The sequence below is a fragment of the Sphingorhabdus sp. EL138 genome (assembly GCF_945862485.1).
Lineage (GTDB): Bacteria > Pseudomonadota > Alphaproteobacteria > Sphingomonadales > Sphingomonadaceae > Sphingorhabdus_B.
In genome coordinates, this window is the sequence record NZ_CAMAYF010000005.1 from 55,449 (window position 1) to 111,196 (window position 55,748).

61 protein-coding genes, 1 tRNA gene and 1 pseudogene (2 of these 63 cut by a window edge) are annotated in these 55,748 nt (G+C 56.5%); 33 read left to right on the forward strand and 30 right to left on the reverse strand.

What is annotated here, in order from left to right; genetic code table 11:
• From yidC to Q0O33_RS03690, 5 genes are all read right to left on the reverse strand, one after another.
• A protein-coding gene (gene yidC / locus Q0O33_RS03670) for a membrane protein insertase YidC (protein ID WP_295496205.1) crosses the window boundary here: on the reverse strand, positions 1-663 show its start. The gene continues 1,107 nt to the left of window position 1, outside the view; the window shows 663 of its 1,770 coding nt (coding positions 1-663); the start codon lies at positions 661-663; its stop codon lies off the left edge, out of view.
• A 34-nt stretch (positions 664-697) separates the two neighbouring features.
• Positions 698-910, reverse strand: a complete 213-nt coding sequence (gene yidD / locus Q0O33_RS03675) for a membrane protein insertion efficiency factor YidD (protein ID WP_125230636.1) — start codon at positions 908-910, stop codon at positions 698-700.
• Positions 911-959: 49 nt separating this feature from the next.
• The gene (gene rnpA, locus Q0O33_RS03680) at positions 960-1,295 is read right to left on the reverse strand and encodes a ribonuclease P protein component (protein ID WP_295496207.1); all 336 of its coding nucleotides are present in this window, start codon (positions 1,293-1,295) and stop codon (positions 960-962) included.
• 23 nt (positions 1,296-1,318) lie between these two features.
• On the reverse strand, positions 1,319-1,453 hold the full coding sequence (gene rpmH / locus Q0O33_RS03685) for a 50S ribosomal protein L34 (RefSeq protein ID WP_125230634.1): 135 nt from the start codon (positions 1,451-1,453) through the stop codon (positions 1,319-1,321).
• 115 nt (positions 1,454-1,568) lie between these two features.
• On the reverse strand, positions 1,569-1,910 hold the full coding sequence (locus Q0O33_RS03690; protein WP_295496210.1) for a hypothetical protein: 342 nt from the start codon (positions 1,908-1,910) through the stop codon (positions 1,569-1,571).
• 167 nt (positions 1,911-2,077) lie between these two features.
• On the opposite strand from Q0O33_RS03690, the gene Q0O33_RS03695 reads away from it, so the two are divergent.
• Entirely contained in the window at positions 2,078-2,476 is a 399-nt protein-coding gene (locus Q0O33_RS03695; RefSeq protein ID WP_295496213.1) for a thioesterase family protein, read from the forward strand.
• A 21-nt stretch (positions 2,477-2,497) separates the two neighbouring features.
• Here the strand turns inward: Q0O33_RS03695 and Q0O33_RS03700 are convergent, their stop codons facing one another.
• From Q0O33_RS03700 to Q0O33_RS03725, 6 genes are all read right to left on the reverse strand, one after another.
• Positions 2,498-3,268, reverse strand: a complete 771-nt coding sequence (locus Q0O33_RS03700) for a phosphoadenylyl-sulfate reductase (protein ID WP_295496216.1) — start codon at positions 3,266-3,268, stop codon at positions 2,498-2,500.
• Positions 3,261-3,683, reverse strand: coding sequence for a DUF934 domain-containing protein (locus Q0O33_RS03705; protein WP_295496219.1), 423 nt, complete (start codon positions 3,681-3,683; stop codon positions 3,261-3,263). Before Q0O33_RS03705 ends, Q0O33_RS03700 begins: the two co-directional genes overlap by 8 nt.
• Complete coding sequence (locus tag Q0O33_RS03710; RefSeq protein WP_295496222.1) at positions 3,676-5,304, reverse strand: nitrite/sulfite reductase; 1,629 nt, start codon at positions 5,302-5,304, stop codon at positions 3,676-3,678. Before Q0O33_RS03710 ends, Q0O33_RS03705 begins: the two co-directional genes overlap by 8 nt.
• A gap of 1 nt (position 5,305) precedes the next feature.
• A complete protein-coding gene (locus Q0O33_RS03715) occupies positions 5,306-5,602 on the reverse strand; it encodes a DUF2849 domain-containing protein (protein ID WP_295496226.1) in 297 nt (98 codons plus the stop codon).
• Complete coding sequence (gene cobA / locus Q0O33_RS03720) at positions 5,599-6,366, reverse strand: uroporphyrinogen-III C-methyltransferase (protein WP_295496229.1); 768 nt, start codon at positions 6,364-6,366, stop codon at positions 5,599-5,601. The genes Q0O33_RS03715 and cobA overlap by 4 nt, the downstream gene beginning before the upstream one ends.
• 87 nt (positions 6,367-6,453) lie before the next feature.
• Positions 6,454-7,845: a protein adenylyltransferase SelO family protein gene (locus Q0O33_RS03725; protein WP_295496232.1), complete on the reverse strand. Its 1,392-nt coding sequence runs from the start codon at positions 7,843-7,845 to the stop codon at positions 6,454-6,456.
• Positions 7,846-8,147: 302 nt separating this feature from the next.
• Here Q0O33_RS03725 and Q0O33_RS03730 point away from each other — a divergent pair, with 302 nt between their 5' ends.
• Both Q0O33_RS03730 and Q0O33_RS03735 read left to right on the forward strand, forming a co-directional pair.
• Positions 8,148-9,296, forward strand: coding sequence for a glycosyltransferase (locus Q0O33_RS03730; RefSeq protein ID WP_295496234.1), 1,149 nt, complete (start codon positions 8,148-8,150; stop codon positions 9,294-9,296).
• Between the two features lie 74 nt (positions 9,297-9,370).
• Positions 9,371-10,774, forward strand: a complete 1,404-nt coding sequence (locus tag Q0O33_RS03735) for a nitronate monooxygenase (RefSeq protein ID WP_295496237.1) — start codon at positions 9,371-9,373, stop codon at positions 10,772-10,774.
• 78 nt (positions 10,775-10,852) lie between these two features.
• Here Q0O33_RS03735 and Q0O33_RS03740 read toward each other — a convergent pair whose 3' ends face one another.
• Entirely contained in the window at positions 10,853-12,163 is a 1,311-nt protein-coding gene (locus Q0O33_RS03740; RefSeq protein ID WP_295496240.1) for an ammonium transporter, read from the reverse strand.
• Positions 12,164-12,265: 102 nt separating this feature from the next.
• Entirely contained in the window at positions 12,266-13,264 is a 999-nt protein-coding gene (locus Q0O33_RS03745; protein ID WP_295496244.1) for a D-glycerate dehydrogenase, read from the reverse strand.
• Between the two features lie 95 nt (positions 13,265-13,359).
• On the opposite strand from Q0O33_RS03745, the gene Q0O33_RS03750 reads away from it, so the two are divergent.
• Entirely contained in the window at positions 13,360-13,845 is a 486-nt protein-coding gene (locus tag Q0O33_RS03750) for an SH3 domain-containing protein (RefSeq protein WP_295496247.1), read from the forward strand.
• A 24-nt stretch (positions 13,846-13,869) separates the two neighbouring features.
• On the opposite strand, the gene Q0O33_RS03755 is transcribed toward Q0O33_RS03750, so the two are convergent.
• The 5 genes from Q0O33_RS03755 to Q0O33_RS03775 form a co-directional block, all read right to left on the reverse strand.
• A complete protein-coding gene (locus Q0O33_RS03755; protein ID WP_295496250.1) occupies positions 13,870-14,130 on the reverse strand; it encodes an ATP synthase F1 subunit epsilon in 261 nt (86 codons plus the stop codon).
• Positions 14,131-14,136: 6 nt separating this feature from the next.
• Positions 14,137-15,705 carry a F0F1 ATP synthase subunit beta gene (atpD, locus tag Q0O33_RS03760; RefSeq protein ID WP_295496253.1) on the reverse strand — a complete coding sequence of 523 codons (1,569 nt, stop codon included), beginning with the start codon at positions 15,703-15,705 and terminating at the stop codon, positions 14,137-14,139.
• A 27-nt stretch (positions 15,706-15,732) separates the two neighbouring features.
• Complete coding sequence (locus tag Q0O33_RS03765; RefSeq protein WP_295496255.1) at positions 15,733-16,614, reverse strand: F0F1 ATP synthase subunit gamma; 882 nt, start codon at positions 16,612-16,614, stop codon at positions 15,733-15,735.
• Between the two features lie 84 nt (positions 16,615-16,698).
• Positions 16,699-18,228, reverse strand: a complete 1,530-nt coding sequence (gene atpA / locus Q0O33_RS03770) for a F0F1 ATP synthase subunit alpha (protein ID WP_295496258.1) — start codon at positions 18,226-18,228, stop codon at positions 16,699-16,701.
• Positions 18,229-18,236: 8 nt separating this feature from the next.
• The gene (locus Q0O33_RS03775; RefSeq protein ID WP_295496260.1) at positions 18,237-18,803 is read right to left on the reverse strand and encodes a F0F1 ATP synthase subunit delta; all 567 of its coding nucleotides are present in this window, start codon (positions 18,801-18,803) and stop codon (positions 18,237-18,239) included.
• Positions 18,804-19,062: 259 nt separating this feature from the next.
• Here Q0O33_RS03775 and Q0O33_RS03780 point away from each other — a divergent pair, with 259 nt between their 5' ends.
• Complete coding sequence (locus Q0O33_RS03780; protein ID WP_295496263.1) at positions 19,063-19,740, forward strand: dienelactone hydrolase family protein; 678 nt, start codon at positions 19,063-19,065, stop codon at positions 19,738-19,740.
• An 8-nt stretch (positions 19,741-19,748) separates the two neighbouring features.
• Positions 19,749-20,288: pseudogene (locus Q0O33_RS03785) on the forward strand (methylated-DNA--[protein]-cysteine S-methyltransferase); the annotation flags it as partial.
• A gap of 15 nt (positions 20,289-20,303) precedes the next feature.
• Here the strand turns inward: Q0O33_RS03785 and truA are convergent.
• Together truA and fmt are read right to left on the reverse strand one after the other, a co-directional pair.
• Positions 20,304-21,044 carry a tRNA pseudouridine(38-40) synthase TruA gene (truA, locus tag Q0O33_RS03790; protein ID WP_295496266.1) on the reverse strand — a complete coding sequence of 247 codons (741 nt, stop codon included), beginning with the start codon at positions 21,042-21,044 and terminating at the stop codon, positions 20,304-20,306.
• Positions 21,041-21,946, reverse strand: coding sequence for a methionyl-tRNA formyltransferase (gene fmt, locus Q0O33_RS03795; protein ID WP_295496269.1), 906 nt, complete (start codon positions 21,944-21,946; stop codon positions 21,041-21,043). Before fmt ends, truA begins: the two co-directional genes overlap by 4 nt.
• A gap of 42 nt (positions 21,947-21,988) precedes the next feature.
• On the opposite strand from fmt, the gene recR reads away from it, so the two are divergent.
• A complete protein-coding gene (recR, locus tag Q0O33_RS03800) occupies positions 21,989-22,585 on the forward strand; it encodes a recombination mediator RecR (RefSeq protein ID WP_295496271.1) in 597 nt (198 codons plus the stop codon).
• A 31-nt stretch (positions 22,586-22,616) separates the two neighbouring features.
• Positions 22,617-23,174, forward strand: a complete 558-nt coding sequence (def, locus tag Q0O33_RS03805; protein WP_295496409.1) for a peptide deformylase — start codon at positions 22,617-22,619, stop codon at positions 23,172-23,174.
• A 37-nt stretch (positions 23,175-23,211) separates the two neighbouring features.
• Here the strand turns inward: def and Q0O33_RS03810 are convergent, their stop codons facing one another.
• Complete coding sequence (locus Q0O33_RS03810; RefSeq protein WP_295496274.1) at positions 23,212-24,372, reverse strand: penicillin-binding protein activator; 1,161 nt, start codon at positions 24,370-24,372, stop codon at positions 23,212-23,214.
• 33 nt (positions 24,373-24,405) lie between these two features.
• On the opposite strand from Q0O33_RS03810, the gene rsmI reads away from it, so the two are divergent.
• Genes rsmI through Q0O33_RS03830 form a run of 4 tightly spaced genes read left to right on the forward strand, consistent with a single transcriptional unit; the run spans position 24,406 to position 27,201 of the window.
• Positions 24,406-25,236, forward strand: a complete 831-nt coding sequence (gene rsmI, locus Q0O33_RS03815) for a 16S rRNA (cytidine(1402)-2'-O)-methyltransferase (protein WP_295496276.1) — start codon at positions 24,406-24,408, stop codon at positions 25,234-25,236.
• Complete coding sequence (locus Q0O33_RS03820) at positions 25,233-25,583, forward strand: YraN family protein (RefSeq protein ID WP_295496279.1); 351 nt, start codon at positions 25,233-25,235, stop codon at positions 25,581-25,583. The genes rsmI and Q0O33_RS03820 overlap by 4 nt, the downstream gene beginning before the upstream one ends.
• An 11-nt stretch (positions 25,584-25,594) precedes the next feature.
• Positions 25,595-26,557 carry a glutathione synthase gene (gene gshB / locus Q0O33_RS03825; RefSeq protein ID WP_295496281.1) on the forward strand — a complete coding sequence of 321 codons (963 nt, stop codon included), beginning with the start codon at positions 25,595-25,597 and terminating at the stop codon, positions 26,555-26,557.
• Positions 26,557-27,201, forward strand: a complete 645-nt coding sequence (locus tag Q0O33_RS03830; RefSeq protein ID WP_295496284.1) for a DedA family protein — start codon at positions 26,557-26,559, stop codon at positions 27,199-27,201. Before gshB ends, Q0O33_RS03830 begins: the two co-directional genes overlap by 1 nt.
• Here the strand turns inward: Q0O33_RS03830 and Q0O33_RS03835 are convergent.
• From Q0O33_RS03835 to rph, 4 genes are read right to left on the reverse strand one after another with little or no spacing between them, the layout of a single operon-like run.
• Complete coding sequence (locus tag Q0O33_RS03835; protein WP_295496287.1) at positions 27,158-28,045, reverse strand: tyrosine recombinase XerC; 888 nt, start codon at positions 28,043-28,045, stop codon at positions 27,158-27,160. The genes Q0O33_RS03830 and Q0O33_RS03835 overlap by 44 nt on opposite strands.
• Before the next feature lie 13 nt (positions 28,046-28,058).
• Positions 28,059-29,222: a radical SAM family heme chaperone HemW gene (hemW, locus tag Q0O33_RS03840; RefSeq protein WP_295496291.1), complete on the reverse strand. Its 1,164-nt coding sequence runs from the start codon at positions 29,220-29,222 to the stop codon at positions 28,059-28,061.
• 37 nt (positions 29,223-29,259) lie between these two features.
• Positions 29,260-29,889, reverse strand: a complete 630-nt coding sequence (gene rdgB / locus Q0O33_RS03845; protein ID WP_295496294.1) for an RdgB/HAM1 family non-canonical purine NTP pyrophosphatase — start codon at positions 29,887-29,889, stop codon at positions 29,260-29,262.
• A 58-nt stretch (positions 29,890-29,947) separates the two neighbouring features.
• Complete coding sequence (gene rph, locus Q0O33_RS03850) at positions 29,948-30,661, reverse strand: ribonuclease PH (RefSeq protein WP_295496297.1); 714 nt, start codon at positions 30,659-30,661, stop codon at positions 29,948-29,950.
• Between the two features lie 82 nt (positions 30,662-30,743).
• Here rph and hrcA point away from each other — a divergent pair, with 82 nt between their 5' ends.
• From hrcA to Q0O33_RS03865, 3 genes are all read left to right on the forward strand, one after another.
• Positions 30,744-31,790: a heat-inducible transcriptional repressor HrcA gene (hrcA, locus tag Q0O33_RS03855; RefSeq protein ID WP_295496412.1), complete on the forward strand. Its 1,047-nt coding sequence runs from the start codon at positions 30,744-30,746 to the stop codon at positions 31,788-31,790.
• Between the two features lie 101 nt (positions 31,791-31,891).
• On the forward strand, positions 31,892-32,467 hold the full coding sequence (gene grpE / locus Q0O33_RS03860; protein ID WP_295496300.1) for a nucleotide exchange factor GrpE: 576 nt from the start codon (positions 31,892-31,894) through the stop codon (positions 32,465-32,467).
• Positions 32,468-32,536: 69 nt separating this feature from the next.
• Entirely contained in the window at positions 32,537-33,934 is a 1,398-nt protein-coding gene (locus Q0O33_RS03865) for an MATE family efflux transporter (RefSeq protein WP_295496303.1), read from the forward strand.
• 97 nt (positions 33,935-34,031) lie between these two features.
• Here the strand turns inward: Q0O33_RS03865 and Q0O33_RS03870 are convergent, their stop codons facing one another.
• On the reverse strand, positions 34,032-34,505 hold the full coding sequence (locus Q0O33_RS03870; protein ID WP_295496305.1) for a copper chaperone PCu(A)C: 474 nt from the start codon (positions 34,503-34,505) through the stop codon (positions 34,032-34,034).
• A 225-nt stretch (positions 34,506-34,730) separates the two neighbouring features.
• On the opposite strand from Q0O33_RS03870, the gene dnaK reads away from it, so the two are divergent.
• Positions 34,731-36,638 carry a molecular chaperone DnaK gene (dnaK, locus tag Q0O33_RS03875; RefSeq protein WP_295496307.1) on the forward strand — a complete coding sequence of 636 codons (1,908 nt, stop codon included), beginning with the start codon at positions 34,731-34,733 and terminating at the stop codon, positions 36,636-36,638.
• 69 nt (positions 36,639-36,707) lie between these two features.
• Positions 36,708-37,835 (forward strand): molecular chaperone DnaJ, encoded by a 1,128-nt coding sequence (dnaJ, locus tag Q0O33_RS03880; protein WP_295496309.1) that lies wholly within the window; start codon positions 36,708-36,710, stop codon positions 37,833-37,835.
• A 30-nt stretch (positions 37,836-37,865) separates the two neighbouring features.
• Here dnaJ and Q0O33_RS03885 read toward each other — a convergent pair whose 3' ends face one another.
• Entirely contained in the window at positions 37,866-40,202 is a 2,337-nt protein-coding gene (locus tag Q0O33_RS03885) for a patatin-like protein (RefSeq protein ID WP_295496415.1), read from the reverse strand.
• Positions 40,203-40,295: 93 nt separating this feature from the next.
• Between Q0O33_RS03885 and radA the strand changes: the two genes are divergently transcribed.
• Genes radA through Q0O33_RS03915 form a run of 6 tightly spaced genes read left to right on the forward strand, consistent with a single transcriptional unit; the run spans position 40,296 to position 44,438 of the window.
• Complete coding sequence (gene radA, locus Q0O33_RS03890; protein WP_295496311.1) at positions 40,296-41,660, forward strand: DNA repair protein RadA; 1,365 nt, start codon at positions 40,296-40,298, stop codon at positions 41,658-41,660.
• A 36-nt stretch (positions 41,661-41,696) separates the two neighbouring features.
• Positions 41,697-42,221: a CvpA family protein gene (locus tag Q0O33_RS03895; protein ID WP_295496314.1), complete on the forward strand. Its 525-nt coding sequence runs from the start codon at positions 41,697-41,699 to the stop codon at positions 42,219-42,221.
• Entirely contained in the window at positions 42,221-42,652 is a 432-nt protein-coding gene (locus Q0O33_RS03900; protein WP_295496317.1) for an iron-sulfur cluster assembly scaffold protein, read from the forward strand. Before Q0O33_RS03895 ends, Q0O33_RS03900 begins: the two co-directional genes overlap by 1 nt.
• Entirely contained in the window at positions 42,649-43,929 is a 1,281-nt protein-coding gene (locus Q0O33_RS03905; protein ID WP_295496320.1) for a monovalent cation:proton antiporter-2 (CPA2) family protein, read from the forward strand. Before Q0O33_RS03900 ends, Q0O33_RS03905 begins: the two co-directional genes overlap by 4 nt.
• 3 nt (positions 43,930-43,932) lie before the next feature.
• A complete protein-coding gene (locus tag Q0O33_RS03910; protein ID WP_295496322.1) occupies positions 43,933-44,109 on the forward strand; it encodes a hypothetical protein in 177 nt (58 codons plus the stop codon).
• Positions 44,043-44,438 carry a hypothetical protein gene (locus Q0O33_RS03915; RefSeq protein WP_366048212.1) on the forward strand — a complete coding sequence of 132 codons (396 nt, stop codon included), beginning with the start codon at positions 44,043-44,045 and terminating at the stop codon, positions 44,436-44,438. The genes Q0O33_RS03910 and Q0O33_RS03915 overlap by 67 nt, the downstream gene beginning before the upstream one ends.
• 157 nt (positions 44,439-44,595) lie before the next feature.
• Here Q0O33_RS03915 and aroB read toward each other — a convergent pair whose 3' ends face one another.
• Both aroB and Q0O33_RS03925 read right to left on the reverse strand, forming a co-directional pair.
• On the reverse strand, positions 44,596-45,696 hold the full coding sequence (gene aroB, locus Q0O33_RS03920) for a 3-dehydroquinate synthase (RefSeq protein ID WP_295496327.1): 1,101 nt from the start codon (positions 45,694-45,696) through the stop codon (positions 44,596-44,598).
• Positions 45,693-46,217: a shikimate kinase gene (locus Q0O33_RS03925; RefSeq protein ID WP_295496418.1), complete on the reverse strand. Its 525-nt coding sequence runs from the start codon at positions 46,215-46,217 to the stop codon at positions 45,693-45,695. The genes aroB and Q0O33_RS03925 overlap by 4 nt, the downstream gene beginning before the upstream one ends.
• Positions 46,218-46,508: 291 nt before the next feature.
• Here Q0O33_RS03925 and Q0O33_RS03930 point away from each other — a divergent pair, with 291 nt between their 5' ends.
• The 5 genes from Q0O33_RS03930 (at position 46,509) to Q0O33_RS03950 (ending at position 52,282) form a co-directional block, all read left to right on the forward strand.
• A complete protein-coding gene (locus Q0O33_RS03930; RefSeq protein WP_295496330.1) occupies positions 46,509-48,290 on the forward strand; it encodes a hypothetical protein in 1,782 nt (593 codons plus the stop codon).
• Positions 48,291-48,320: 30 nt separating this feature from the next.
• Complete coding sequence (locus Q0O33_RS03935) at positions 48,321-49,226, forward strand: tyrosine recombinase (protein WP_295496333.1); 906 nt, start codon at positions 48,321-48,323, stop codon at positions 49,224-49,226.
• A gap of 17 nt (positions 49,227-49,243) precedes the next feature.
• Positions 49,244-50,188, forward strand: coding sequence for an acetyl-CoA carboxylase carboxyltransferase subunit alpha (locus tag Q0O33_RS03940; RefSeq protein WP_295496335.1), 945 nt, complete (start codon positions 49,244-49,246; stop codon positions 50,186-50,188).
• 96 nt (positions 50,189-50,284) lie between these two features.
• A complete protein-coding gene (locus Q0O33_RS03945; RefSeq protein WP_295496338.1) occupies positions 50,285-51,784 on the forward strand; it encodes a M48 family metalloprotease in 1,500 nt (499 codons plus the stop codon).
• Between the two features lie 90 nt (positions 51,785-51,874).
• Positions 51,875-52,282: a (deoxy)nucleoside triphosphate pyrophosphohydrolase gene (locus tag Q0O33_RS03950; protein WP_295496340.1), complete on the forward strand. Its 408-nt coding sequence runs from the start codon at positions 51,875-51,877 to the stop codon at positions 52,280-52,282.
• On the opposite strand, the gene Q0O33_RS03955 is transcribed toward Q0O33_RS03950, so the two are convergent.
• On the reverse strand, positions 52,279-53,139 hold the full coding sequence (locus tag Q0O33_RS03955) for a methyltransferase domain-containing protein (protein ID WP_295496342.1): 861 nt from the start codon (positions 53,137-53,139) through the stop codon (positions 52,279-52,281). The two genes, Q0O33_RS03950 and Q0O33_RS03955, sit on opposite strands and share 4 nt — an antisense overlap.
• A gap of 43 nt (positions 53,140-53,182) precedes the next feature.
• Here Q0O33_RS03955 and Q0O33_RS03960 point away from each other — a divergent pair, with 43 nt between their 5' ends.
• The 5 genes from Q0O33_RS03960 to Q0O33_RS03980 form a co-directional block, all read left to right on the forward strand.
• The gene (locus Q0O33_RS03960; RefSeq protein WP_295496345.1) at positions 53,183-53,950 is read left to right on the forward strand and encodes a ComF family protein; all 768 of its coding nucleotides are present in this window, start codon (positions 53,183-53,185) and stop codon (positions 53,948-53,950) included.
• Positions 53,951-53,981: 31 nt separating this feature from the next.
• Positions 53,982-54,254: a glutaredoxin 3 gene (grxC, locus tag Q0O33_RS03965; RefSeq protein WP_295496348.1), complete on the forward strand. Its 273-nt coding sequence runs from the start codon at positions 53,982-53,984 to the stop codon at positions 54,252-54,254.
• Positions 54,251-54,739, forward strand: a complete 489-nt coding sequence (locus Q0O33_RS03970) for a DUF1178 family protein (protein WP_295496351.1) — start codon at positions 54,251-54,253, stop codon at positions 54,737-54,739. Before grxC ends, Q0O33_RS03970 begins: the two co-directional genes overlap by 4 nt.
• A 35-nt stretch (positions 54,740-54,774) precedes the next feature.
• Positions 54,775-54,851: transfer RNA gene (locus Q0O33_RS03975), tRNA-Arg, on the forward strand.
• Positions 54,852-55,377: 526 nt separating this feature from the next.
• On the forward strand, positions 55,378-55,748 hold the 5' end (the start) of the coding sequence (locus Q0O33_RS03980) for a dicarboxylate/amino acid:cation symporter (RefSeq protein ID WP_295496354.1). The gene runs 1,015 nt beyond the window's last position; 371 of the gene's 1,386 nt are visible here — the first part of the coding sequence; it begins with the start codon at positions 55,378-55,380; its stop codon lies beyond the right edge, outside the window.

Here is a 55,748-nt window from a genome sequence, read left to right on the forward strand (position 1 = left end):
GAATATCGAACCACCGGACGTTGCGTCAGCGGGCTTACCTGTGCGGCTGAGCAACGCGAAGTTAGCGACTTCGACAGGAGTTGTGCCATTATTGGTGAAACGCTGCTTTGCCGTGATCATGAAATTGTCGTCAATTGACAATGCGATTTCAAACTTCTGATTTTGGGTATTGGTCCAGCTTAAGGTCACGGGCGTGGATGGCGTCAGCTTATTCCCGCTGGGTGTCCATACGGTCTTGTCATCTGGCGCTATGATGCCTGTGCCGGCCCAGCCAAAGCGGGCGAAATAAGCGTTTTGGGTGCCAGATGGCGCAAAAAGGCGAACCGGAGCCGAATCCTTGGCAAGCTCTGTACGGTGGGTGAGCAACACAAGGTCGTCGATTTTCGCGCCCTCAAGATTGATCGAGCCTTTCAGCTTTGGCGTTTCGACCATGATGCGGGCCGAAGATTTCAGCGCAGTGCTGAGTGGAATGGCCTGAACCGCAGCGGGGGCCGCTTCGACAGACACATCAGACGTCGCCGCGCCTGCGGGGCTGGCGGTGGATGCTGCGGTGCTGGCGACTGGAGGAGGTGTGGGGAAGAAATAGCTGGCGACATAGGGCCAACCGAAAAGGATGAGGCCCGTCAGCAATACTGCAAATATCAGGTTGCGTTTATCGTCCACGTCTAAAATTCCCCGTTAATCCGTAAATGAAGCGTCATGGCACGGGATCATATCCGTGCCCACCCCAAGGTTGGCAGCGCAATAGCCGTTTGATGGCCAGCCAGCCACCCTTAATTGCGCCATATTTTTGTAGCGCCGTAATCGCATATGCCGAACAGCTTGGGCTATATCTGCACGTCGGCGGTAAAATGCGTGAAGGGCCGATCTGCCACGCCCTTGCGACAAGGATGAAGAGCTTGGCGATCATGTCATCGACCCCATCGCAAGTCGAAGGAGCGGATTTGGCTTGTCGTCCGTCAACCGCATAACTTCCCCAACGCCTTCACCATATCTGCGCGCAATGCGCCAAAGTCCCGTTCAATCCCGCTATCGCGGCCAATCAGGATATGATCTGCGCCTGCCTTGCCATTTTGTGCGAGCATTTCCTGCGCGAGCGCACGAAAGCGGCGGCGCATGCGGTTGCGAACGACGGCGTTGCCGACTTTTTTGGTGATGGTAATACCCAGCCGGATATCAGCACTTTCATCCTGCCTGTCTTTCACAAGCAAAACAAAACCGGGAGTTGCATATCGCTTCCCCCGGTTGGCAGTCAGAAAATCTGACCTTTTTGTGATGACGCTGTAACCGCGCATATCGCGGTCCGCATGCTCGCTAATTAAGCCGACAGCTTCTTGCGGCCGCGTGCGCGACGTGCGTTCAGGATGTTGCGGCCTGCAGCGGTTGACATACGGAGACGAAAACCGTGGCGACGGGCACGCACGAGATTGCTCGGCTGAAAAGTGCGCTTCATGACTGTAATCCTTAAATTTTTTGCGTCTTGAAATGAAAATGGTCGCCGAATCTGCGCAGCGACCCTTTCTGTTGCAGTGGCCGATACGGTCAGGGAGGTGAAAAGTCAACACAAGTCAGGGCATTTTCATTTCGATGTCATCGCGCCGGAACAGGTGTATGATGTCGCGTTTGATGTCGGGAAATGGCGGGCGGCCTTTGACCTTGTTACGCCGCAGTGCCCAATTTGCCCAGCGGGCATATTCTGGATGTTGCTTTGAAAGTCGCGAGTACCGTTTCTTTGCCCAAAGCGAATGTTTGAGAATCACGCCGAGCCCGATGATAAACAGCGCTAGTCCGCCTGGGCCGGGAAGCCAGCTGACCAGTGGCGCCGCAACGATCAGCGCCCAACCCAAAATGACCATCGACCAGCGATAGGCAGGCGTATCGCTCCAGTTTTTTCGTTTCGAGCGGTGCATATGCGTCATGTGGGATAGCAGAATGGGTGTTGCAAGTTCATGTCAGCACCAAGCCGTTTCTGCAGAAATAAAAATTTGTAGCATTATCTGTAATCGCCCGCATGTATTCATCGTTTCGCCGCAATAAGGCTTTATCACCGCCTTTGATCGCCTATAATGAAATCCTAATGACAACCGCTCTCCTCCATCTTCACCGCATAGGCGTGCTGCCTGCTGACATCGACTTCATGGGGCATGTGAACAATGCGCGCTATTTGAACTGGGTGCAGGATGCGGTTTTGGCGCATTGGAACAAGCTTGCCCCGCCAGAGGCGGCTGCAAAATATCTGTGGGTCGCGCTCAAGCATGAGATTACCTACCGCAAACCAGCGTTTTTGGACGATGAGGTGATTGCATCGGTGGTGCTTGAAAAGGTGCAAGGCGCGCGGTCTTTCTACGACACGGTGATCAAGCGTGGCGAAGACGTTCTTGCTGAGGTCAAGTCGAGCTGGTGCTGCGTTGATGCAACAACGTTGCGACCTGCGCGCATCGCGGCCGATGTGCAGGCGTATTTTTTCCCGAAATAATCTTGCCCGAAACGGCGAGGATTAGAAAATAGGGTCGTCCGAACCATCGCCAATCGGCGTCACGGCGTTGTGTATCCCACATTCCACCTTGTCCCAGCCCTTCCAGCGGCCCGAACGCGGGTCTTCGCCGGGCGCAACTTTGGTGGTGCAAGGGGAGCAGCCAATCGAGGGATAGCCAAGTTCCACTAAAGGATGTGCAGGCAAGGCATGTTCGGCCATATAGGCATCGATTTTGGCTTGGTCCCAATCGGCGAGCGGGTTGACCTTCAAACGGCCATTTTCGATTTCAAACCGGGGCAGTGCACGGCGTGTGGACGATTGGAACGCTTTGCGCCCCGTAAACTGTGCGTCAAAGCCGGCCAACGCAGCATTTAACGGCAGCACTTTTCGAATTTCGCAACACCCATCGGGGTCATATGACCAACGCAGGCCCGTTTCATCCTTTTGCTGGAGCAAAACGGGGTCAGGGGTCAGGATGCGCAGATCCAACAAACCGAGCTTCGACCGAAGTTCCTCCCGATAGGTGATCGTCTCTGGGAAATGCTTACCAGTATCCAAAAACAGCACCGGCGTGGCGGGGTCAATGTTTGCAATGAGGTGCAACAAAACCGCGCTCTCGGCGCCGAAGCTCGAGACCACAGCCGCATCGCCCAACATATTCTCGCACAACAAGATGGTCAGCATCTCAAATGTATCGCGGCCCCGAAACATGTTATTCAGGCGCACGGCGTCGCCGTCGGTGTAACGCGGGGCGGTGTTGATACGATCAGCGATGCGGACCTTGTCACCCATGCCTTAGCTTCCAAATAGGCACAACGCTATCGGCGGCCCCTTGATAGGCATGGTCATAATTGGCCAGCGCACGGGCCACCGCGTCGGGGTTTAACGAGGCTTCGGGTGCGAAGCTGTCAAAGCCGCAGCGGCGCATATATGCAATCTGGTCAACCAACACGTCACCTTGCGCGCGCAATTCGCCTTGATACCCAGCCTCCCGCAATATGCGGGCGGCGCTATAGCCCCTGCCCTCGCGAAATTTGGGGAAGGCTACTTCGATCAGCGTCAGCCGGTCGAGGAAAGGGATTAAGGCCCGTGCATCATCATCCGGTTCCAACCGGACAGCGGTGGCATTGGATTGGTCCAGAAACGCATCCAGCGTGACCGACGGCTGTTCCGTCACTTCATCGGTGCGGTAACGAAACTCAACCATAAATCGCCTCCTTAAAGGGTTCGAGGCCGACACGGCGATAGGTGTCGACGAAACGTTCATCGCCCTTCCGCAGTGCCTTGTAGACGTCCGTCGCCTTTTCCACCGCATCGACAACACCGTCTTCATCAAAGCCGGGGCCAATGATTTTCCCGATGCTAACGTCTTCGGCGCCAGAGCCACCAAAGGTCAGTTGGTAATTTTCCACGCCTTTTTTATCGACGCCCAATATGCCGATATGTCCGGCATGATGATGGCCGCAAGCGTTGATGCAGCCTGATATTTTAAGCTTCAACTCACCCAGATCGAGTTGCCGGTCCATGTCGGCAAAACGTGTCGCAATTTTCTGTGCGACGGGGATTGAACGGGCATTGGCAAGGCTGCAATAATCGAGGCCGGGGCAGGCGATGATATCGCTGATCAGGTCAAGATTAGCGTCGGCCAACTCAGCATCGCGCAAGGCCTGCCACACGGCATAAAGGTCGCGCTTTGCGACATAAGGCAGGACGATATTCTGCGCATGGGTGACGCGCAATTCGTCAAAGCTATATTTTTCCGCGAGGTCAGCCATCACGTCAATTTGCGTTGATGTCGCATCGCCAGGGATGCCGCCAATAGGCTTCAAGCTAATGTTGACGATGGCGTAGCCCGCTTGCTTGTGCGGCTTCACATTTTGGTCAAGCCACAGGGCAAAATCGGGATCATGGCGGTCCGGTTCCACATTTGCGGCATCATATGCTGGCGGCGCAAAAAAGGCGCTGATGCGTTCCAATTCAGCCAAAGGCGGGTCGATGCCCAAGGTTTTCACATGTGCAAATTCTTCGGCGACCTGACGGCGATAGGCGTCCGCGCCGATTTCATGGATCAGGATCTTGATCCGCGCTTTGTACATGTTGTCACGCCGTCCGTAGCGGTTGTACACACGCAGGCAGGCCTCAAGATAGCTCAACAGATCGTCCGCCTTGACGAATGGGTTGATCTCGGGCGCGATCATCGGCGTGCGGCCCATGCCACCGCCGACAAAGACCCGCGCGCCCAGTTCGCCATCTCGGCGGACAAGTTCCAGTCCGATGTCGTGCAAGCGCATCGCCGCCCGGTCCTCGGGTGACGCAATCACGGCGATTTTGAACTTGCGGGGCAGATAGCTGAATTCCGGATGGAAGGTTGACCATTGGCGCAGCAATTCCGCCCAAGGACGCGGGTCGGTGACTTCGTCCGCCGCAGCGCCCGCATATTGGTCGGAGGAAATGTTGCGAATGCAGTTGCCGCTCGTCTGAATGGCATGCATTTCAACGGTGGCCAGCTCTTCTAATATATCGGCACAATCCTCCAGCTTGATCCAGTTATACTGAATATTCTGGCGCGTGGTGAAATGGCCGTAATCGCGGTCATATTTGCGCGCGATATGCGCCAGCATCCGCATTTGCCGTGAATCGAGCGTGCCATAAGGAATGGCCACGCGCAGCATATAGGCATGCAATTGGAGATAGAGGCCGTTCATCAACCGCAGGGGTTTGAACTGGTCTTCCGTCATTTCACCTGCAATGCGGCGGTTTATTTGGTCACGAAATTCGGCGACGCGCGCGTCCACCATCGCTTGGTCATAATTGTCATATTTATACATGTCAGATTATCCAATCACCAGCCGCAGGATCGGCAGGCTTAAGTGTAAGGTCCGTGCGGACGGTTGGTCCCAGCGCGCGAATGCGGTCCTTGATATGCGCGGGCCGCGGGCCGTTTTCGGTTGGCAGCGCATCAATGATGTAAGGCGCGTTGACGCGGCGTGCGCCTTCTTCGGCGTGGAGTATCGCCTCGCCATGTTCGCCAACATCGGCGGCATCTTCGACATGGATGGACCAGCCATTGCCCGTCCACCATGTGACAGCGCCAGACACCAAATCATTTCCCGTCAGTAATTTCACGCAATTTTCTCCGCCTGCTTGGCAAAATGGAACAACCGATCTTCGGCGTCAGATTTCAGGACGACATCGCCGACAATGATGATGGCGGGCGACATCACGCTTTCGCGCGCGATCATGTCGCCAAGGTCGGTTAATATGGTACGCATCGCGCGGGCGTCGGGCCGTGTCGCGCGCTCCAGCACAGCGACTGGCGTGTCGGGTGACAGCCCATCGCTGATGAGTTTCTCAGTGATATCCGCCGCCGTCGCGATACCCATGTAAATGACTAAAGTGCGGCCTTTACCCGCAAGGCCCGCCCAATTTTGGTCGGTCAGGCCCTTGCATTGGCCAGCGACGAAAGTCACGGCGCTGGCGGCATCACGGTGGGTCAGCGGTAACATCGTCGCGGCTGCCCCGCCCATCGCCGCAGAAATGCCGGGAACAACCTCGACATCAATGCCAGCATCGCGGCAGGCTTCGGCCTCTTCACCACCGCGCCCGAAAATAAACGGGTCGCCGCCTTTTAACCGCACGACCCTATGACCGGCCTGCGCCTCACGGATGAGAATGTCGTTGATCCCGTCTTGCGGCACCGAATGGCGTGAACGGCTTTTGGCGACGGAAATCAGCCGTGCGTCGGGATTGATGAGCGCCATTATCGCGTCATCCACGAGGCCGTCATGCACCACAACGTCCGCGGTCGAAATCAACCGTACCGCCTTCACGGTCAGCAGTTCGGGGTCACCGGGGCCAGCGCCCACCAAATATACGCGTGCTTGTTCCATATTGCTGTAATGGGCAATTGCGCCGCCAGCATCAAATCAGGATAAGTTGGCCAAGGCTTAGAAGAACTTTAGCGCATCATTTTTCCGCTAGAACTCCGACGTCATATGAGCTTGCCCCATTTCCCGAATAGCATGGATTTTGCGATGTAGCGGTTCCCAGTCATCCTTTTCGGATATGGCTTGCCAGATATCTTCGACCTCGTGGATCAACATCGAACAGACCGCGCCTTTCGACCAATAGGCGTGCCGGTTCCCCTCCACAGGCGCGTAATCGCGTAGCAAAGCGGCAAATGCGGCTTCATATTCGCCGGGGGCGTCGCCCGCGTTCGCCTTGCCATGGCGATAGCGATAGAAAAATTGATCGATGGCGATTTTTTCCCGCGACATTGTGCGTTCGGCGGCTGCAACCAATTGCCTGTCGAGTTCCTCTCCGCGTGACGCCACGCCCAAGCGCCACAGAAAGCGCCGGATGACCGCTTGCTGATACAGGCCCGGAAAACGTTCCAGCGCGGCAATCAATGGCGGCGCATCTGACACCAAGCGCAGCGCCACTGCCAACTGTCCCAAGTTCCAATGCAGCGCTTCGGCCTGTCTGCCAAAGGCGTAAAGACCCGTCTCGTCAAAATAGGCCGCGGTGAATTGCGGGTCCCAATATTCCGTAAAGCGCCACGGACCATAATCGAAGCTCTCACCGGTGATATTGATATTGTCGGTGTTGAGCACGCCATGGACAAAGCCCGCGACCATATAGGATGCGGCAAGATCAGCGACCCGCTCTACCGCCAGCCCAAGCAACTGGGCCGCAGGATTTTCCGAAGGGGCAACATCATAAAGCTGCGTTAGGCAGTAGGCGATGAGCTGCTGCATGAACTCGGCATTTCCCTCGGCGGCTGCGCGTTGAAAACTGCCAATGCGGATATGGCTATGGCTCAACCGTACCATCACCGCCGACCGTGTGGGGGACGGTTCATCGCCGCGTATCAATTCTTCGCCGGTTTCAATGATGGAAAATGTTTTGGAGGTGTTGACGCCCAAAGCCTCCAACATCTCCGTTGCCAATATTTCGCGCACCCCACCCTTAAGCGTCAGGCGGCCATCGCCACGGCGGCTATACGGCGTGGTTCCCGATCCCTTGGTCGCGAGGTCAAGCAAGCGGCCGTCGCCATCGCGCATTTGCGCAAACAGGAAACCGCGACCATCGCCAATGTCCGGATTGTAGACGCGAAACTGGTGGCCATGATAACGCAAAGCCAGTGGTTCGGGCATATTGTCGGGTAGCGGTTCAAAGCGGCCAAAGTGGCGGACCCAAGCGGCGTCATTATAGTCCGCCAACCCCACTGTCGCCGCCCAACGATCATTACGAAAACGCAAGATCGTCTCCGGAAAATGCGCAGGCCGGACAGCGTCACCAATTTTCGCGCCAAGACTGGCGATTTGTGGATCAGGGCGGTAGGGGGAAGGGAAAGGTTTCATATTCATCTAGGGTCAGGACTACTTAAATCCACCTTCGCGGTTTGAGGCCATACTGTTCAGTGCCAGGCGGTAAGCGCCGGACTTAGTGGTTCTAAGTCCAAGCTTGCCAACGTGGCAATGGACAAAATGGGTCAAATCCGAAGGACACCAAAATGGCTTCGATCTCAAAGCAAAATGCCCTTGCAGGCAGAATGACTGCCTGCGGCGGACATTTTACTTCGATATCTTTGCCATTTTGACGCCGCGAAGGTAGATTTAAGTGGTCCTGACCCTTACGCATCTGGGCGGTGCAAAAGGGAAAGGCAAGTATGGCGGCGGTTCGCATCCTGCATTTGCATAGCAGCTTTGATTTAGGTGATGCGCAATCGCGCACGGTTCGTCTGATGAATCATTTTGGTAATCAAGCCGAACATACGGTTTTGTCGGCGGTTAGTGACGCCTTTGGCGCGGCGGACGCCTTAGATCGCCGCGTGAAGGTCAATTTCCCCAGAGACGCCGCACCTTCGCTCACCGGAATGCCGAGCATGGGCCGCTATCGCCGTTTGGCCGCTTATATGAAGAAATTTCACCTCGTGCTGAGTTACAATTTCGGCGCGATGGATGGCGTCATGGCGCATACCTTGTTCACGCGCGGTATGAAATTGCCGCCATTGATCCATCATGAGGACGGATTTGAGCAGGATGAAGTTGATAAGCTGAAATGGCACCGCAATTGGTTCCGCACCATTGCGCTGCAACGGGCTGACGCCCTTGTTGTGCCCTCCAAAACGCTTGAACATATTGCGCGCACTGTCTGGCATCAGCCGCTGGAGAAAATCGCGCGCTTTCCCAATGGCATTGATACCGAACATTATAACCGCCGTCCGCAGCGTGGGTCTTTCCCGGGTTTTCAAAAGCGTGACGGCGAAATTGTCGTCGGTACGATTGCAGACCTGCGCAGCGTCAAGAATTTACCTCGGCTATTGCGTGCGGTCGCGGCGGCGGACGTGAATATCCGGCTTGCCATTGTGGGTGAAGGGCCAGACCGCGACGTCATCATGGCACAGGCCACGCGGCTTGGTATCGCGGACCGCGTCATGATGCCTGGATATTTGCGTGATCCCGCCCGTTATATTCGGTTGTTCGACATTTTTGCGCTGTCGTCAGATAGCGAACAATATCCCGTTTCACTGGTTGAAGCGATGACCAGCGCGCTGCCGATTGTGTCCACGGATGTGGGCGATGTCCGTAATATCGTATCGCGGGAGAACCGGCCATTTATCGTTGCACGTGATGATGAGGGCGCTTTGGCGTCGGCTATCGCTAGCTTGGCAAAAGATGCGGCACTTCGTGCAACATTGGCCACAGCAAACCGCATTTTGGCCTGTTCTCAATATGATGAGGACACGATGTTTGCACGCTATCGGCAGCTTTATGGTTCTGCCATGAAACGTGCCGATTTTGCGCGACAAAGCTGAACATTTGCGATAGCGCCGACCACTAGAAGCGCGCTGTACAGTGCTTTAAACAAGAATTTTTAGGGGTGGTATTTGTGTTCAAGGGTCTGAAACCCATTATCTATGGTGGCCGTGAAGTATGGCCATTGGTCGAAGGCGGCAAGGGCGTTGCGGCAACCAATCATGCAAGTTCTGGCGCCTGGGCTGCGGCCGGCGGCATCGGTACAGTCTCTGCCGTAAATGCCGACAGCTATGACGAAAATGGCGACATGATCCCGCAAGTCTTCCTGGGTAAAACGCGTGCCGAACGGCATGAGGAACTTGTCGCATATGGCATTCGCGGCGGCATTGCGCAGGTAAAGCTTGCGCATGAAATATCCAATGGGCGCGGCGCTATAAATATCAACGTGCTCTGGGAAATGGGCGGTGCACAGCGCATCTTGCATGGCATATTGGAAGCGACCAAGGGCATGGTGACAGGCGTTACCTGCGGCGCAGGCATGCCATATAAGCTATCCGAAATCGCGGCGCAATATGGCGTCTATTATCTGCCGATCGTAAGCTCCGCCCGTGCCTTCCGCGCACTGTGGAAGCGTGCCTATCACAAGGTACCTGAATGGTTGGGTGCGGTGGTTTATGAAGACCCGTGGTTGGCCGGTGGTCACAATGGCCTGTCCAATGCCGAAGACCCGCGCAGCCCCGAAGACCCCTATCCCCGCGTGAAGGCTCTACGCGATGTCATGCGCGTTGAAGGCATTTCGGATGATGTGCCCATCGTCATGGCAGGCGGCGTTTGGTTCCTGCGCGACTGGAACAACTGGATTGATAACCCCGAACTGGCGCAGATTGCGTTCCAATTGGGCACACGTCCGCTTTTGACGCAAGAAAGCCCCATTCCAGCGGGTTGGAAAGACGCGCTTACGAAAATTCCAGAAGACGGCGTGCTGTTGCATCAATTTTCGCCCACGGGTTTTTACTCTAGCGCGGTCATCAATCCTTTCCTGTTGGAGCTTCAGGCGCGTTCGGAACGTCAAATTTCGTTTGTGCAGGCCGCCGACGCGGAACACACGGCGCAATTGGATGTGGGCGTGAAGGGTAAGAATTTCTGGGTTACCCAAGCCGACCTGATGAAGGCACGCGAATGGGATGCACGTGGGTTTACCGTTGCGCTAAAAACGCCCGATAACTCGCTTGTGTTCGTGACGCCATCTTCAGGCGAGGTTATCCGGAAAGATCAAAAGGACTGCATGGGTTGTTTATCGCATTGCGGTTTTTCGTCGTGGAAAGATCATGACAATAATTCCACTGGCCGTCTGGCCGACCCGCGCAGCTTTTGCATTCAAAAGGCGCTTCAGAACATCGCACATGGCGCGCCGATTGATGAAAATCTGATGTTCGCCGGACACAGCGCCTATCTGTTCGGAAAAGATCCCTTTTATTCGAACGGCTTTGTCCCGACGGTGCAGCAATTGATGGATCGTATTCTTACGGGCGATTGATGCCATTTTCGGGCCTGATGCGTCAGGCCCGTTGAAACTTTTGCGACTGCGGCGGGGCATCGCGCCCCGCCATTTCGATCAATCCAGATCCCACGCTCTTTCGCCGTGGCTTGAAATGTCGAGCCCGTCGCGTTCCTGATCCTCGCTCACGCGCATGGGCAATACTGCCGACACCACATAACCAATAACCACCGTCACCACGGCGGAATAGCCCGCGACTATGGCAACGCCCTTGAACTGCGCCCAAAGTTGCGATGCCATATTTGCGCCTTCGGCATAGCCCGCGCCGCCCAAGGCCTCGCTCGCAAAAATGGCGAGCATCATGGAGCCCAATATGCCGCCGACGCCGTGCACAGCGAAAACGTCGAGTGAATCATCAATTTTCAGCGTGCCTTTGACAAGGCCCACAAACCAAAAGCATATGACTGCGGCCAATATACCCAGAATGATTGCTCCGCCCGGGCCAATCACGCCCGCCGCCGGCGTAATGGTCGCAAGTCCGGCAACCGCACCCGTCGCAAAGCCCACTGCGGTTGCCTTGCCAACCTTTATCCGTTCGATCAGCAACCAGACCAAGGCCGCTGCCGACGCACCGACATGGGTGTTGATGATGGCGCTCGCGGCAGCATCATTTGCCGCCAAGGCAGAGCCACCATTAAAGCCAAACCAGCCGACCCATAATAATCCGGCCCCAGCGACTGTCAGAGCGGGGCTGTGCGGCAACATAAGCGTTCTGGGGAAGCCGATACGCTTGCCGAGCATAAGGGCTACGACGAGCGCGGAAACGCCTGCAGTGGTATGCACGACAATGCCGCCGGCAAAATCGATAACGCCTTGATCGGCCAGAAATCCGCCACCCCAAACCCAGCGGGTGACTGGAACATAGACCAAAAGCGACCATAAGGCGCTGAATGCGACCACCCAGCCAAAGCGCGCGCGCTCGATCCAAGCGCCGACGATTAGAGCAGGGGTGATGATCGCAAAGGTCATCTGGAACAAAGCAAAGGCGAACTCGCCGGTTGTCTGCCCCTCCCTAATGGACGCCAGCAGTCCGTTAAACATGACGTTTTCAAAAGAGCCGATGAAGCCGTTGCCATTGACGGAAAAGGCGAGGCTATAGCCAATCACGATCCAAATGACCGAAGCCAAAGCGGCCACTGCGCCGCATTGGACCAACACGGAAAGGAAGTTCTTGGCGCGGACCAGCCCGCCGTAAAACAACGCTAACCCGGGCAAGGTCATCATCAACACTAACGCCGAAGCAGTCAAAATCCATGCGCTGTCGCCGCTATTGGCTTCAGGCAATGCGGCAGCGGCATTTTGCGCAAATGCAGGTGCGGCGGCCAAAGTGCTTATGAGCAGCGCTGGCAGTATAGTCTTCGAAATCATGTTCGTGTAGCCCCCCGGTTCGGAACCAGTCTCTAGGCGTGCAAAACCCAAGGCTCAATGCACAAAATTGCGGTCAACGTGCCACAATGAATACAATATTGCTTATTGCCAGCCTTCAAGGACTTGATCTGGCGGTCTGTGGCCGTCCGCCCACATACGGATGTTGGTAATCACGCGTTCGCCCGACGCTTCTCTGCCCTCAAAGGTCGCGCTGCCCAGATGGGGGAGCAACACAACATTGGGGATATTGAACAACCGCGAATCCACTGCGGGTTCATGCGTATAGACATCCAATCCGGCGCCAGCGATGCGGCCCGTTTCCAGGGCATCAATCAACGCGTCCTCGTCGATCAACTCCCCGCGCGAACTGTTGATGATATAGGCGTCCGCTTTCATCTGCGCGATGCGGTTGGCGTTGATGATCTTGTCGGTTTCTGCGGTTAAGGGGCAATGCAGGCTGATAATGTCCGACCGCGCCATGAGCCTGTCAATGTCGGGCTCAAAGATGATGCCCAATTCATCTTCGACACTGGCGGGCAGGCGGTGGCGTTTGTTGTAGATGATGTTGAGGCCAAAGGCCTTAGCGCGCATCGCCACGGCCTCACCAATACGGCCAAGACCGATGATGCCCAATGTCTTGCCGCCAATCCGGTGGCCCAGCATACCTGTTGGGCTCCAGCCGCGCCATTCGCCGTTACGCATGACACGCTGCCCCTCACCCAGACGGCGGGGAACGTTGAGGATCAGCGCCATCGTTAAGTCTGCGGTATCGTCGGTGAACACCCCGGGGGTGTTGGTGACCATGATGCCCTTTGCCTTTGCGGCGGCCAGATCGATATGGTTAACCCCTGCGCCATAGCTCGCGATGAGCTTGAGCCGGGGCGGGGCGGCTGCGATGATCTCTGCATCGATATTGTCTGTGACCGTTGGCACAAGCACGTCGCAATCGGCCATGGCAGCGACCAAAGCGTCACGGCTTAGTGGGGTGTCGTCGGCATTGAAGCGTGCGTCAAACAACTCCGTCATGCGTTTTTCAACCGCAGGTAGCAAACTGCGTGTAACGTGGATGGACGGACGTTCGATGCGGCTAAGTTCTGGCATAGGCTGACTAAAGCGGAATTCGCGGCTAGGTCAAGACAGGATGGTTGCGCTCGTCGCAACGCTTGCCGTATAAGATGAAAACGATGGTAAAAAATATGGTAAATCAGAACAGATCGATCGTGCGGTATGGCGCAGTGGCGCTTGCGCTTTTGGGGGCGGCGTCTGCCGCTGGACAGACGCAGCGTAAACCGCCTTATTGGGCATCTATTGAGAAGCCTGAAGCTCGGATGCGCACGGGACCCAGCACGGAATTTTCTGTTACATGGATTTACAAAAGGCAAAATTTGCCAGTGAAGGTTGTCGCGGTTCACAGCGTCTGGCGCAAGGTTCAAGACCCCGATGGCGACCAAGGCTGGCTGCACGTTCGGTTACTTAGCCCAGAGCGGACCGCCATCGTTATTGGTAAAGACATTGGTGCGTTGCGGGACTCACCGCAAGTCAGCGCGCATATTTCATGGCGCGTTGAACCCGGCGTTGTCGGAACCATTGATGAATGCGAAAAGGGATATTGCCGTTTTGAAACCGAAGGTCGGTACGGCTATATCGAAACGTCCCGTATTTGGGGCGATGAGGCGCTGTAAATACGCGCTACAAACGCCCGAAGCTTAAGCTTCGACGCGTTCTGCCAGCACTGTTAGGCCGTTTGCGTTCACTTCTGCAAAACCACCTGCGATCATCAGGCGCTCCGGCGTTGCGCCTTGCGTCTTGTAAATCTCAAGCGCCGCATCGTTGCGCAGCGTGCTCATCATCGGGCTATGGCCCTCTAACACGCCGAAATCGCCCTCAGTACCCGGAACGACGACCATATAGACGTCGTCCGAGCGATAGAGCTTCTCAGGGGTTACGAGTTCGAAGTGGAGAGGCATAATGGCTTACGCCGCTTCCGCAGCCATTTTGGCTGCCTTTGCAACCGCTTCTTCGATTCCGCCAACCATGTAGAAGGCGGCTTCGGGAAGGTGGTCATACTCGCCATCCACAACTGCCTTGAACGACTTCACAGTGTCTTCGACCTGAACGAACTTGCCGGAGATGCCGGTGAAGACTTCTGCAACGTGGAAAGGTTGCGACAAGAAACGCTGGATCTTACGCGCACGGGTTACGGTCAATTTGTCGTCTTCTGACAATTCGTCCATGCCCAAAATCGCGATGATGTCTTGCAGCGACTTATACTTTTGCAGCGTTTCCTGAACGCGGCGGGCGGTGTCATAATGCTCTTGGCCAACAACGGCTGGCGTCAAAACGCGGCTGACCGAGTCTAGCGGGTCAACGGCTGGATAAATGCCAAGCTCCGAAATCGCACGGTTCAACGTGGTTGTTGCGTCCAAGTGAGCAAATGACGTTGCTGGTGCAGGGTCGGTCAAGTCATCTGCGGGAACGTAAATGGCCTGAACCGAGGTAATCGAACCCTTGGTGGTGGACGTAATGCGCTCCTGCAACTGACCCATGTCGGTTGCCAATGTTGGCTGATAACCCACAGCCGAAGGAATACGGCCCAAAAGTGCGGACACTTCCGAACCAGCCTGCGTGAAGCGGAAGATGTTGTCGACGAAGAACAGAACGTCCTGGCCTTCTTCATCGCGGAAATATTCCGCCATGGTCAGACCTGAGAGCGCAACGCGGGCACGGGCACCGGGAGGCTCGTTCATTTGACCGAAGACCAGCGCAACCTTTGAACCTTCTGGGGTTGGGTTGCCGTCGGCATCCTTGGCGATAACGCCGGCGTCGAGGAATTCGTGATAGAGATCGTTACCTTCGCGGGTACGCTCACCCACGCCAGCAAACACCGAAACGCCGCCATGGCCCTTTGCGATGTTGTTGATCAGTTCTTGAATAAGAACGGTCTTGCCAACGCCGGCACCGCCGAACAGGCCGATTTTGCCGCCCTTTGCATAAGGCGCGAGCAAGTCGATAACCTTAATACCTGTGACGAGGATTTCGGCTTCGGTCGACTGGTCGGTGAACAAAGGCGCTTCTGCGTGGATTGGGTTGGACTTTGCAGCGCCAACAGGACCACGTTCGTCAATTGGCTCACCAATAACGTTCATGATGCGGCCAAGGGTCATTGGGCCAACCGGCACAGAAATCTGCGCGCCGGTATCGCGCACAGGCTGACCACGGGTCAGGCCTTCGGTCGCGTCCATGGCGATGGTGCGTACGGTGTTTTCACCCAAATGCTGCGCCACTTCAAGGACCAAGCGGTTACCGTTATTGTCGGTTTCAAGCGCCGACAAAATCGATGGCAATTGGCCAGTAAACGTTACGTCGACAACAGCGCCGATGATCTGGCTGATGCGGCCAGTTGCACCAGCGACGTTAATCGCGGTTTGGCCAGCGCCTGCCTTTGGAGCGGGAGCCTTGGTTGCAGCGGCCTTTTTCACAGGCGCCTTTTTAGCGGCTGCTGCTGCCTTTGGAGCTGCGGTCTTCTTCGGGGCGGTTGCCATTTGCTTCTTCCTTGCCTTTGGATGTCGTTAAAGCGCTTCTGCGCCTGCGATAATTTCGATAAGTTCAGTGGTAATCGCTGCCTGACGCGTGCGGTTATATTGAATGGTCAGCTTGTTGATCATGTCACCCGCGTTGCGCGTTGCATTGTCCATAGCTGTCATTTTTGAACCTTGCTCCGATGCCGCATTTTCGCGGTTCGCGCGCAGCAACTGAACGGCGACATTGCGTGGCAGCAATTCGGCGAGAATTTCTTCCTCGTCGGGTTCATATTCTACCGTGGCGGACAGGCCAGCCGCGTCGCCTTCACCAGCGGTTACCGCGACGGGCATCAATTGAATCTGCGTTGGTTCTTGCGTCAGCACGGTCACAAATTTGCTGAAGAACAGATGCGCGACGTCAAATTCGCCAGCTTCAAAACGCGCGGTCAGATCTTCGCCCCATGCTTGCACATCAGCAAAGCTGAGCTTGCCCAGATCGCCGGGTTCGATGCTGTGGATGATATCGCCACGAAAAGTCCGGCTGAGCTGATCGCGGCCCTTTTTCCCGATGGTGTAGAATTTGACGGTCTTGCCTTCAGCCTTCAAAGCTTCTGCCTGACGGCGGGCGAGGCGGACGATGTTGGTGTTGAATGCACCGGCAAGGCCCTTGTCACTGGTTGCGACAACGAACAAATGCACGTCGTTTTTGCCAGAGCCCGCAAGCAGCTTTGGCGATTGCGGGCCAACAGATACCTTGGACGCGATGCTCGACACCACTGCCTCAAGCCGCTCGGCATAAGGACGTGATGCTTCTGCTGCTTCGGTCGCCCGGCGCAGCTTCGCAGCGGCGACCATTTTCATCGCCTTGGTGATCTTCTGGGTCGATTTGACCGAGTTGATCCGCATTTTGAGGGCCTTAAGAGACGCCATCTATTCTTCCCTTTGCCGTCACCCTGAACTTGTTTCAGGGTCTTCACTAAGATGCTGAAACAAGTTCAGCATGACGGGTGATTGTTAAGCGAAATTCTTCGTGAATGTATCCAGTGCGGCCATCAGCGCCTTCTTGCTGTCGTCGCTGAAGTCGCGGCTGTCGCGGATGGTCTTCAGGATACCAGCATGGTTGGCGCGCAAGTCGGCAAGCATCGATTCTTCGTAGCGGGTGACATCGCTCACTGGAATACCATCGAGATACCCATTGGTGCCTGCAAAAATCGACGCGGTTTGCTCTTCGAATGGAAGCGGCGAGAATTGCTTCTGCTTCAACAATTCGGTCAAACGCGCACCACGGTTCAAAAGCTTCTGCGTTGAGGCATCAAGATCTGAACCAAACTGCGCGAACGCAGCCATTTCGCGATATTGTGCGAGCTCAAGCTTAATCGAGCCAGAAACCTTCTTCATCGCCTTTGTCTGTGCAGCCGAACCAACGCGGCTTACCGACAGACCCACGTTAATTGCAGGACGGATGCCTTGGAAGAACAGGTCGGTTTCCAAGAAGATCTGACCGTCGGTGATCGAAATCACGTTGGTTGGAATATAAGCCGAAACGTCACCAGCCTGTGTTTCGATGATCGGCAATGCGGTCAATGAACCACCGCCATTGGCGTCGGACATCTTTGCGGCGCGCTCCAACAAACGGCTGTGGAGATAGAAAACGTCGCCTGGATAAGCTTCGCGGCCTGGAGGACGACGCAGCAGCAAGGACATTTGGCGATAGGCCACAGCTTGCTTCGACAAATCGTCATAAACGATGACGGCGTGCATGCCGTTGTCGCGGAAAAATTCACCCATCGCAACGCCGGTGTAAGGCGCAAGATACTGAAGCGGTGCAGGTTCCGAAGCGGTTGCAGCAACAACGATGGAATATTCCATCGCGCCTTGTTCTTCCAACGCGCGGACAATCTGCGCAACGGTGGAACGCTTCTGACCGACGGCGACGTAGATGCAGTACAGCTTCTTCGATTCGTCGGTGCCCTTGTTGACTTCCTTCTGGTTAATGAAGGTGTCGATGGCGACAGCGGTCTTACCTGTTTGACGGTCACCAATGATCAATTCGCGCTGACCACGGCCAACAGGCACGAGGGCGTCCAGCGCCTTAAGGCCCGTTTGAACAGGCTCCGAAACCGATTGGCGCGGGATGATGCCCGGCGCTTTGACTTCAACGCGGCTGCGCTGTGTGGTCTTCAATGGGCCCTTGCCATCAATGGGGTTGCCAAGACCGTCAACAACGCGGCCAAGCAATTCCTTGCCGACAGGAACGTCCACAATCGTGCCGGTGCGCTTTACAACGTCACCTTCACGGATTTCGCTGTCAGAACCGAAGATAACAACACCGACATTGTCTGCTTCCAGGTTCAGCGCCATGCCCTGAATACCATTGGCGAATTCGACCATTTCACCAGCCTGCACATTGTCGAGGCCGTGAATACGGGCAATACCGTCACCAACCGACAATACGCTGCCGACTTCCGAAACCTGAGCTTCGGTGCCGAAATTGGCGATCTGGTCCTTAATGACCTTGGAAATTTCTGCGGCGCGGATATCCATGTTGCTACTTAGCCTTTCATCGCGTTAGCGAGGGTGTTCAAACGGGTTTTGATGGAGTTGTCGATCATCTGGCTACCGATTTTCACGGTAAGCCCGCCAAGAAGTGACGGATCGACTTTGGTCTGGATGGCGACGGTGCTGCCGACGCGTGTTTTGAGTGTTGCCAATAATGCCTTGGTCTGCGCTGCGCTGAGCGCATGGGCGGAGGTCACTTCAGCCGTGACTTCACCGCGATGCGCCGCAGCAAGCGTTGAAAACGCGCGGGCAACGAAGGCCGTTTCGTTCAAGCGGCGGTTGTCGGCGAGCACGCCCAATGTCTTTGCAGTCAGTGCATCAAGCTTCATCGCTTTTGCCACCGCGGCGATAGCTTTTTTCGCATCACCACGGCTGAGCACAGTATTCGTTGTGAGTGCTTTTAAATCAGCCGATTCGCTTACAGCTTTGGCAATCGCCTGCATGCTCTTTTCAACGGCATTGATCGCCTTCGCGTCGCGGGCCAGTTCAAACAATGCCGTCGCGTAACGGCCAGCAAGACTGGCTTGAATATTAGCGCTTGTGCCGCCGGAATGATCCACGCGTCGAATTCCTAAAATGTGAGACTGAAAAAACTTGGCGAGCGCACCGAAGGGTTGCCCCTTGTTGACGTCGCGCTGCGCCTAGCAGGGGTTTTGCTGCGATGCAAGATGGCGATTGTCGCTTGTGTAACGGGAACCGTGATGCCGAACTTTCTCTCCTCATTATTCGGAGATTTCTGCCTTAAACTTGTTTAAAGATAACAAACTGCCGTAGGATGTGAGCCTGAAATAATAGAATGGCGACAAAATGGAGAATGCAATGGGCAAAATGATTCGCATGACGATGTCGGATGGCGCAGAAATCGCCGTCTATAATGCCGAAGCAGAGGGGGAACGTCGCGGTGGCCTTGTCCTTGTTCAGGAAATATTTGGCGTGACCGACCATATCCGCGACTTGTGCGACGAATATGCTGCCGATGGTTATGAGGTATTGTCACCCGCCATTTTTGACCGCGAGCATCCAGGGTTTGAGGCCGATTATACTGGCCCCTACTATAATCGTGCCGTGGAGCTAGCGCGCGAGCTGCACCCGTTCGTGCAGTCGCTCGAAGATGCAGTGGTTTGCATTAATGCGCTGAAGGATAAGGGGCCGGTGTTTATCACAGGCTATTGCTATGGCGGCTCTGTCGCGTGGGCCGTTGCTGGGATCAGCGATTATCTCGCCGCCGCCAGTTGTTATTATGGCAGTCTCGTGCCGACGGTTTATGCGGACAATATCCCCAAATGCGCCACGATCGCCCATTTCGGACGCTATGACGCGGGCATACCGATGGAAGGCGTCGAAGCGCTTATTGAAAAGGCCCATCCGACCGCGCAAATATTCGTGTATGACGCCAATCATGGGTTCAATTCCGACCGGCGCAAGGATTATCATGAGCCAAGCGCCGATCTGGCACGGGAACGCACTTTGGCACTCTTTCGCGCCTGCGGTGGATGAATGCGGCTATGACACCAAGCGCATGGAGCAACGGCGGTTCAGGCGTTTCCATATATTGGACGGTGGCTGAAACTGCGCTTGGCGCGATGTTGCTGGCGGTGACCGATAAGGGAATTTGCCGCCTGTCGTTTGACGAAAATGAAAGCGCGCTAACGCGCCGCTTTCCGAACGCGACCCTGCTGCGTGAAGGCGGTTCGCTCTCGGCGCTCATCGACGGTGCGGTCTTCGCGGTTCAAAACCCAAAGCAGATGCCCCAATTGCCCTTAGATGTCGGCGGCACTGATTTTCAAATGGCCGTGTGGCAAGCGTTGCAGCAAATACCGGCGGGCGAAACGCGTAATTATGCCGAAATCGCTGCGGCGGTTGGAAAGCCTGATGCGGTGCGCGCGGCGGGCACGGCCAATGGTGCCAACCCTGTCTCGGTGCTTATTCCCTGCCACCGTGTCATCCGGTCAGATGGCGGCCTTGGCGGCTATGCTTATGGGTTGGAACGCAAGCGTCGTTTGCTGGCATGGGAAAACGAGCAGGGCGGTTTGTTTTCAGACTAGGCCGTGAACCATTTTTTAAGGATATAACGCCCGCACAAAATATAGTCCTTCGGGTGGTGCGTTTTCCGCAAGAGCCGAACGGTCGGCGGCATCGAGCGCCGCCTTTAGATCTGCGGCTGTCCAGCGTCCAAGCCCGACGGCGACAAGGCATCCGACCATAGACCGCACTTGATGATGCAAGAAGGACAAGGCCGCTGCCTCGATAATCACATGCTGCCCCTCTCGCCGCACGTTCAGGCGGTCGAGCGTTTTGACAGGGCTGGCGGATTGGCACGCGGTGGAACGGAAGGTCGTGAAATCGTGCAGGCCAACAAGTATCTGCGCGGCGTCATGCATCGCATCGGCATCCAGCTCCGGCCCGACGCGCCAGACGCGACCCTTTTCCAACGTCAGGGAGGCACGGCGGTTGAGGATGCGATATGCATAAGCGCGACCAATACAGCTATAACGCGCATGCCAGTCGTCGGCGACTTCTTTGCATGCCAATATCGCGATGGGGTGCGGACGCAAATGGGCGTTAATGGCCTCCATCAAGCGGAAGGCGGATAGGCCTTTTTCGACATCGACATGCGCGCGCATGCCCAACGCATGGACCCCTGCATCGGTGCGACCAGCGCTGTAGACCAAAGTTTTCTCGCCGGTGGTTTTGAATATCGCTTCTTCGACTGCCCCTTGCACCGAGGGGCCATGGTCCTGCCATTGCCAGCCCATATACGGGCCGCCGTCAAATTCGATGGTCAGCGCAAAGCGTGTCATGACAATATTGTCCCAGCGGGAATGGCTTTGCCGCGCAGCAGGTCCGCGGTGGGCATAGCCGGTTTGCCGGCACGTTGGATGAGCGTTGGGCGAATGGCATGAACGCCGCAGGCGATGGTGAGTTGGTCGTCCATAATCGTGCCTGCCGCGCCGTGGGCTGCGATGATGTCAGCGGCCAACACCCGATATCTCTCATCTTCAAATGCGAACCATGCGCCGGGTGCGGGGTTAAACGCACGGACTTGGCGCTCGACGTCTTCGGCGGATAGGGAAAAATCCAGCTTCGTTTCTGCCTTGTCGATCTTGGCGGCATAAGTAACGCCTTCATCCGGTTGCGCGACGCAGGGAAACGCATCCAAATCCGCCAAAACCCGAACCATCAGTTCCGCGCCAAGCTCGGCCAGCTCCATGGTCATCACGCCCGTTGTCTTGTGCCCGATTTCGATTTCCGTCGTCGCGCGGACGGGGCCCGTATCCAGACCCGCCTCCATCTGCATGACCATGACGCCCGTGGTGGCATCGCCGGCCAAAATCGCACGTTGCACAGGTGCGGCGCCCCGCCAACGGGGCAGCAATGATCCATGGACATTCAGGCAGCCATGCTCAGGCGCCTCCAAGACCGCTGGCGGCAATATGAGGCCATAAGCCGCAACGATAGCAACATCGACGCCCAGTGCCGCGAAATCAGCCTGTGCTTCTGCCTGACGCAGCGACAAAGGGCATCGTACCGGTAGCTCTAGCTCCTCAGCGCGTTGTTGCACCGCGGACGGGGTCAGTTTCTTGCCACGATTGGCGGGGCGCGGTGGCTGTGTGTAAACGGCGGCCACATCATGCCCAGCCGCCACCAACGCATCGAGCGTCGGCACGGCAAATTCGGGCGTTCCCATGAAGGCAAGACGCATCGTCACTTTTCCTTTGTTCAAAAGCCCCCTAAGACCCAGCGCATGGCATCGCAAGAAATAGACGCACTGGCACAAGCATTGTCGAAGCTACCGGGGCTTGGCCCCCGTTCGGCCCGCCGTGTCGTGTTGCACCTGATGAAAAAGCGTGAGAGCGTATTGCAGCCGTTATTGCGTGCTTTGCAGAATGTAGAGCAAAGGCTCGTTGTCTGCAGCACCTGTGGCAATATCGACACCGGCAATCCATGCGGCATTTGCGTTGACCCACGCCGCGACATCCGATCAATCTGCGTGGTGGAGGATGTATCCGACTTGTGGGCGCTGGACCGTTCACGGCTTTTCCCCGGAAAATATCATGTTCTGGGCGGCCGCTTGTCGGCATTGGATGGTGTCCGGCCAGAGGATTTGAATATCGACGGATTGGTCAGCCGCATTGCCCACGGCGGCATTGACGAGGTGGTGTTGGCGATGAACGCCACGCTTGAGGGGCAGACAACAGCGCATTATTTGGCCGAGCGGCTGGAGCAATTCCCCATCCGCCTGACGCAATTGGCGCATGGCGTGCCGGTGGGCGGGGAGCTTGATTATCTTGACGACGGCACTTTGGCGCAAGCCTTGCGCGCACGGCGACCCGTCGGTTGATTTATCCAAAGACCGTCCCTATTTGCGACCCATGGCCATATTACCTATTCTTGAAGTGCCCGATCCGCGGCTGAAAACTATTTCGAAACCTGTCGAGAGCTTCGACGGCGATTTAAAAACGCTCGTCAATGACATGATCGAGACCATGTATGCTGCGCCCGGCATTGGTTTGGCGGCCATCCAAGTAGGCGTGCCAAAGCGCCTGTTGGTGATCGACTTGCAGGAAGAGGAAGCCGAAGGTGAAGAGCCCGTTCGCAACCCGCGCGTGTTTGTGAACCCTGAAATCCTCGACCCGTCCAGCGAACATAGCCTGTATAATGAAGGTTGCCTGTCCGTCCCCGACCAATATGCCGAAGTTGAGCGCCCCGCCCAAATCCGCGCCCGCTGGCAGGATTTAGACGGCAAGGTGCATGAAGAAACTATGACGGGCCTGATGGCGACATGTTTGCAGCATGAAATGGACCATCTGGAAGGCATATTGTTCATCGACCATCTGTCGCGTCTAAAGCGTCAAATGGTGTTGAAGAAGATCGAGAAGGCCCGCAAAATGGGCGGCGGTCATGTGCATGGGCCCGATTGCCGCCACTGATACAGTAAGTTGAAACCCCGTCCCAGGCGGGGTGTCGTTATTTTGCGAACTGTGACGGGGCCGCGCTAACCGTTACAAACTTGCCCGCCTGAATTTCCTGCACCTCCAGCATACGGTCAGTCAGGCCATTGGTGTTGAACCGGAACGCCCCATCAACGCCAATGAAGCCTTGCGGATCGGTCAGTTGCGCGACGGGAAAGCGTGTTCCCGGACGCCAGTCACGGGCGAGTCGGGCGACCAGCAACACTGAGTCATAGCCAAGGCTCGACAAGCGCAAGGGCGCCTTGCCATAACGGGCACGATATTTGGCCGCATATTGCGTGTAGAGCGTGTCCGATACACTTGCGAACCACGCGCCATACATGGGTGCACTACCCGCAAGCGACCCATCGATATTCCACAAATCCGGCCCCAAAATTTTGGCCGTGCGCAATCCGCCACGGCGCAAGGCAGGCACGGTTGTTATGGCTGCGCGGCCGCTGTCGGCAACCAAGATGGCGTCAATAGCGCCCATCTGTGCCAGACGTCGGGCGGCGGCTTCGGCGGACGCAGCCGTTCCGTTTGTTTCCTGAATGCCCACCAACACGCCGCCGGCTGCGCGCACGGCAGTCGTGATATTGGATTGCGCCCGTTGTCCGTAAACATTGGATGCCACCACAGCAGCAAAGCGGTTCATGCCTTTTGATTTGGCGTACAGCACCGCGCGTTCAATCGACTGGTTCGGTAAATGGCCAAGCAAGAACACATTCTGTCCGGCAACGCCGACATCATTGGAAAAGCTGATAATAGGCACGCCTGCTGGACGAGCAATTTCTGCGACCTCAATCACATTGTCTCCGCGCAATGGACCCAAGATGACCTTGTTGCCATCGACAATCGCGCGCTGCGTTGCGGCGGCCACACCAAGGCCTGTGTCATACGTCACCATGCGGATATTGGTAACTTTGGTATCGGCAAGCGCCAGTTCCGTAGCATTGGCAATTGATTGCCCCACTTCGGCGTCAGGGCCAGTCACGGGCAGCAGAAGCGCAACACGGTGCATGCCATCGGACGGTTCGGCGACCACAGGCGGCGCTTTGCTGCGTGGGACTGTGCTACAGGCCGCCAGCATGATGATGGATGCCAACACCAACAGCTTTTTGAATTGGCCTGCTAAAGCTTGCGGCTGGGCCCGCGTTGCGGCAATGGTTGCGCTCATTTTGGGTTCCTTGGGAAGAAACTACATATTCCGATGACTTTCGAATCAGGCTTATATGTCGTTGCGACCCCCATCGGCAACCTTGCAGATATATCGCACAGGGCAATCGAGCTTCTGAAAGCCGCAGAAATCGTCGCGGTTGAGGACAGCCGCGTCACCGGCAAATTGCTGCATCACCTTGGCATTAAAAAGAAAATGCGCCGCTACAACGACCATAGCGGGGGTATCGAGCGGGAGTCTTTGGTCGCCGCGGCACGGGGCGGTGTGGTGGCCTTGGTATCGGACGCGGGCACGCCCTTAATCTCCGACCCTGGATATAAGCTGGTTCGCGCAGCCCGTGACGCTGGCGTGCCGGTGTTTACCATTCCGGGGGCAAGTGCCGTGACGGCCGCTTTGTCAATCTGTGGCCTGCCGACCGATCGGTTTTTGTTCGCTGGCTTTCTGCCCAATAAAGCCAAGGCGCGGGTCGAGACATTGATGGAGCTGGGGCAGATTAAGGCTACATTGGTGTTTTACGAAGCTGGTCCGCGTCTGGCCGCGAGCTTGGCCGCCATTGCCGACACATATGGCGACCGCGAAGTTGCGGTTGCGCGCGAGCTGACCAAGAAGTTTGAAGAGGTGGTGACCGGAACGGCGGCGGAGCTGGCGGCGCGTTATGCCGAACAGGAACCGAAAGGCGAAATCGTCCTGATCATTGGCCCACCTGCCGACGATGTGGCAACCGAAACGGGCGATGTCGATGCGGCGTTGCAAGAGGCGCTCGAGACGATGTCCGCCGCCAAGGCCGCAGGCGCGATTGCCAAGCGCTTCGGGCTGGAACGCAATGCCGTTTACGCACGCGCAACGGAATTGAAGGCGCAGTGAACCGCCTTGCTGCCGAAAAACGCGGACGGCGCGGGGAGGCGATTGCCGCATGGTTCCTGCGCCTGAAAGGATGGCGCATCGTCGGCGCGCGCGTGAAAACACCGCGCGGCGAGGTGGACTTAATCGCACGGCGCGGCAAAAGCATTGCCTTTGTTGAGGTAAAGGCACGCACGAAAGCCGTTGACCTTGCCACCGCGATTGACGCCAGTCGGTTGCGCCGTGTGGCCGCCGCTGCGGAAATTCTCTTGTCCAAATACGGCAAAGAATGTGAAAATATGCAGATTGATGTGATTATGGTTGCGCCTTGGCGTTTCCCTAAGCATTTGCCAAATGTCTGGCACGGATAGGAACTGGCGAAATGGCAATCAAAATGGCGGTCCAGATGGACCCTATGGACGGTATCAACATCAATGGCGATTCCAGCTTCGCGCTGATGCTGTCCGCACAGGCGCGCGGTTATGATATCTGGCATTATGATGTAGGCACGCTGACGCTCGATGCCCATGACCGGCTGACGGCATGGGCGCATCCGGTGCATGACCTGCAACGCGTCGAAGGCGCGCATTATCGCTTTGGTGCGCCGAAGAAGATTGATTTGGGCGCAGATATTGACGTGGTGTTGATGCGGCAGGACCCGCCCTTTCATGTCGGCTATATCACCGCGACCCATTTGCTCGAGCGGATCGAGCATGAGACATTGGTGGTCAACAACCCCGCCAGCGTCCGCAACGCACCGGAAAAAGTGATGGTGCTCGATTATCGGCAGTTTATGCCGCCGACGATCATCACCCGTTCGGCGGACGAAGTGCGCGACTTCCAAAAAATACATGGCGCCGTCGTGGTGAAGCCGCTGCACGGCAATGGCGGCAAAGCCATTTTCCGCATTGATGCCGACGGCAGCAACCTGGGCGCCTTGTTTGAGGTGTTCAACAACACATGGCCCGAACCGCATATGGTGCAGCCGTTCCTGCCCGATGTTGCGCTGGGCGACAAACGGATCGTTATGATCGACGGCGAAGTGACGGGCGCGATCAACCGTCGTCCGGGCGAAGGCGAGTTCCGTTCCAACTTGGCCGTAGGCGGTAGCGCGGAGTGGACGCAGCTTACCAGCCGCGAGCTTGAGATCTGCATGGCTATGGGGCCGCGTTTGAAGGAGCTTGGCCTTATATTTGTTGGCATTGATGTTATTGGCGGCAAATGGCTGACCGAAATCAACGTGACATCGCCCACGGGCATTGTCGCGATTGATCGTTTTAATGGCACGGATACACCCTCGCGCATTCTCGACGCGATTGAACGCAGACTTTCGGAGAAGAACTAATGGAAGATTGGATCATTCGCTTGGTCGAATGGGGCCATTATTGGGGCGTGGCTTTGCTCATGCTGCTTGAGACCATATTCCCCCCAATCCCGTCCGAAGTGATCATGACCGTGGCTGGTGTATCGTCGGCGCGCGGGACCATGAATCTTGCGGGCACTATTGCGGCGGGCACGGCGGGTGCGATGCTCGGCAATTGGATCTGGTATTGGGTGGCCCTCAAATTTGGCGAAAAACGGATGCAAATCTTCATCGACCGCTACAGCCGTTGGTTGACGCTCGATTGGGATGAGGTGGAGCGTGGCCAAAGGCTGTTCCGCACGCATGGATCAATCATCGTACTGATTGCGCGGATGCTGCCCACTTTGCGGTCGCTCATTTCGATACCAGCTGGCTTGTTCGGCATGACGTTTCGCCGGTTCATGATCTTCTCGACTATCGGAACCGCCGGATGGACCGCGGCCTTGGCCTGCGCGGGCTATTTCTTGGGATCCCAGTTCGATGATGTTGAAAAATGGCTTGGGCCAATTTCGACCTTAGTCATCGCAGGGATCGTGTTGACCTATGTCTGGCGGCTTGTTCGCTGGAAGCCGAACCCTGTGCCTAAGCCCTTGGATGTGCGTTCTGATACTCATCCAAAAGCATAGCGGTATCGACAGCCGTATAAACCTGCGTCGACGACAGGCTGGCATGGCCCAGTAATTCCTGCAGACTGCGTAAGTCCGCGCCGCCTGCCAGCAAATGCGTGGCAAAGCTGTGGCGCAAGGCATGCGGCGTTGTCCGGTCCGACAGGCCCAATCGCGTGCGTGCGCCTTGCACCGCGCGCCGCACCAATGCGGGCGATAATGGCCCGCCTTGCGCGCCCCGAAACAATGGCTGGTCCGCGCTGGTCGCATAAGGGCACAAAGCGAGATATTCCTGCATGGCTGTCCGGACTTGTGCCAGCAAGGGCACGATGCGTGTCTTGTTGCGCTTACCCGTGACGCGCAACGTAGTGCCAAGCGGCAATATGTCGCCCATCAGGCCAGTCGCCTCACTAACGCGCAGGCCGCTGCCATAGAGCAGCAAAAGCAACGCCCAATCGCGCGCGCCGATCCAGCCGTCTTTTGCATTTTCGGCGACGTCATCGGCGAGTGCCAGAACATCATCGGGGTTTACCGGACGCGGCAGGCTGCGCTGCACACGCGGCCCCTTCATAACCGGCAAAGTGACATCATCGCCCAAGGCAAAGCGCAAGAAATGGCGCGCTGCGGACAGTTCGCGCGCTGTTGAACGGTTGGTGAGGCCATCACCGCGCCGGTCGGCCAAAAAGGCACGCATGTCGGCCGATGATATCTTGTGTAGCGTGACGCGGGTGACGTCATTACCCCAATGCAACTGCAGAAATCCCGCCAGCCGATCTGCCGTTGCATAATAAGCCCGCACGCTATGCGGCGACATTCGGCGGTTGTCGGTCAGAAACGCGAGATATTCGGCAAGTAAGGACGACATGTCCGCATTGCTATCAGGCGGCGGCATCCGCCTCAAGTTTTACTATTTGCGGCAAGATGGCATCGAGCAATGGCATGCCTTGCGGTGTGACGGTGACGTGGTGGTCTTCGCGGCTAATCAGGCCAAGCCGCGCGATTTTGTCGACCGCATCCATGTCCAGCAAGTCGGCGGCGGCGATGCCCGTCTTTTGCGATAGGCGGCCAAGGTCAACACCCTCCGCCAGCCGCAATCCCATCAACAAGCTTTCGGTAGCGCGCGTTGCCGCATCAAGATGGTCTTCGCTGCTGATGCCGTGGGTGTTACGATCAACGGCGGACAAGAAATTCTCGGGCTTTTTATGGCGCTCTGTTGCAGCGTGCAGCCGCCGTCCATGCGCGCCGGGGCCAATGCCGATATAGTCATCATAGCGCCAATAGCTAAGATTATGGCGGCTTTCGCTGCCGGGGCGGGCATGGTTGCTGATCTCATAGGCTGGAATGCCTGCGGCGGACGTCATCTGTCCGGTCAGTTTATATAAGGTCGCGGCATCATCATCGTCGGCGGGGATGAATTGGCCCGTGCGCACCAAGGTTTCAAAGCGCGTGCCGGGTTCAATGGTAAGCTGGTACAGCGACATATGGTCGGTGCCGAAAGAAAGGGCGCGTTGCAGCTCTGCCGCCCACTGGGTAGCGGTTTGTTCGGGGCGCGCGTAAATCAGGTCAATATTCACGCGGCCAAAATGGCGTTGTGCAATCGCCAAGGCATCGAGGCTCTCGGCAACCGAGTGCGCGCGGCCCAAAAACGTCAGCGCTTTATCATCCAGTGCCTGAAGCCCAAGCGATACGCGGTTGACGCCTGCCGCAGCCAGGTCCGCGAAACGCGCCGCCTCCACCGAAGACGGGTTCGCTTCTAATGTGATTTCAATATCGTCGGCAAAACCCCAATGCCGTTCTGCCGCTGCAATCAATGCGGCGACGGTTGATGGCGGCATCAATGATGGCGTCCCGCCGCCGAAGAAGATGGAGGTCAATTTCCGATCCGCTATGCGCCCCGCCTCATAGGCCATGTCCGTCAGCAATGCCGCGCACCACGCGGCGTCGTCCACCGTGTCGCGGACATGGCTGTTGAAATCACAATAAGGGCATTTGGAAATGCAAAATGGCCAATGGATGTAAAGGGCGAGTGGGGCAGGCACCAATTCTCTTAACCCACTTCGCTATGTCCGCGAAAGACGATCAAGAAAACAACGCCGCAACCAATTTGCGGAACGCGTCCGCGCGGTGGCTCATCGCGTGTTTCTCTTGCGGATCCAATTCGGCAAAGGTCTCGCTGCGGCCTTCGGGAACGAACACAGGGTCATAGCCAAAGCCAAGCAACCCGCGCGGTGGCCATGTTAGGCTACCCTGCACACGGCCTTCGAAAATCTCTTGATGCCCGTCGGGCCATGCCAGCGCCAAAGTGCATATGAAATAGGCGCTCCGGTCGGTGTCGGGGCCAAGTTCGGCCAGCTTGCCCTCAACCTTGCCCATTGCCATATACCAATCACGCCCCGGTCCGCCTTCGAAGACCTGCGTTTCCGCCCAGTCGGCCGTGTAGACCCCCGGCGCACCGCCCAAAGCGGCAACGCATAGGCCGCTGTCATCGGCCAGCGCCGGAAGGCCGGAACCTTGCGCGGAGGCATGGGCCTTCAGCAACGCATTTTCGGCAAAACTGGTGCCCGTCTCGTCGGGTTCAGGCAGACCAAGTTCGCCCGCCGACACCGGTTCGATACCAAAAGGCGCAAGCAAGGCGCGGATTTCACGGACCTTGCCCGCATTATGGCTGGCAATGACCAGCCTGCCGGGTTCGAGTTTGCGATGTTTCATCAGGCTTGCCTCTAACAACAAAATCCGTCGCCCCAGCTTATACTGGAGCGATGGTTCCTTACTTAACCGCGTCGGCCTGCGCGGCGAAAATCCGGTCGGTTCCCATGCGCGCAAGGCGGAGCAAACGGAGCAGGCCTTCTTCGTCATAGGTCGCGCCTTCGGCTGTGGCTTGCACTTCGGCAATCTGGCCACCTTCGATCAGAACGAAATTTGCATCGGCATCGGCGTCGGAATCTTCGATATAATCCAAGTCCAAAACGGGCGTGCCTTTGAAGATGCCGCAGCTTACGGCAGCAACCCGTCCGCTGATCGGATCTTCCTTGATCGCGCCTGACGCAACCAAGCCATTGACGGCCAAGCGCAAGGCAACCCACGCGCCCGAAATCGCGGCGGTGCGTGTGCCGCCATCGGCTTGCAACACGTCGCAATCGATCGTAATTTGGTTCTCGCCCAGCTTCTTCAAATCTACGACAGAACGTAAAGAGCGGCCAATAAGGCGCTGAATTTCTTGGGTTCGTCCGGACTGCTTGCCTTTGGCAGCTTCGCGCTGGCTGCGCGTATGCGTGGCGCGGGGGAGCATCGAATATTCCGCCGTGACCCAACCTTCACCCTTGCCGCGCAACCATGGTGGAATGCGGTCTTCGACGCTGGCGGTGACCAGCACTTTTGTATCGCCAAAACCGATAAGGCAGCTACCTTCGGCATGTTTGGTGAAATGGGTTTCAATCGAAATGGCGCGCATTTCGTCTGGCGCACGGCCGGATGGACGCATGATAGTCTCCTGATGATAGATTGGCGGCTGCCATAGCCTGCCCTGCTTGCTTTGCAAGTGCGCGGTGCGCTACACAGTCACGGTGAACCAAACACCCATCAACGAACTGAATGACCGGACACGCATCATTTTCCGGATGGTGGTGGAAAGCTATCTGGACAATGGCGCGCCGGTGGGTTCGCGGACAGTTTCCAAATTCGCAGGGTTGAACCTGTCCCCTGCCTCCATCCGCAATGTCATGCAGGATTTGGAGGAAGCGGGCTATCTCGCCTCTCCGCATACAAGCGCCGGACGCGTGCCCACCGAGAGCGGTCTGCGCCTGTTCGTCGATGGCATGATGCAATCGGCGGAGCCTTCAGCCGAAGAACAACGCGCGATTGAATCGCAAATCCGCGGCGATGGACCGATTGAAGAGGCGCTGGCGGCTGCGACGTCGGTACTGTCGGGCCTATCTGCCTGCGCCGGTATCGTCTTGGTGCCAAAACGGGACGCGGTCCTAAAGGCATTTAGCTTTGCGCGCCTGTCCGCATCTCAAGTGCTCGCGATCATGGTCGGGTCCGACAATAGCGTTGAAAACCGGCTGGTATCGATAGACCCGGCAATCAGTGAATCCATGTTAGTGGAGGCCGCGAACTATATTTCGGCGCGCCTGTCTGGCTTGACCCTATCGGAAGCGTTGGAGCGCCTCGACAGCGAAATTCGGGCCGAAAAGGCGGAGCTTGATGTGGCCAGCCAAAAACTGGTGCGTGACGGCCTCGCCATTTGGTCGCTTGATGCCAATGACCGGCCAGTACTCATCGTGCGTGGGCAGTCGAACTTGATTGACGATGCAGCGGCGGCAGACCTCGACCGCGTTCGGCAATTGTTAGACGAGCTTGAGAGCAAAGAAGAAATCGCGCGGCTGGTCGATAGCGCGCGTGAGGCGCAGTCGACGCGGATTTTTATTGGTTCGGAAAATAATCTTTTCTCGCTTTCGGGATCGTCGGTCATCGCCGCGCCATATCGGGAGGCAGGCGGCAAGGTCGTCGGCGTCATTGGCGTCATTGGCCCGACCCGCCTGAATTATGCACGCATTGTGCCCATGGTCGACTTTACCGCGCAGGCGCTGAGCCGTTTAATAAGGCCGTGAACGCAGAAATGATGCGCGGGTTGATGAATTAAAATTGCTTTCTATATGCGAGCAGCAACAAACGACCATGCAGTCGCAACGTAAATGGGTTAATCAAGTTTATGACAAAGAAGAAATCAGCCGCAGCCGATCCCGCTGTAGAAAACGAACTTGAAGGCGTGCCAGAGCATATGAAAGACGATACGCCAGAGGCTACCGACGCTGCAGATGCAAAGATTGCGGTGCTGGAAGAAGCGCTCGCCGCTGCACAGCAGGAGGTTTTATACGCGCAGGCCGAAACGCAAAATGTGCGCCGCCGTATGGAAAAAGAGGCGCAGGACGCGCGCGCTTATGCCGCAACGGGATTTGCCCGCGATGTGCTGTCGGTGTCTGACAATCTATCGCGCGCCTTGGAAGCGATCCCCGCTGAAATGCGGGAAAGCGAAGCGATGAAACCGCTCGTCATTGGTCTTGAAGCAACGGGCCGCGAACTGGACAGCGTCTTTACCAAAAACGGCATTACGCGCATTGCCGCTATGGGCATGCCGCTGGATCCCAATCAGCATCAGGCGATGGTTGAAATTCCCAGCGCCGATGTCGCACCGGGCATCATCGTCGCCGAAATGCAGGCAGGGTATATGATCAAGGACCGCTTATTGCGTCCTGCCTTGGTTGGGGTGGCAAAGGCGGCGGAGTAAGCCCGCCCGCATCATTACCATCAGCCAGGGGTGGCGCAAGGTGACGCGCTCCGCTATTGAGCGCGTCACATGACCACAGCGGCAATCCCCACGGACCGTCAATCCCCTTGGCGCGATGAACTTCGCGCGACCTTGTCGCTTGCCTGGCCGTTAATCTTAACCAATTTATCAATGTCGTTGATTGGCGCGACTGATGTGGTGATGGTGGGTTGGCTTGGGCCGACTGAGTTGGCAGCGGCATCGCTGGGGTTCAACCTGTGTATGACCGCGGCGATTTTCTGCATGGGGCTAGTTACCGCAACGGCGCCGATGATGGCGAGCGAACGCGGCGCAAAGGCGCATTCCGTGCGCGATATCCGTCGCACATTCCGGCAAGGATTGTGGGTCGCGGTTGCGATCATGATCCCGATCTGGCTGTTCTTGTGGCAGACAGAGGCCATATTGCTGACGCTTGGCCAGCAAGCCGAACTTGCGTCCAAAGCGCAAAGCTATGTCCGTGCCTATATGTGGTCGATCCTGCCATTTTTGTGGTTGATTATTGCGCGTAATTTCCTGTCGGCGTTGGAGCAGCCCTTATGGTCGCTCGTCATCGGCATATTGGGCGTTTTTGCCAATGCGGCGTTCAACTATGTCCTTATTTTCGGGAAGCTGGGTGTACCGGCCTTGGGCATAATCGGCGCGGGCGTCGGTAGCATATTAGCCAATATATTCATGTTTTTGGGCATGGTCGCGGTGATTACTTATCACCCTAAATTTAGGCGATATCATCTCTTCGGGCGTTGGTGGCGCAGTGATTGGCCGCGTTTTAGGGCGCTGTGGAAACTGGGCTTGCCGATTGGCGTGACGATGGGCTTGGAAGGCGGCGTTTTCGGCGTTGCCGTCATGCTCATGGGGTTAATCGACACCGCTTCGGTCGCGGCGCATGCCATCGCGCTGCAGGTTGCAAGCGTGACTTTCATGGTGCCGATGGGTCTTGCGCAGGCTGCGACAGTGCGTGTGGGCATCGGCTATGGCCGGCGCGATCTGGCGCTTATCCGCCGCGCGGGTTGGACCAGCTTTGTCATGGGAACAGGGTTCATGGCGGCGATGGCGGTACTGATGTGGCTGTCGCCCGAGTTGCTGATTGCGCTCTTCATTGACCGTGATGCCGCAGCCAATGCAGAGGTTGTGCGACTGGCCGTCAGTTTCCTTGCCATTGCGGCCTTGTTCCAGATTGTCGATGGCGCACAAGTCGTGGGTGCGGGCATGTTGCGCGGGCTACACGACACCAGCGTGCCTATGCTTTTCGCGGCCTTTGGCTATTGGGTGGTCGGCATTGGTGTGGGCGCGTGGTTGGCGTTTTCGCAAGGATGGAATGGCGTTGGCATTTGGGTTGGTTTGGCGACCGGGCTTGGCATTGTCGCCGTGCTTATGCTCGTGCGGTGGTCGCTGCGCGGGCGGCTTGGACTGTTGCCTTCAGAAAATTAGCACGCGGTTATCCTGAAACAAGTTCAGGATGACAAATCTGGGGGTGGCATTATGAAACAATTGCGTTCTGCACCACTCTGTTTCCAGCCCGTATCCTTTACCCATCAATCGCTTTCTTCTCGTCCGGATCGCTGCCGTCGATTTCTTGTACCCGCGCCTTTACCAATATGCGGACATTGTTCGAAAACAGAAATTCGGCCTCAATCACACCCAAGCGGCGGGGGATGAGGTTGACGCCCCACATCATCACATGCTTGCCGCCTTTTTTGAAGGCGACTTTCTCTCCAGACGGAATGAGCACGCGGTCCATAGGCGCCATCGTCACCGCACCGGTTTTTGCGTCCACCGCAACATCGTGCATTTCAACACGAACGGCCGATGGCGAACTTACGCGCAGCAAATATACATCCTCCGGCCCGCCATAGACGTTGAAATGCATCGCTGACGGATTGTTATCGACAGGCGACAGGGTCAGCACCGCTTCCTTTACTTTCAACTGCGGTGTCGGGCCGCATCCGCTCAGCAAAAGAGCTGCCGCAGCGGCACTAAATGTGAATATACGTCGGTTCATAACGTCCTCCTTTTGCTGTCAGGTGCGCGTGTTGGTGCGACCATCCTATACAGAGTTTTCACTTAACTTTTTCCCTATCTAGGAACGCCGAAGTCTTGTGCCAAGAGAATTGGCACCTATATCGCCGCTACAAGGTCACGTTACGCGGAACCCCAGTGCCTGATAGGGCTGGTGCGAAATGCGGCAGGGTAAAGTTCAATTTTTAAAATTTCGGGGTAAGTTTTTATGGCTAAAGTTATTGGTATCGACTTGGGCACGACAAACAGCTGCGTTGCGGTAATGGACGGCGGCAAGCCCAAGGTCATCGAAAATGCAGAAGGCGCACGGACAACGCCATCGATCGTGGCCTTTGCTAAGGACGGCGAGCGCCTTATTGGCCAGCCCGCCAAGCGTCAGGCAGTCACCAATCCGGAAAGCACCATTTACGCGGTAAAGCGCCTTATCGGTCGCCGTTTTGATGATCCATTGACCAAGAAAGACATGGGCCTCGTGCCGTACAGCATCGTCAAGGGCAAGACCGGCGATGCATGGGTTAAGGCAGGCGGCGAAGAATATTCGCCCTCACAAATTTCAGCTTTCACCTTACAAAAGATGAAAGAAACAGCGGAAGCCTATTTGGGCGAAACCGTCACGCAAGTGGTCATTACCGTTCCAGCCTATTTCAACGATGCCCAGCGTCAGGCCACAAAGGATGCTGGCCAGATTGCCGGGCTTGAAGTGCTGCGTATCATCAACGAGCCAACCGCTGCGGCGCTGGCTTATGGCATGGACAAGGATGATAACAAAACCATCGCGGTCTATGACCTTGGCGGCGGTACCTTTGATATTTCGATCCTAGAAGTCGGCGATGGCGTATTCGAAGTGAAATCGACCAATGGCGACACATTCCTGGGCGGTGAAGATTTTGACAGCGTGCTCGTTGAGCATTTGGCGGCCGATTTTAACAAGGCTGAGGGCATTGACCTGACCAAGGACAAGCTGGCGCTGCAACGTTTGAAGGAAGCGGCTGAAAAGGCGAAGATTGAATTGTCGTCCACACAGACGACCGAAGTCAACTTGCCGTTCATTACCGCAGACCAAAATGGTCCAAAGCACCTTGTGAAAACCATCACCCGTGCCGACCTTGAAAAATTGGTTGATGAATTGATTAAGCGCACGCTTGAGCCATGCAAAAAGGCTTTGGCTGATGCGGGTATCAAGGCTGATGGCATTGATGAAGTCGTGATGGTCGGCGGCATGACCCGCATGCCCAAGGTGCGCGACGTCGTGAAGAACTTCTTTGGCAAGGAACCGCACACAGGTGTGAACCCTGATGAAGTAGTTGCGATGGGCGCCGCCATTCAGGCGGGCGTGTTGCAGGGCGACGTCAAGGATGTGTTGTTGCTTGACGTGACGCCATTGTCCTTGGGTATCGAAACACTCGGCGGCGTATTTACCCGCATGATCGACCGTAACACGACGATCCCGACGAAGAAGAGCCAAGTATATTCGACAGCCGAAGACAATCAAAATGCCGTGACCATCCGCGTGTTCCAAGGTGAGCGTGAAATGGCAGCAGATAACAAGTTGCTGGGCAACTTCGATCTGGTCGGCATCCCACCTGCACCGCGCGGCGTGCCACAGGTTGAAGTGACCTTTGACATTGACGCCAATGGCCTGGTCAGCGTGACGGCCAAGGACAAAGGCACAGGCAAGGAACAGCAGATCAAAATTCAGGCATCGGGCGGCTTGTCCGATGCGGATATTGAGCAAATGGTCCGCGATGCCGAAGCCTTTGCCGAAGAAGACAAGAAGCGTCGTGAATCGGCAGAAGCCAAGAACAACGCCGAAAGCCTCGTGCACTCCACCGAGAAGCAGCTGGAAGAGCATGGCGACAAGATTGACGCTGCATTGAAGGGCGAAATCGAAGCGGCCGTTGCGGAAACCAAGACGGCCATCGAAGGTGGCGATGCAGAAGCGATGAAGGAAAAGGCAACGGCCTTGGCTCAAATCGCGATGAAGCTTGGCGAAGCAATCTATAAGGAAGAGCAAGCCGCCGGTGCATCGGCAGATGCCGCATCGGAAGACGCGCCAGCAGACGACAATGTCGTTGATGCTGAATTCTCCGAAGTCGAAGACGACAAGAAAGACTGATGTTGCATATTTTCGACCGTCGCTATCGAAACGCAGCGACGGTCGGAAAGACCGGGGGGTTAGTCATTCATGAATCTCGACATTGATTATTATGAATTGTTGGAAGTCGAGCGGACAGCGGATGAAAAGACGCTGAAAACCGCGTATCGCCGGATTGCGATGGAATGCCATCCCGACCGCAACCCAGGTTGCGATAAATCCGAAGCGAAGTTTAAGGCCATTAGCCAGGCCTATGACGTCCTGAAAGACCCGCAAAAACGCGCAGCCTATGACCGGTTCGGCAAAGAAGCGTTTGAAAATGGTGGTATGGGCGGCGGCGGTGGCCAAGGCGGCGCTGGCTTTGGTGACTTTTCCGATATCTTCGAAAGCTTTTTTGGCGACGCCTTTGGCGGCCGTCAGCGTGGCCCGGCACGTGGTGCAGATTTACGCTATGATCTCGAAATCTCGCTCGACGAGGCTTTCCACGGCAAGGACGCGGAAATAACCATCGACGTCGCCACCGCATGCGGCACGTGCAGTGGCAGTGGCGCGACGCCGGGGTCGGGCAAGCGTCGATGCAATCTGTGCGCTGGTCATGGCAAGGTGCGCGCGCAGCAAGGTTTCTTTGTTGTCGAACGCACATGCCCGACCTGTCACGGTCGCGGCGAAGTGATTGAGTCGCCTTGCCGGGCCTGCGGAGGCGAAGGCCGTACGGATGAACGCAAGACCATCGCCGTAAATATTCCGCCTGGCGTTGACGAAGGCACGCGCATTCGTGTGGCAGGCAGGGGCGAGGCTGGACCAAATGGCGCAGCGGCGGGTGACTTGTACATTTTCATCCATCTGTCACGCCACAAGGTGTTCGAGCGCGACGGCACAACATTGTTCTGCCGCGTGCCCGTCAGCTTCAGCACAGCGGCGCTGGGCGGCGAAATCCGCATTCCGGGCCTCGATGGTGCCGAACATATTATCATCGTTCCAGAGGGCATACAGTCGGGCAAACAGCTTCGGCAGCGCGGGGCTGGAATGCCTGTGCTGCAAGGGCGTGGTCGCGGCGACATGGTCATTCAAATCGACGTTGAAACGCCGTCAAAGCTGTCCGCGCGGCAGAAGGAAATTCTGCGCGAGTTTCGTGAAACCGAAACGGGTGCAGAATGTCCACAATCAACCGGCTTTTTTGACAAGCTGAAAGGCATTTGGGACGGCATCACCGATTAGGCTTTGCCTGTGCTGCCGTGGCATAGAAGGTCAGAACTTAATCTGGTCTATCTCGGTCCGTAAGGAGATCATGAGGGGCTGGATATGCGTCAGCCGGTCCTGCTCCTCATCTAATATCGCTTGGAACACTCGCTTTTTGTAGCTTTGCGCGCGGTCATCCGAAAATTCATGGCCCGGCGGCAGCGATGATATCAATATATCGATCATCCGTTCCGCGCCATGCAAACGGCCCCATAGATAGTCATTTTCACGATAAGCGCGGCTGAAGAACGCACCGAAATTGTTGAACTCTATGCCCTTTAACGTTGCGGCAGTGCCGCCTTTGCGGATGGATGTGCAGTCGTCAGGCGAAATGCGGTCCACCTTGACTGGGTCGAATTCGTCAAAGCCTTCATCCTGCAACAAAGGTAGCGTGGCGATGTCGTAGAGCGCATAGCCCAAATAGCCGAGCAGCATGATCCGGCGTGCCGCATCGGGCAATGTCAGCATGGCATCGCACAATATTTTGTCGACCTTGGCATCGGTACGCACGAGATCGCGTTGCGCCGCGAGATGGTCCATCAAACCCGCGGGGTCGTCGATGCCTGATTTGGCGGCCATCGCGAAATCCAGCCCTAAAAACTCCGCCGTTTCCAGATCGAGAAACAGAGCCAGACATTTGTAAATGGCGTCGCGCATTTTGGTGATATCATCGTCCGGCATGTCGATGATATTTTCGACCTCTTCGGTCAGGTGCCGGGCGATAAAACGCAAGCGCCGGATGCGGAAACGCAGGTCATGTGCGCGAAAAAAGGCAATTTGGCGCGCGGTGGCTTTGCCCTTATGCGGCGGCCTATGGTCAAGGTCACGCGTCCCGATTTCGGCCCAAAGCGCGGCGCGCAAGTCCCGGAAAAACGCGTCTGGTGCATCGGGCAAGCTACGGCGCGCGGTGGCGACAATATCGTCCACAACGCCTGTGATTTTGAGATGGCTATAGGCGCGATAACCGAACCCGGCGGCAACAATCGCCTTTTCCTGGGCCGAGTGCCGCCATTTTTGCATACGGCTGGCAGATGGCCGGGTGAGGAACCATGTCTTGCCCAGCAGCGTCTCTACTGTATCTTCAACTTCATTACGCAGGCTATCAATGACGCGTTGCGTGCGTTCGATCCGCTCCGAACGGCCTGTGATTTTTTCCAGACTGTCGCGGATTGGCTGCTCCCGCGGAATGTTGGACGTTGCCCCCAATATCGTCGCAAAAAACCCCGGTGGCTTGCGTGGCATTTTGGCGGTGCCGTCCAAATTGCGCTTACCAAATCGGAAACTGGGGCGGCCTGGCTTTGGATCGATATAGACAAAACGCCGGTCCACTTCGCGCCGTGCAGGGCGGTTGCGCAAGGCGGAAATCGCCTGATTAAACGGCGCATTGGCCAAGACTGATCCGTCGATTAACATCGTATCTTCGGCGGCGTTGGCGGCAAATTGCTGCGGCAATATGCGTTTCAAAAATGCAAGCCGGCCAAGCCATGGAACATTTTCCCGCGCCAACAAACGGTCAAGTTCGCGCACAGAAAAGGGCGGAAATGCACCCGGGAAGCTGGCGGTGGCGCGCGCTGCAAAAATCAGTTCGGGAATGTCGGCGAGGTTGGTTCGTCCGCGTGTTGAAAAATCGACGGTGATGCGATGTTCGGACTCCGTGACCTCTTCAGGGCTGTTGAGGCGCAGCACCCGATCATGCCCGTAATAGTCGGTTACCGTGACAAATAAGTCCAACGGCTGACTTGCCGGTAAAAGTGGCGTTTCTTTGGCGCTCGCCGCCATCGCGTTCAGCGCATCGAGCAATAGTTTTGAAAACACATTCCCGCCAAAGGGTGGCGCAAACCATCGGGCGCGGACAAAGCGTGATAGCTTGGCGGCGACTTCCTGTTGCGCCTCTTTCGCGACTGTCCGTTCAACCGCCCCACCGCGTCGGCGCAAGACCATCCATGCAATCGGCGTTGCCCAAAATTTGGTGAATCGCGACAGCGGGCGGGCATCCGGATCAAGCAGCACATCGACGTCTGCCATGTCCAGCCACATGTCGGTCAAGGGCTCCAATGATTGGCCCGTGACGATGGCCTGCGACAGGAAAATACCGTTGATACCGCCCGCGCTTGACCCGGCAATGATGTCCGTCAAAACGCGCAACTTTACGCCGCTCACCCGCGACATTTCGGTGAGCAGGTAGTGATAGACAATCTCGCTAGGGCGGGCGGGCGGAGCGCCGTCATGAAAAGCGCGGCTCGCGCGGACCATGTGCCAAATTTCGCGCGTGACGCCATGCATGTAAATGGCAAGGCTGACCCCGCCATAACAAATGAGCGCCAGCCTGAGTTCTTTTTCGCGCATAGACATGATGTGGCATTAGGCCGCGTCGCGCGCAAGCGCTGATACTGAGCACTTATATCTTGAGTTCTTGATTTGTTCTGTTAGTTATCGGCCATGGCAAAGACAAAACGCAAATATGTGTGTCAGGCATGCGGGTCTGAATCCAACCGCTGGCAAGGGCAGTGTGACGATTGCGGCGAATGGAACACTTTGGCGGAAGAGGCCAAGGCAACTGTTTTTGAGCTGAAGCATCATTTGCATTCGGGCGGCCGTGCGGTCGAATTGTCCGGATTGAATACGGATATTACACTGCCGGAGCGCGCCTCGACGGGTATATCTGAATTTGACCGCGCACTGGGTGGCGGACTTGTACCGGGTTCAGCGACCTTGCTTGGCGGCGATCCGGGCATTGGTAAATCGACATTATTGTTGCAAGCCGCCGCAAACCTCGCGCGGCGCGGCTTGGCCGTTGCGTATATTTCGGGCGAAGAGGCGGTCGACCAAGTGCGCTTGCGCGCCCGCCGGCTTGGCCTTGGCGATGCGCCGGTGCAGCTTGCCGCCGCAACCTCGGTGCGCGACATATTGACGACGATGGCCCAAGGCGCACCGCCCGCTTTATTGGTCATCGATTCCATACAAACTATGCACAGCGACCTCATAGAAGGCGCGCCGGGAACGGTCAGCCAAGTCCGCGCCTCGGCGCAAGAGCTTATCCGGTTTGCCAAGGAACGCGGCACGGCGCTGATGCTCGTCGGCCATGTGACCAAGGACGGGACGATCGCCGGACCCCGTGTGCTGGAACATATGGTCGACACCGTATTGTCGTTCGAAGGCGAACGCAGCCATCAATATCGCATTTTGCGTGCGTCCAAAAACCGCTTTGGCGGGACCGACGAAATCGGCGTCTTTGCGATGGTGGAAGAAGGCTTGACCGAGGTTGGCAACCCAAGCGCCTTGTTCCTGACCGACCGGGCCGAGCAGGTTACGGGGGCAACGGTGTTTCCGGCGTTGGAGGGGACACGGCCCGTTCTCGTAGAAATTCAGGCACTGACCGTGCGGCTATCGAGTGGAGCGACACCGCGCCGCGCTGTCGTCGGCTGGGACAGTGGCCGCCTTGCGATGATATTGGCGGTGCTGGAGGCGCGATGCGGCCTTAGTTTTTCAACCGCTGAGGTCTATCTCAACATCGCAGGTGGCTATCGCATTTCCGACCCCGCTGCCGATCTCGCGGTGGCAGCGGCCTTGGTTTCGGCTTTGGCTGAACGGCCATTGCCGTCCGATGCAGTGCTCTTTGGCGAAGTGGCTTTGTCTGGCGAAATCCGTCCCGTGGCCCATGGTGCATTGCGATTGAAGGAATCGGCAAAGCTTGGGTTTAGTCGCGCATTAGTGCCGCCTTCGGTGCAGGGGCAGGCCGGTATTTCCACGCAAGAGTTCCGTACGCTTGCCAATCTCGTTGACCATATGCTGGGACGCTCCTAAATCTGATTAGAACGGTTTTAAAGGCAATAGGATCAGATGACAGCACTTGATATCATTGTCCTGTTCTTATTGGGCAGCGGGGCAGTATTCGGCTTCTTACGCGGCTTTTTGCAAGAAGCTCTGTCGATGATCGCATGGGTGCTGATCATCTTGGCCGTTCGTATGTTTCATACACCCGCGACAGCGGCTTTGGCAGAGGCCGTGGGCTCTGACTCTGGCGCGGCCATGCTCGCCTTTTTGGCACTTGTCATCGTCATCTTTGCCTTGGGTAAATGGATTGCGAAATCGATTGGGGCCAAAACGCGCAAGTCATTGCTTGGTCCGATTGACCGGGTTCTTGGTTTTGGCTTCGGTATGCTCAAGGGTCTGATAATCGCAACGCTCATCTTCCTTCTCTTCGTGATGGGATATGATGTGGTGTATGATGCGGGTGAAGGGCGACCTGAATGGATGACCAGTTCGCGTACATATCCGTTGCTCAACGCCAGCGGTGACGCCATGTCCGAATTTGTGCGTGCGCAACGCCTCACCGCCGATAGTGCCGCCGAAACCGCGAACTGATGGACTCCGCGCTCTACAATCGGGATATCTTAAGGCTGGCAACATCTCTGGTCGTAGGGCATCGCCTTGCAGACCCCGACGGCACCGCAGAAGTGCGTTCGCCCTTATGCGGCAGCCGCATTCAAGCGGATGTTACCACCGACGCCGATGGAATATTATGTGCCCTTGCCTTGCGCGCGAATGCTTGCGCGCTGGGACAAGCATCGGCGGCTATTTTGACGCAAAACGCCGTTGGCACAGCGATGACCGAAATCGCAACATTGCGCGATGGCGTGGCGCAGGCGTTACAGCGGGCGGGCGATATGCCAGGCTGCTGGCCGGAACTCGCTTTGCTCACGGCGGCAACTGATTATCCGTCGCGCCATGCCGCGATCTTATTGCCTTATGACGCGATCCTCGCCGCTGCCGCGCAGGTCAAAGACAAAGTATGATGGAAGAAACATCACGCCACCTCGTCGCTGATGTGATGTTGGGCGGTGTGGTACTGCTCGGCGCGGCGCTATTGGCGGTGCTGATTTTTCGGCGTCTCGGCCTTGGCGCGGTGCTTGGCTATCTGGTCGCGGGCATTGCCATTGGGCCGGATGGCCTTGCGTTGATTGACGCGCCAGAGACGATATTGGCCTATTCCGAAATCGGCATCATCTTGCTGCTGTTCCTCGTCGGGCTTGAGCTATCGCCGAGCAGGCTGTGGCTGTTGCGGCGTGACATTCTGCTGTTCGGGCCGTTGCAGGTCATTTTGTGCGGCCTCGGCATGTTTGCCGTCATCCATTTCGCAATGCCAAGCTTTAGCTGGCAAGCCGCTTTAGTACTTGGGCTTCCATTGGCCTTGTCGTCCACCGCGCAGGTGTTGCCCTTGCTGCAATCGCGCGGCCGTATGAAAACCGATTATGGCGAGAAAAGCTTCTCCATATTATTGTTTCAGGACATTTCGATTGTTCCCTTGCTGACCATCGTTGCCGCCTTGTCGCGCGCACCAGCCGAAGAAGGCGCGATTGAGGGGTGGTGGTTGGCATTATACGCCGTGCTGGCGATTGCCGGACTGGTCTTGGCCGGACGCTATTTGCTGTCGCCACTCTTGCGCTTGGTCGGCAAGATTTCGGAGCGTGAATTGTTCATCGTCACGGGCCTATTCACCGTCTGCGTCAGCGCCGCGGTGATGCAGGCGATTGGCGTGTCGCCAGCCTTGGGCGCATTTGTCGCAGGCGTCATGTTGGCCGAATCGCCTTACCGGCATGAGTTGGAGGCCGACATTGATCCGTTTCGTTCGATCTTACTGGGTCTGTTTTTCTTGGCAGTTGGCATGTTGCTTGATGTTGATGTTATCTTGTCGCAGCCCTTTTTCGTCGCGGGTCTTGCGCTGGCTTTGGTCGCGATAAAGATTGCAGTTATCTTCGCACTTGGCAGGTTTTTTGGTCTCCAGAACAAGCCGTCGATCATCATGGCAATGCTGTTGAGCCAAGGTGGCGAGTTCGCTTTTGTGCTGTTCGCCGCCGCGCAGCAGGCCTTGTTAATCGAACCAGAGGCCGCAAGCCTGTTCGGTGCAGTCGTGACGCTGTCCATGGCAACCACGCCGTTCCTGATGATCTTTGCGGGCAAGCTTGCTGCGCGCAAGGGGAAGGATGACGTCCAGTTGGATGACCCTGAATTGGCGTCACAGGCCAATGTTATCATCGTCGGGCATGGACGGTTCGGGCAACAGGTGTCGTAGATCATGCGCGCAGCGGCTCGTCCGGTGACGTTGATTGATATCAACCCGCAGACCATCGACCGCAGCGGGGACTTTGGCTTCAAGGTTTTTACGGCGATGGCAGCCGCGTCGACTTGCTCCAGCGGGCAGGGGGCAAAGACGCGCAGGCGATATTCTTCTGCATTGATGACCGATACATGACCGCGGACTCATTGATGCCTGTGCGTGAGACATTTCCGCGGACAAAATTGTTCGTGCGGGCTTATGGCCGGGAGCAGGCTTTGTTGTTGATGCAGGATGAAGGCATTAGCATCATGCGTGAAGTGTTTGAATCCTCGATCCGTATGTCTGCCGATGCGCTGAAATATTTTGGTACGGATCGTGCAAAAATCCACGAGATTATCTTGGAATTCCGGCGGCGTGACCGCAGCCGCCTAAAAGCGCAGTTCACCAGCGGGGACATGCATGCCGGAAGGCGTCACAGTTTCGGCGGCGATGACTCCGACGACTTTCTGATTGCAGACGATTAGGCCGTGAACTCATAAATATCACCTTCACGGCGTCAAAATGGCAAAGATATCGAAGTAAAATGTCCGCCGCAGGCAGTTATTCTGCCTGCAAGGGCATTTTGTTTGCGAGATCGAAGCCATTTTGACGCCGTGAAGGTGATATTTATGAGTTCACGGCCTAAACTTCGCTGTCGAGGAACGCGGCAACGTCATTCAGCGACACATCTTTGGACAAAAATGTCTGTCCGATGCCGCGCGCCAGCAAGAAGGGCAGCGTGCCTCCGCTCATTTTCTTGTCATGCCGCATATAGTCGACCAAAGCCGCGCCATTGGCGCTAACACCGGCTTCGGATAAAGTTGTTGGCAAGCCAGCCCGTTCCAAAAGCGAGCTGACACGTTCCGCATCCTCTGCAGGGCACAGGCCCAACCGCACCGAATAGCGAAACGCTAAGGCCATACCAGCGGCGACCGCTTCGCCATGAAACAGCCGGTCGGAAAAACCAGTGTCGGCTTCCAAGGCATGGCCAAATGTGTGGCCCAAGTTCAACAGCGCCCGCGTACCGGTGCGTTCGGTTTCGTCCGCGGCGACGATCCGTGCCTTCGACTGCACGGACCGGATGATGGCCTGTGCACGGATATCAAGGGATCCTGCAAAAAAGCTGTCGAGATTATCCACGCAAAAGTCAAAAAACGCTGCGTCATCGATCAGGCCATATTTCACCACCTCGGCAAATCCCGCTGCGAGTTGGCGGGTGGGCAGGGTTGAAAGCAACTCTGGGTCGATGAGGACCAATGCAGGTTGATGAAACGCTCCAACCAGATTTTTGCCTGCAGCGCTATTGATGGCGGTCTTGCCGCCAACGCTGCTGTCGACTTGGGCAAGCAAGGTCGTCGGTATCTGCACAAAGGCACAGCCGCGTTTAATGATATGCGCGGCAAAGCCAGTAATGTCTCCAACCACGCCGCCGCCCAGTGCAATGATATGGTCGCTGCGTTCCACATGCTGTTCCAGCAACCAGTCCGTCAACTGCTCCAACTGCGCCCAGCTTTTACCCGCTTCGCCAGCGGGCAGGATGAAATGCACGCATGATAGGCCCGCGCCGCGCACGGCCGATTCAAACTGTGGCAGAACGGCTTGCGCCACATTTTCGTCGGTTATGACAAGTAAGCGACTGTCGCGGGCATAAGGCGCCAAAACAGGGCCGACATTGGCCAGTAACCCAGCGCGGACATGAATATCATAAGGGCAGTTGGACAGGTCAACGGATATCACGGTCATGCGGAAAGGGCCTTTAATATATTTTCAACGGTCCGCACATGCGGTGAAGTATCGCTGCGGATATGGAGATTGGCAGCGGCATATAAGGGGTTACGTACCTGGCCAAGTTCAGTCAGCACCGTCACTGGGTCCTTGCCTTTCAACAACGGGCGATGGTTGCGCCGCGACACACGGTCGGCGAGCACTTGCACGTCGGCATTAAGCCAGATCGATGTTGCGCGTGCCAAGATGAGCGCGCGGGTTTCGTCGTTGACGAACGCGCCGCCGCCCGTCGCAATAACCTTTGGTGCGCCTTCGATCAGGCGCGCGATCACGCGGCGTTCACCATCGCGAAAATATGCCTCACCAAATTTCGCGAATATTTCGGTAATCGACAAACCCGCTGCCTTTTCAATTTCGTCATCGGCATCGACAAAGGGTGTGCCCAGACAGGTAGCAAGCCGTTTTCCGATGCTGGTTTTGCCGACGCCCATCATGCCGACAAGCACGACCGGACGGTCAATGACCAATGCGGCTTGCATGCCAAATTTGCGTTTTTTAGGTTCGTGAACTTCAGCCATGACGACATCGCCTATATATCGCCTTGGCGTCCGCCGAAAGCAGTTTGCCACTTTGCGGATTTTTGTAGTAATTACAGCATAATGAGTGGAGAAAAGCCGCATGGTTGCATGAAATACCATTTTTGCGGTTTCTGTCGGTTGCCGCAAGGGGCATAGGCTTGCTATTGACTGCTGAGGGTTGCGGCAATGGCAACGGATGATAATAAGGCATGCCGCATTGCTGTTCGCAGATATGGAAACAGGTTCGCATCATTGACTGACAAGATTTCAAAAAGCGGCCTTTTGGTTGCCAGTGCTCTGGTTCTGGTATTTTCTTTGCCTGCGCTCGGGCAGCAGGGACCTGAATCTTTGTTGCCTGAGGGCTTTGGGGACCCTGCGCCCCCGCAGACGCCTGTACCGGGCAGGACCGCGCCTAATGTGCCCGGATCCATTAGCTCTTCGAGCCCTTCCGCTGCGACCGAGGAGGCAGCTGCGACAGAAGAAGGCGAAGAGGAAGAAGATCCCGAATTGGTCATCCGTTTTGATATGCCGCCTGCCGCGCGGCAGTCGTTGGGCGCGGTCGGGATATTGCCCCAATCGTCAGGTGGGTTTCCGGCCAACTCTTTTGGTTCGCTGGATGGGGCTTTCCTCAGCCAGATGCTCAAACGGACATCGGGACCGATTGCCTCACGTTGGGGCACGATCATGGCGCGGCGCTTACTCGCTAGCCGCACCAACACGCCAAACGGTGTTAATGGCGCGGATTGGACAGCGGAGCGCGCGTGGTTGTTGCTGCGGATGGGTGACTCTGTCGTGGCGCGCAATCTTGTGCAGCAAGTGGATGGCGCAGATTACACAAAGCGCCTCCACGAGGTCGCGATGCAGGCCTATTTGGCCAATGGCGATTTAGCGGGCATGTGCCCAATCACCGAAAGCGGTGTGCGCCTGGTCAACAACGGCCGCTGGAAAATGACGCGCGCCATCTGCGCGTCTTTGGCGGGTGAGCAAGGCAGCGCGACGGCATTTATCAATCAGGGCCGCTATCAGGGCTGGGTGCGTGGCGTCGATTATCTCTTGGCTGAAAAAGCGGTTGGGGCCGGCATGAACGGGCGGCGTTCGGTGAAAATCGAATGGGAAAATGTGGAGGGCATGAACCCTTGGCGCTTCGGTCTTTCCGCTGCTGTGGGTCTTGAACCCCCAGAAAGCCTATTTGCCGACACGGGGCGTCAGGTCGACGGTTGGCGGGTGCAGTTGCCAATGTTTTCGCCGACGATCCGGGTCAAATATGCATCCAATGCTGCAGCGCTGGGTATATTGTCGAACCGGAACATGGTGGATCTCTATGCGCAGCTCCTTGATGATCCTGATGCTCCCGACGCCGCGCGGTTACAGGCCGAAAGCCTCGGTGACGCTTACACCGCCTCAGGTGAAGATGCCAAGGTTGCGGCTATGACGTCTTTATGGACCACGGCGGCCGCAGGCGCAGACTATCACGCTTCATTGGTGATGACGGCGCGGGCGGCTGCGCTGATCGTGCCAGATACTGATCATCGGGAAGAGGCTGACCGGCTGATTGCTTCCATGCTGACGGCTGGTCTTGACCGCTCCGCAGCGCGATGGATGGACATTGTGGCGGATGGATCGCTGGGTTGGGCGCTGGTAACACTGGCGACGCCGGGACGGGTAACGGCCGCTGATTATGGCAGCCTAGACGATTTTTTCGGCAATGATGACAGTACCGACGGACATAAATCGCGGCTTTTGCTGGCCGGCTTGTCGGGGCTTGGCCGTATTGAAACGGACGCGCGCGCGGACTTTGCAAGCGACCTTAAAGTCAATATTTCCCGTCAAACCGCATGGTCAAAGGCGATTACCGCCGCCGCTGGACGTGGCGAGCAGGGCACGGTTGCGTTGATGGCGGTTGCGGCGCTGCAGGCGCCGTCATGGTCGGCTGTGCCCGCCAATCATCTTTACTATATCGTCCGTTCCTTGCGTCAGGTCGGTTTGGAGGCCGAAGCCCGGATGATTGCCGCTGAAGCTGTCACTTTTGCCTAACGATATGGCAATGACGATCGTCAGCCAAAAATGAGCTTACCCGATCGTGATCTGATTGCGCGTTTTCTGGAAATGTTGGCAGCAGAGCAAGGTGTCGCCAAGAATACGCTATTGGCCTACCAAAGCGACTTGATGTCAGCATCCAGCCTTTTGCATGGTCAACTGGCTGTGGCTGCGCCTGACGCGCTCGTGGAACTGGCCCGCCAATGGCGCGACCTAGCCAACAGCTCTGTTGCGCGTAAGGCATCGGCATTACGGCGTTTTTTTGCCTTTCTGCATGAGGAGGGCTTTCGCGCGGACAACCCGTCAGCAGCCCTGCCGAAGCCAGCGCAAATGCGGCCCTTGCCCAAAATTCTCGATATAGACGAAGTCGACACCTTGTTTGCTGTGATTGCAGCAAAGCTTGCGCAGGCGCATCCCATCGCAAATGATTACCGGCTGTCGGCGCTTATCGAGTTGCTATATGGTTCGGGGCTGCGGGCCACCGAATTGGTCGTTCTACCGCGAAATGCGGTTGTGTCGGATAGACCGTTCATCATCGTAAAAGGCAAAGGCGACAAGGAACGATTAATCCCCATTTCCAACCGTGCGCGCCAAGCGGCAGTTGCGTGGTTGGACTTTGTTCCGGAAAAGTCGCGGTTTCTCTTTCCGTCGCGCGGGGGGCATATCAGTCGTATTCGCTTGTTCCAGATCATTAAGGACCTTGCTGCGTCTTCGGGGCTGGATCCGGCAAAGGTCAGCCCCCATGTCCTGCGACATGCCTTTGCCACGCATCTTTTGGCGGGCGGCGCTAATCTGCGGGCTTTGCAGTCCATGCTGGGGCATGCAGACATCGCGACGACGCAGATTTACACGCATGTCGACAGCAGCAAGCTCGTTGATCTGGTTAATCGGCGGCACCCATTAGCAACGCGTACATTGACCCGTAGCACGTGAGGCTCTAACCGACAGTCATGATGGTATATCTTGATTTTGAAAAGCCGGTTGCCGCGCTCGAAGCGCGCATCCTTGAATTGCAAGATGCTGCGCGTGATAGCGACGTTGATGCGGGCGCCGAAATCGCCAAATTGCGCGCCAAGGCGGACAAGCAGTTGAAGGATACCTATGCCAATCTGACGGCATGGCAGAAAACGCAGGTCGCTCGGCACCCGGAACGGCCCCATTTCAAACATTATATCGAAGCGATGTTTGAAGGCTTCATGCCCTTGGCAGGGGACCGCGCCTTTGGTGACGACCAAGCGATTATCGGCGGTCTTGGCCGCTTGAATGGCCGCCGCGTGATGGTTATCGGGCATGAAAAAGGCGATGATACGCAAAGCCGCCTGCGTCACAATTTCGGGATGGGTAAGCCCGAGGGCTATCGCAAAGCCATTCGCTTGATGGAACTCGCCGATCGGTTTGGCATCCCGGTGGTGAGTTTGGTCGATACGTCGGGCGCGTTTCCGGGCATTCAGGCGGAAGAACGCGGGCAGGCAGAGGCGATTGCCCGTTCTACCGAGAAATGCCTGTCGCTGGGCGTGCCGATGATTGCCTGCATAGTGGGTGAGGGCGGTTCAGGTGGCGCCGTTGCACTAGCCGCAGCCGACCGCATATTGATGTTTCAATATGCCGTCTATTCGGTGATTTCGCCGGAAGGTTGCGCCTCAATTTTGTGGCGCACCGGTGACAAGGCAGCGGACGCCGCGCAAGCCATGAAGATGACGGCGGATGACCTGAAAGCATTGCGGATCATTGACCGTATTGTTCCAGAACCCGTCGGTGGCGCGCACCGCGACCATGGCATCGCGGCAGCAGCGCTTGCGTCCGCGATATACGAGGAGTTGGACGCGTTGTCCGGTTTTTCATCGAAAGAATTATTGCAACAACGGCGCGCAAAATTCTTGTCCATGGGGGCCTGAACTTTTTCGAGTATAAACTCCCTTATGGCCGTTATGGTGTGAGGCATTGAAAGGGCGCGTCCCAAGCTGCGTTGCCTGTATTTGGGGAGGATATTGATGCGTTTTCCGAAAATGTGTCTTTTTGCCAGTGCCGCAATTTTGGGACTGGGCGTCATCGGCGGCCATGTTCCCGTCGACGCACAGTCGCGAGCAGCAGGCCCAGCGGTCCCCAAACCCTTCACCGCCCAAGAAAAGAATGAGGGCGCCAAATATCATACAGAAATTCTCAAAGAATTTGGCGGACCTATGCAAAGTCCGCAAACGGCCTATGTTGTGCGCGTTGGTAAGAATATTGCCATGCAGTCGGGACTTGGAAACGCGCAAAGCGATTTCAACGTGACATTGCTCAATTCGTCGGTGAACAACGCATTCGCGTTGCCCGGCGGCTATATCTACATCACCCGCCAGTTGGTCGCCTTGACAAATAATGAAGCCGAAATGGCGGGCGTTCTGGGGCATGAGGTCGGGCACACCGCAGCACGTCATAGTGAAAAGCGCAAAAATAGTGCGAGGCTTGCGGGCATTTTGGGGATGGGCGGCAGTGTATTGGGGGCGGTGCTCGGCAATTCGGGCGGGCTATTGGGCGCGCTGGGCGGCGGATTACAGCAATATGCAGGTCCGTTGGCGCAAGTCTTCACGCTAAAATACTCGCGTACGCAAGAAGAGGAAGCCGATGATTACGGTATCCGCTATCTCAGCAAAGCCGGATATGACCCAAGCGCACTGGCATCGATGCTCAATTCCTTGGCGTTACAAACCAGCGTGGACATGCAGGTGGCCGGATTGGGTGATAATCGGGTTCCGGAGTGGGCCAGCACGCACCCCGACCCTGCCAGTCGCGTTTCGCGCGCAGCGACGCGGTCGAAAGCATATCCCGCCAGCACACTGCGCAATGCGGACGCCCATTTGGCGGCCATTGACGGCATGCTGTATGGTGATGAGCCCGCGCAAGGGATAGTCGAGGGGCAGAATTTCCTACACCCCGAACTGAAGATGCAATTCACCGCGCCCAGTGGCTTTGGCATGCAAAACAGCAGCGATTCCGTCGCGATTAACGGCAATAGCGGGAAAGCCATATTCACGGGCGGCGCATTTGATGGCAATCGTAGCAGCTATATCGCCAAAGCCTTAAAGGCGGTGTCGGGCGACAAGGCAACCATTCCAGCGGGAGAGATCCGGCGAACGATGGTGAATGACATCCCTGCTTTTTACACCAATGCGGTGCTCAATACCCAGCAGGGGCAGCGTGTTGTTTCAGTGTTCGCGTATGAATGGGCACCGGGAACTGCCTATCATTTTGTGACAATCACGGCGAGCAACGCCAACCCATTTGATCGCATGTTTTACAGCATGTCGCGCCTGACCACCGCGCAAGCTGCTGCCGTAAAACCACGTAAGTTGCGTGTTATTACCGCAGGGCCACAAGATAATGTCGCGTCGCTTGCGGCGCGCATGGCATATACATCTTTGCAGACCGAACGCTTTCGGGCACTGAACGGACTGTCACCCAGTGTCACTATTCGCGCTGGGCAAAAGCTGAAGATCGTGACCTATTGAGCGTAAAAGGGGTGTTGCACCACATTCCTTGGTTGCGAGGCGCGTCGAAATCTCACACAGCCTGACAAAACCGTGCGATGTGATGAGAATATGGAAAATAGTCCGACAATATTGTTCGTGGTTGCTGCTGCGTTGACCAATGACAAAGGAGAAATCCTTCTGCAAAAGCGTCCTATGGGCGCTCAAATGGCCGGTTTATGGGAATTTCCGGGCGGCAAAGTGGATATTGGCGAATCGCCAGAAGCCGCTTTGGTACGTGAGCTTGCAGAGGAGCTTGGGATAATCGTCGCCGCGCAGGATTTGGTGCCCGAAACCTTCGCCAGCGAACCATTGGGCGACCGAATTCTGGTGCTTTTACTCTATCGTTGCACCACATGGTTGGGAGCGCCCAGCGCGATCTATGCGTCCGAGATCCAATGGACTTTGCCGCAAGACATGGCGGATTTGCCTATGCCGCCCGCCGATTATCCCTTGGTCCGCAAGCTGCAGGGGCTTTAGCCCGCTTGATCCTTAGACAATATGTCCGCAAGCGAAACTTGCCCGCTTCCCCTTTTGGCAGGACGAGGCTGGTTTTCGGACGGTGCCCATCCGCTTAAATAGATATGCGCAAAGCCTTCGGTAACCTTGCCCTGGGCATCTGCACGAGCGGCAAAGGCTTGGTCGAGGCGCGCGGGCATGTCTTTGCCAAGATAGCTGCGCGGTCCGGCCAGCACATTGCCAATACCGGCGTCTCTTATGTCGGATACGATGGAGCGCCAGTTCCCATAACGCACAGACGAGATGTCTTGATCCGCAACAGGCAAAGTGAAACCAGCACGCACGATGAGGTCTGCGGCGCTGCGCAAGTCAATCTGCGGATGGATATGCGGCGCCACACGGTCGGCATCCGCCTCTAGCAACATTGCCTTTAGCGCACTTAAGGTGCCAGCGCCAAACATATGGCCAAGAAACAGCCCATCGGGCCGCAACAGGCGACGGATTTGAATAAGCGCACCGGGCAAGTCGTTGACGCTATCGAGCGTTCCTGCCGAAATCACGAGATCAAAGTTGCCCGGCGTGAAGGGCAGGCGGTCCTCTTCCAACGCAACGGGCGCGTCACCCTCTGCCGCAACATTGCGGAGCGAGGCAAGCGTGCAGGGGACATTTGGCGGCAAGATTTCCGCGTGCCATCGTCCGATGGGGCCAATGATCAGGGCATGTTCGAACGTGCGCGTCACCGCCGATAGCCGCTCGGTTATATCTTGCGCGATATGGTGCCACAGGAAATCATCCCCAGAACGCCCCGCGGCCCGCGCACGCAAAGCATGGCGGCGGCGGCGGTCAAAAATTTCCGGTGGATTCAGATCATTGCTCATTTGCGCCCTTGTGCAGACCCAATCTTTGTCCGACAAGTGCGATATGGCAAAGGGAAGCCACATTTTCCACAGCATGTTGAATTGGGTATTGCCTGAGCGCTGCCCCTGTTGCGGTATCATTACCGCAGCGGGCGGGCCATTTTGCGTGTTCAGCTGGCAAAAATTGGAATTTCTGGGGCCGCCTTGGTGTCGGGGGTGCGCTGCCCCTTTTGAATTTGACCGTGGTGCGGACGCGTATTGCGCCGCCTGCATAGCAAACCCGCCGCGACATGATGGTATCCGTGCTGCGGTAAAATATGATGACCTATCGGCGCAGGTGGGGCTTCGGCTGAAATATGGCGGCAAAATTGGTTTAGCGCGCGTCATTGCGCAGCAATTGTTGCGCCATGTGCCGGAGGAGAAAGACCAACTGATCATCACGCCCGTGCCGCTGCATTGGACACGGATATGGTCGCGCAGCTTCAACCAATCGGCGTTGATCGGAAAGCAACTCGCAGACTTAACCGGCATCGCCTTTGTGCCCGACATATTGGTCCGGCATAAGCGCACGCCCAGCATGCGCGGTTTGGACCCCAAACGTCGCCGCAAAGCCGTGGCCAGCGCCTTTGCCGTCCACCCTATATATAAGGGCACATTGAAAGGGCGAAATATCATCCTGATCGACGACGTGCTGACCACGGGCGCAACTAGCGACGGTTGCGTTGCGGTGCTGAAACGTGGCGGCGCAGAATGGGTGCAGATATTCTGTTGGGCGCGGGCTTTGCGTGGCAGTGAGGCGCAAGCGGAAGCGGCGATATTGTTCGACGCTTGACTTGCAGGATTGGGAGCACCATTTCTGTCTCATGACCTCAAATGTTGAAATCTACACCAAATTCGCCTGCCCTTATTGTGTGCGGGCCAAGCATCTTTTGGACAGCAAGGGCGTCACATATAGTGAATATGATGTAACCATGGACGCGGCAAAGCGTGCTGAGATGGTCGCACGTGCGCCGGGCGCCCAAACTGTGCCGCAAATTTTTATCAATGATGTCGCGATTGGTGGGTCCGATGATTTGCGCGCGCTCGACAATCAGGGTAACCTGGATAGCTTGCTGGGAGTTGGCGGCGCGCAATGATCACATTTGACCTGAACTGTAGCAACGGACACCAGTTCGAAGGCTGGTTCGCGTCCTCTGCTGATTTTGATGCGCAGAAATCCAACGGTCTGCTCATTTGCCCAACCTGTAATGACGGCAGGATTCAAAAGGCGCTGTCAGTGCCAAATGTACCGCGCAAGGGTAACCAAGGGGCCGTGAGTTTGCCTTTAGTCGCCTCTGCCGGAGCCGAACTGAAAGCGGATGCTCAGGCGCCCGAAGTTTTGCCCCCAGCCGTGGCGGAGCTCTTGCAAAAATTGGCCCATGCGCAATCCGAAATGCTGGATAAGTCGCAATGGGTGGGCGGAAATTTCGCCGAAACCGCGCGCGCCATTCATTATGGCGAAGAACCCGATCGGCTGATCCACGGCGAAACCAGCAGGGACGAGGCAAAGGCTTTGGTCGAAGAAGGCGTGGGCATTGCGCCTTTGCTTTTTCCGGTTATCCCGCCCTCGGCAAAAAATTGACCGTCCGATTGCGCACAGCTATGACCAGAGTCGCTGCACCCATAGCTCAGCAGGATAGAGCATCAGATTCCTAATCTGGGGGCCACTGGTTCGAATCCAGTTGGGTGCACCATATATTTCAATGATTTATGGGCCGCTGGTAGCGTAAATTGCGGTGGGATTTAATTTCTAGTAATCACATAATAATCACCAGCCGACGCTGCGTTGCGTGTTCGGCTTATCTTATTTGAGTGCGAGAACGCCGCACGAAACTTCATATACCGCAAATTGTTTATCCGTCCAAGAACCTGAACTTCGACTGGATCTTGAATCATTGTTGACCCAGACAACTGTGCTGTCGCAGCAATTGCCAAACATAGTCGGATATCACGTGATGCGACAATTTGAGTTCAGTTTCGTATCGGCTAAGGAAATGACGCGACAGCGCCGTAATTTTGTCTTGCGGATTTGTCAGCGGAGCCATCATTAACCGGACGGCGCTCAGCCGATCAAAAAAAGAGACTTCTAAGCTTGCCGTCCTCGAAGAACCGAATGCGGATTAGGATCTTTGCGATGACACGTAAATTGACCTTGCGTCATCCTTCTCGTTATTTTACTTCGTAGGCCACAAATGAAGCTGGCGACGAAAGACAGCAAATATGCGGGCTACTACGCCGACAGCCGTTAAAACTGATACGCCATCAAAGTTGCCTCTTTGGCGGCAGCTATATGTGCAAGTGCTGGTCGCCATCTTCCTGGGTGCTTTGTTAGGGTATCTCTATCCCGATATCGGTTCTGCCTTAAAGCCGCTGGGTGATGGCTTCATCAAATTGGTCAAAATGATCATTCCGCCGGTCATTTTTCTCACCGTCGCAACCGGAATTTCGGGTATGCGCGATCTGTCGGCTGTTGGCAGCGTAGCTGGGAAGGCATTCGCATATTTCTTTTTCTTCTCGACGCTTGCACTGATTATCGGTCTTATGGTCGGCAATATCGTACAGCCCGGTGCTGGCCTAAATATTGATCCCGC

Coding starts and splice junctions, on each gene's coding strand:
- yidD (WP_125230636.1), bottom strand. CDS start 910: ATGATCGCCAAGCTCTTCATCCTTGTCGCAAGGGCGTGGCAGATCGGC.
- rnpA (WP_295496207.1), bottom strand. CDS start 1,295: ATGCGCGGTTACAGCGTCATCACAAAAAGGTCAGATTTTCTGACTGCC.
- rpmH (WP_125230634.1), bottom strand. CDS start 1,453: ATGAAGCGCACTTTTCAGCCGAGCAATCTCGTGCGTGCCCGTCGCCAC.
- Q0O33_RS03690 (WP_295496210.1), bottom strand. CDS start 1,910: ATGCACCGCTCGAAACGAAAAAACTGGAGCGATACGCCTGCCTATCGC.
- Q0O33_RS03695 (WP_295496213.1), top strand. CDS start 2,078: ATGACAACCGCTCTCCTCCATCTTCACCGCATAGGCGTGCTGCCTGCT.
- Q0O33_RS03700 (WP_295496216.1), bottom strand. CDS start 3,268: ATGGGTGACAAGGTCCGCATCGCTGATCGTATCAACACCGCCCCGCGT.
- Q0O33_RS03705 (WP_295496219.1), bottom strand. CDS start 3,683: ATGGTTGAGTTTCGTTACCGCACCGATGAAGTGACGGAACAGCCGTCG.
- Q0O33_RS03710 (WP_295496222.1), bottom strand. CDS start 5,304: ATGTATAAATATGACAATTATGACCAAGCGATGGTGGACGCGCGCGTC.
- cobA (WP_295496229.1), bottom strand. CDS start 6,366: ATGGAACAAGCACGCGTATATTTGGTGGGCGCTGGCCCCGGTGACCCC.
- Q0O33_RS03725 (WP_295496232.1), bottom strand. CDS start 7,845: ATGAATATGAAACCTTTCCCTTCCCCCTACCGCCCTGATCCACAAATC.
- Q0O33_RS03730 (WP_295496234.1), top strand. CDS start 8,148: ATGGCGGCGGTTCGCATCCTGCATTTGCATAGCAGCTTTGATTTAGGT.
- Q0O33_RS03740 (WP_295496240.1), bottom strand. CDS start 12,163: ATGATTTCGAAGACTATACTGCCAGCGCTGCTCATAAGCACTTTGGCC.
- Q0O33_RS03745 (WP_295496244.1), bottom strand. CDS start 13,264: ATGCCAGAACTTAGCCGCATCGAACGTCCGTCCATCCACGTTACACGC.
- Q0O33_RS03750 (WP_295496247.1), top strand. CDS start 13,360: ATGGTAAATCAGAACAGATCGATCGTGCGGTATGGCGCAGTGGCGCTT.
- Q0O33_RS03755 (WP_295496250.1), bottom strand. CDS start 14,130: ATGCCTCTCCACTTCGAACTCGTAACCCCTGAGAAGCTCTATCGCTCG.
- atpD (WP_295496253.1), bottom strand. CDS start 15,705: ATGGCAACCGCCCCGAAGAAGACCGCAGCTCCAAAGGCAGCAGCAGCC.
- Q0O33_RS03765 (WP_295496255.1), bottom strand. CDS start 16,614: ATGGCGTCTCTTAAGGCCCTCAAAATGCGGATCAACTCGGTCAAATCG.
- atpA (WP_295496258.1), bottom strand. CDS start 18,228: ATGGATATCCGCGCCGCAGAAATTTCCAAGGTCATTAAGGACCAGATC.
- Q0O33_RS03780 (WP_295496263.1), top strand. CDS start 19,063: ATGGGCAAAATGATTCGCATGACGATGTCGGATGGCGCAGAAATCGCC.
- truA (WP_295496266.1), bottom strand. CDS start 21,044: ATGACACGCTTTGCGCTGACCATCGAATTTGACGGCGGCCCGTATATG.
- fmt (WP_295496269.1), bottom strand. CDS start 21,946: ATGCGTCTTGCCTTCATGGGAACGCCCGAATTTGCCGTGCCGACGCTC.
- recR (WP_295496271.1), top strand. CDS start 21,989: ATGGCATCGCAAGAAATAGACGCACTGGCACAAGCATTGTCGAAGCTA.
- def (WP_295496409.1), top strand. CDS start 22,617: ATGGCCATATTACCTATTCTTGAAGTGCCCGATCCGCGGCTGAAAACT.
- Q0O33_RS03810 (WP_295496274.1), bottom strand. CDS start 24,372: ATGAGCGCAACCATTGCCGCAACGCGGGCCCAGCCGCAAGCTTTAGCA.
- rsmI (WP_295496276.1), top strand. CDS start 24,406: ATGACTTTCGAATCAGGCTTATATGTCGTTGCGACCCCCATCGGCAAC.
- gshB (WP_295496281.1), top strand. CDS start 25,595: ATGGCAATCAAAATGGCGGTCCAGATGGACCCTATGGACGGTATCAAC.
- Q0O33_RS03830 (WP_295496284.1), top strand. CDS start 26,557: ATGGAAGATTGGATCATTCGCTTGGTCGAATGGGGCCATTATTGGGGC.
- Q0O33_RS03835 (WP_295496287.1), bottom strand. CDS start 28,045: ATGTCGTCCTTACTTGCCGAATATCTCGCGTTTCTGACCGACAACCGC.
- rdgB (WP_295496294.1), bottom strand. CDS start 29,889: ATGAAACATCGCAAACTCGAACCCGGCAGGCTGGTCATTGCCAGCCAT.
- rph (WP_295496297.1), bottom strand. CDS start 30,661: ATGCGTCCATCCGGCCGTGCGCCAGACGAAATGCGCGCCATTTCGATT.
- grpE (WP_295496300.1), top strand. CDS start 31,892: ATGACAAAGAAGAAATCAGCCGCAGCCGATCCCGCTGTAGAAAACGAA.
- Q0O33_RS03865 (WP_295496303.1), top strand. CDS start 32,537: ATGACCACAGCGGCAATCCCCACGGACCGTCAATCCCCTTGGCGCGAT.
- Q0O33_RS03870 (WP_295496305.1), bottom strand. CDS start 34,505: ATGAACCGACGTATATTCACATTTAGTGCCGCTGCGGCAGCTCTTTTG.
- dnaK (WP_295496307.1), top strand. CDS start 34,731: ATGGCTAAAGTTATTGGTATCGACTTGGGCACGACAAACAGCTGCGTT.
- dnaJ (WP_295496309.1), top strand. CDS start 36,708: ATGAATCTCGACATTGATTATTATGAATTGTTGGAAGTCGAGCGGACA.
- Q0O33_RS03885 (WP_295496415.1), bottom strand. CDS start 40,202: ATGCGCGAAAAAGAACTCAGGCTGGCGCTCATTTGTTATGGCGGGGTC.
- radA (WP_295496311.1), top strand. CDS start 40,296: ATGGCAAAGACAAAACGCAAATATGTGTGTCAGGCATGCGGGTCTGAA.
- Q0O33_RS03895 (WP_295496314.1), top strand. CDS start 41,697: ATGACAGCACTTGATATCATTGTCCTGTTCTTATTGGGCAGCGGGGCA.
- Q0O33_RS03900 (WP_295496317.1), top strand. CDS start 42,221: ATGGACTCCGCGCTCTACAATCGGGATATCTTAAGGCTGGCAACATCT.
- Q0O33_RS03905 (WP_295496320.1), top strand. CDS start 42,649: ATGATGGAAGAAACATCACGCCACCTCGTCGCTGATGTGATGTTGGGC.
- Q0O33_RS03910 (WP_295496322.1), top strand. CDS start 43,933: ATGCGCGCAGCGGCTCGTCCGGTGACGTTGATTGATATCAACCCGCAG.
- aroB (WP_295496327.1), bottom strand. CDS start 45,696: ATGACCGTGATATCCGTTGACCTGTCCAACTGCCCTTATGATATTCAT.
- Q0O33_RS03925 (WP_295496418.1), bottom strand. CDS start 46,217: ATGCAAGCCGCATTGGTCATTGACCGTCCGGTCGTGCTTGTCGGCATG.
- Q0O33_RS03935 (WP_295496333.1), top strand. CDS start 48,321: ATGAGCTTACCCGATCGTGATCTGATTGCGCGTTTTCTGGAAATGTTG.
- Q0O33_RS03940 (WP_295496335.1), top strand. CDS start 49,244: ATGATGGTATATCTTGATTTTGAAAAGCCGGTTGCCGCGCTCGAAGCG.
- Q0O33_RS03945 (WP_295496338.1), top strand. CDS start 50,285: ATGCGTTTTCCGAAAATGTGTCTTTTTGCCAGTGCCGCAATTTTGGGA.
- Q0O33_RS03950 (WP_295496340.1), top strand. CDS start 51,875: ATGGAAAATAGTCCGACAATATTGTTCGTGGTTGCTGCTGCGTTGACC.
- Q0O33_RS03955 (WP_295496342.1), bottom strand. CDS start 53,139: ATGAGCAATGATCTGAATCCACCGGAAATTTTTGACCGCCGCCGCCGC.
- Q0O33_RS03960 (WP_295496345.1), top strand. CDS start 53,183: ATGGCAAAGGGAAGCCACATTTTCCACAGCATGTTGAATTGGGTATTG.
- grxC (WP_295496348.1), top strand. CDS start 53,982: ATGACCTCAAATGTTGAAATCTACACCAAATTCGCCTGCCCTTATTGT.
- Q0O33_RS03970 (WP_295496351.1), top strand. CDS start 54,251: ATGATCACATTTGACCTGAACTGTAGCAACGGACACCAGTTCGAAGGC.